Genomic DNA, 57019 nt, shown 5'->3' with positions numbered 1-57019 from the left:
GGCCTCCGGTCATCGCGGCTCTGCAGGAGCGTCAGAAGAAGATCGCTGATGGCCTGGACGCTGCCAACCGTGCGGCTCGTGATCTGGAGCTGGCCCATGAGAAAGTGGCCCAGCAACTGCGCGAAGCCAAGACCCAGGCAGCTGAAATCGTCGAGCAGGCGAAAAAGAGCGCTAACCAGATCGTCGATGAAGCTCGCGAGCAGGCCCGTGTCGAAGGCGAACGCCTGAAGGCCCAGGCCCAGGCGCAGATCGAACAGGAAATCAACAGCGTCAAGGACGCCCTGCGTGCCCAAGTGGGTGCCCTGGCTGTCACCGGCGCCGAGAAGATCCTGGGCGCTTCGATCGACGCCAACGCGCACCAGCAGCTGGTTGACCGGCTGGCCGCCGAGATTTAAGCGAGGGCGATATGGCAGAACTGACCACGTTGGCTCGTCCTTACGCGAAGGCCGCTTTCGAGTACGCGCATGCCCACCAGCAACTGGCCGACTGGTCCGTTGCCCTGGGCGTGCTGGCCGCAGTGTCGCAGGACGACACCGTGCGCCAGCTGCTGAAAGAGCCTTCGCTGACCGCGAAGAGCAAGGCTGACAGCCTGATCGACGTATGTGGCGACAAGCTCAATGCTCCGGCCCAGAACTTCGTCCGAACTGTGGCTGAAAACAAACGGCTCGACCTGCTGCCGGCCATCGCTGAGATGTACGAGCAGTTGAAGGCAGAGCAGGAAAAGCTGGTCGAGGTCGAGGTCATCAGTGCCTTCACCTTGAGCCAGGAACAGCAGGACAAACTCGCCAAGGCTCTCAGCGCCCGGCTCAGTCGCGAAGTGCGGCTTAATGCGTCGGAAGACGCGAGCCTGATCGGCGGCGTGGTGATCCGCGCCGGTGACTTGGTAATCGATGGCTCGGTTAGCGGCAAGCTCGCGAAACTGGCCGAAGCGTTGAAATCTTGAGTTTGAAGGGGCAGCGGCATGCAGCAACTCAATCCTTCCGAAATTAGTGAAATCATCAAGGGGCGCATCGAGAAGCTCGATGTCGCCTCGCAAGCGCGTAACGAAGGCACCATCGTCAGCGTGTCCGACGGCATCGTGCGCATCTTCGGTCTGGCCGACGTCATGTACGGCGAGATGATCGAATTCCCGGGCGGCGTCTACGGCATGGCGCTGAACCTGGAGCAGGACTCCGTCGGCGCCGTGGTTCTGGGTGAATACCAGGACCTGAAAGAAGGCATGAACGCCAAGTGCACCGGCCGCATCCTGGAAGTACCGGTCGGTCCGGAACTGCTGGGCCGCGTGGTCGATGCCCTGGGCAACCCGATCGACGGCAAGGGCCCGATCGGCGCCAAGCTGACCGACGCGATCGAGAAGGTCGCTCCGGGCGTGATCTGGCGTAAGTCGGTAGACCAGCCGGTACAGACCGGCTACAAGTCCGTCGACGCGATGATCCCGATCGGCCGCGGCCAGCGCGAGCTGATCATCGGCGACCGTCAGATCGGCAAGACCGCCCTGGCTGTCGACGCCATCATCAACCAGAAAGACAGCGGCATTAAGTGCATCTACGTGGCGATCGGTCAGAAGCAATCGACCATCGCCAACGTCGTGCGCAAGCTGGAAGAGAACGGCGCCCTGGCCAACACCATCGTGGTCGTCGCCAGTGCTTCCGAATCGGCTGCCCTGCAATACCTGGCTCCGTACTCCGGCTGCACCATGGGCGAATACTTCCGCGACCGCGGCGAAGACGCCCTGATCATCTACGATGACCTGTCCAAGCAGGCCGTGGCCTACCGCCAGATCTCCCTGCTGCTGCGCCGTCCGCCGGGCCGCGAAGCCTACCCGGGCGACGTGTTCTATCTCCACAGCCGTCTGCTGGAGCGCGCTTCCCGCGTTTCCGAAGAGTACGTCGAGAAGTTCACCAATGGCGAAGTGAAAGGCAAGACCGGTTCCCTGACCGCCCTGCCGATCATCGAAACCCAGGCCGGCGACGTTTCCGCGTTTGTTCCGACCAACGTGATCTCCATCACCGACGGTCAGATCTTCCTGGAAACCTCGATGTTCAACTCGGGTATCCGTCCGGCGGTCAACGCCGGTATCTCGGTATCCCGCGTGGGTGGTGCGGCCCAGACCAAGATCGTCAAGAAGCTGTCCGGCGGCATTCGTACCGCCCTGGCCCAGTACCGCGAGCTGGCGGCCTTCGCCCAATTCGCTTCCGACCTGGACGAAGCCACTCGCAAGCAGCTGGACCATGGTCAGCGCGTAACCGAGCTGATGAAGCAGAAGCAGTACGCGCCGATGTCCATCGCCGACATGTCCCTGTCGCTGTATGCAGCTGAACGTGGCTACCTGAGTGATGTGGAAGTCGCCAAGGTTGGTGATTTCGAGCAGGCCCTGATCGCCTACTTCAACCGTGAGAACGCCGCTCTGATGGCGAAGATCAACGAGAAGGGCGACTTCAACGACGAAATCGACGCTGGCATCAAGGCTGGCATCGAGAAGTTCAAGGCCACCCAAACCTGGTAAGCCGCAGCGGGGACCTGCGAAGGTCCCCGCCTGCTAACCCGATAGGTGTCAAATGGCAGGCGCAAAAGAGATTCGCAGCAAGATTGCGAGCATCAAAAGCACGCAAAAGATCACCAATGCCATGAACAAGGTGGCGACCAGCAAGATGCGCAAGGCTCAGATGCGCATGGCTGCCGGCCGTCCCTATGCTGATCGCATTCGCCAGGTGATCGGCCATCTGGCCAACGCCAACCCGGAATACCGTCATCCGTTCATGGTCGAGCGCGAAGTCAAGCGCGTCGGCTACATCGTGGTGAGTTCCGACCGTGGCCTGGCCGGCGGCCTGAACATCAACCTGTTCAAGGCGCTCGTGAAAGACATGAGCGCCCAGCGCGAGCAAGGCGTTGACGCTGATCTGTGCGTGTTCGGTTCGAAAGGTGCGGCTTTCTTCAAGAACTATGGCGGCAACGTTGTCGCGGCCATCAGTCATCTTGGCGAGGAGCCGTCGATCAACGACCTGATCGGCAGCGTGAAGGTCATGCTCGACGCGTACCTGGATGGCCGTATCGACCGCCTGTATGTGGTTTCCAACAAGTTCGTCAACACCATGACGCAGAAGCCGACCGTGGAACAGCTGGTTCCGCTGGTGGCCGATGACGACGCGGACCTGAAGCATCACTGGGACTACCTCTACGAACCCGATGCCAAGGCTCTGCTGGATGGCCTGCTGGTTCGCTACGTGGAATCCCAGGTGTACCAGGCCGTGGTTGAGAACAACGCCTGTGAGCAGGCGGCCCGGATGATTGCAATGAAGAACGCTACCGACAACGCCGGCGAGCTGATCAGCGAATTGCAGCTGGTCTACAACAAGGCGCGTCAGGCGGCGATCACCCAGGAAATCTCGGAAATCGTCGGCGGCGCTGCCGCGGTGTAAGAACAGGTTCAAAATTCAGAGGAACCAGACATGAGTAGCGGACGTATCGTTCAAATCATCGGCGCCGTAATCGACGTGGAATTCCCGCGCGATTCAGTGCCGAAAATCTACGAAGCCCTGAAGGTTCAGGGCGTCGAAACCACCCTGGAAGTCCAGCAGCAGCTGGGCGACGGCGTGGTTCGTTCCATTGCGATGGGTTCCACCGAAGGCCTCAAGCGTGGCCTGAACGTGGACAGCACCGGTGCTGCCATCTCCGTGCCGGTCGGCAAGGCGACCCTGGGCCGGATCATGGACGTTCTGGGCAACCCGATCGACGAAGCCGGTCCCATCGGCGAAGAAGAGCGCTGGGGCATCCACCGCGAAGCTCCCTCCTATGCCGATCAGGCTGGCGGCAACGAGCTGCTGGAAACCGGTATCAAGGTAATCGACCTGGTCTGCCCGTTCGCCAAGGGCGGCAAGGTCGGCCTGTTCGGTGGCGCCGGCGTGGGCAAGACCGTGAACATGATGGAGCTGATCCGCAACATCGCCATCGAGCACAGCGGTTATTCCGTGTTCGCTGGTGTGGGCGAGCGTACCCGTGAGGGTAACGACTTCTACCACGAGATGAAGGACTCCAACGTTCTCGACAAGGTAGCCCTGGTATACGGCCAGATGAACGAGCCGCCGGGCAACCGTCTGCGCGTGGCACTGACCGGCCTGACCATGGCCGAGAAGTTCCGTGACGAAGGCCGTGACGTACTGCTGTTCATCGACAACATCTACCGTTACACCCTCGCCGGTACCGAAGTATCCGCACTGCTGGGCCGTATGCCGTCCGCGGTAGGTTATCAGCCGACCCTGGCCGAAGAGATGGGCGTTCTGCAGGAGCGCATCACCTCCACCAAGCAAGGCTCGATCACCTCGATCCAGGCCGTATACGTACCTGCGGACGACCTGACCGACCCGTCCCCGGCGACCACCTTCGCCCACCTGGACGCGACCGTCGTACTGTCCCGTGACATCGCCTCGCTGGGTATCTACCCGGCAGTGGACCCGCTGGACTCGACTTCCCGCCAGCTGGACCCGCTGGTGATCGGCCAGGAGCACTACGAGGCCGCCCGTGGCGTACAGTATGTACTGCAGCGCTACAAGGAACTGAAGGACATCATCGCGATCCTCGGCATGGACGAACTGTCAGAGTCCGACAAACTGCTGGTGGCCCGCGCTCGTAAGATCCAGCGCTTCCTGTCCCAGCCGTTCTTCGTGGCCGAAGTCTTCACCGGTTCCCCGGGCAAGTACGTGTCGCTGAAGGACACCATCGCTGGCTTCAAGGGCATCCTCAACGGCGACTATGACCACCTGCCGGAGCAGGCGTTCTACATGGTCGGCGGCATCGAGGAAGCCATCGAGAAAGCGAAGAAGATGTGATCCCCGCGCCCGGCGACGGGCGCTTACCAGGCCGCGTGATCCGTTGCGCGGCCGGTTACGAGAGGCAAGGCTATGGCTATTACAGTCCACTGCGACATCGTCAGCGCCGAAGGGGAAATCTTCGCCGGTCTGGTCGAGCTGGTCGTCGCGCATGGCTCCCTGGGTGACCTGGGTATCGCCATGGGCCACGCGCCGCTGCTCACCGAGCTCAAGCCCGGTCCGATCCGTCTGGTGAAGCAGGGTGGCGAGCAGGAGGTGTTCTACATCTCCGGCGGTTTCCTCGAAGTCCAGCCGAACATGGTGAAGGTTCTCGCCGACACCGTCATTCGCGCTGCCGACCTCGACGAAGCGGCTGCCCAGAGCGCCCTGAAGGAAGCCGAGAAGGCTCTGAGCCAGAAAGGCGCCGAGTTCGACTACGGCTCCGCGGCTGCCCGTCTGGCCGAGGCCGCAGCTCAGCTGCGTACCGTCCAGCAGGTGCGCCGGAAGTTCGGCGGCTGAGTCGGCGCGAAGCCCGAGGGCTTCAGCGACAAATTGGAAAAGGGTAGCCTTGGCTACCCTTTTTCTTTTTCCACTCCACGGGTTTCGCCCGTATGCACCAGGAACGCAGCTCTCCCATGTCCCTCGAAATCGTCATTCTCGCCGCCGGCCAGGGCACCCGCATGCGCTCGGCCCTGCCGAAGGTCCTCCATCCCATCGCCGGCAAGCCGATGCTCGCCCATGTGATCGATACCGCGCGCAGCCTGTCTCCCCAGCGCATCCACGTGGTGATCGGACACGGCGCCGAGCGGGTACGCGAGACCCTGGCGGCGGACGACATCGACTTCGTGCTGCAGGCCGAGCAACTCGGCACCGGCCACGCCGTGGCGCAGGCGCTGCCGTTCCTCCAGGCCGAGCGGGTGCTGATCCTCTATGGCGACGTGCCGCTGATCGAGCAGCCGACCCTGGAACGCCTGCTGCAACAGGCCACTCCGGAGCAGCTGGCCCTGCTCACCGTGGAACTGGCTGACCCGACCGGCTACGGCCGGATTCTGCGCGACGATGCCGGCGAGGTGCGGGCGATCGTCGAGCAGAAGGACGCTACCCCCGAGCAGCGCGCGATCCGCGAGGGCAATACCGGCATCCTGGCAGTGCCGCGGGAACGCCTGGCCGGCTGGCTCGGCCGCTTGTCGAACCAGAATGCCCAGGGCGAGTACTACCTCACCGACGTCATCGCCATGGCCGTGACGGACGGCCTGCGCGTGGCCACCGCGCAGCCGGAGGACGCCATGGAAGTCCAGGGCGCCAACGACCGCATCCAGCTCGCCGAACTGGAGCGCCACCACCAGCAGCGCATCGCCCGGCGCCTGATGGCCCAGGGCGTGACCCTGCTCGACCCCGCGCGCTTCGACGTGCGCGGCGAGATCAGCGTCGGCCGCGACGTGCAGATCGACGTCAACGTGATCCTCGAAGGCAAGGTGGTGATCGAGGACGAGGTATCCATCGGGCCGAACTGCCTGATCAGGAACAGCACCCTGCGCCGCGGCGCCATCGTCAAGGCCAACAGCCACCTGGAAGGCGCTGTGGTCGGCGAAGGCGCGGACGTCGGCCCGTTCGCCCGCCTGCGTCCCGGCAGCGTGCTGGAGCAGCGCGCCCATGTGGGTAACTTCGTCGAGCTGAAGAACGCGCACCTGCACGAGGGTGTGAAGGTCGGCCACCTGACCTACCTGGGCGATACCGAAGTCGGCCGCAACAGCAACATCGGCGCCGGCACCATCACCTGCAACTACGATGGTGCGAACAAGTTCCGCACGGTGATCGGCGAGGATGCCTTCATCGGCTCCAACAACTCCCTGGTCGCGCCTGTGGATATCGGCGCCGGAGCCACGACTGGCGCGGGTTCCACCATCACCAGCGATGTCCCGGACAACACCCTCGCCATCGGCCGCGGCAAGCAGCGGGTGATCGAGGGCTGGAAGCGTCCGGAGAAGATCCGCAAGTCCTGATGCGAAAAGCCGCTGCGCCTGCCGGACGGGCGCAGCGGATTCGCTGTGGATAAGTTGGCAGCCGACTTATCCACGGAATCTTATGCACAGCCGGGCGTTGCCGCGGCGTTTCACGGGAGCCAAGGCATGGACATGCTCGGCGTCGCCATCCTCATCTTTCTGATCACCGACCCCTTCGGCAATATCGCCGTGTTCCTCGCCGCGCTGAAATCGGTGCCGGCGGAAAGGCGCCTGAAGGTCGCCCTGCGCGAGCTGCTGTTCGCCCTTGGCCTGCTGCTGCTGTTCCTCACCCTCGGCGAGCACATCCTCACCGGCCTCGGCCTGTCGCGGGAAGCCACCGGCATCGCCGGCGGCATCATCCTCTTCGTGGTCGCCATGCGCCTGATCTTCCCCACGCCCCAGGGCGTGCTCGGCGACATGCCGGACAGCGAGCCGCTGCTGGTGCCGCTGGCCACGCCCGCCGTAGCCGGGCCCTCGGCGCTGGCCATGCTGATCACCCTGCGCACCACCTACACTGGTCCGTTGTGGGAACTGTACCTGGCGGTGATCCTGGCCTGGGCGGCGACGGCATTGATCCTTCTGCAGGCTTCCTTCCTCCAGCGCTTCCTCGGTCCGCGCGGACTGACGGCGGTGGAGCGCCTGGCGGGCATGCTGCTGATCATGCTGAGCGTCAACATGCTGCTGGTGAACCTGCGCAGCGTCCTGCACATCGCCGCCTGACCACCGGAGCCGCCATGCGTCTTCTTTCCGTACTGCTCGCCGCACTGTTGCTCGCCGGCTGTGCCGAAAAGGGGCTGCGCATCGATACCGAGCATGTATCGCGCGCCCAGGACAGCCGCATCCAGTACATCGTCATCCACTACACCTCGTCCAACCTGCCGCGCTCCCTGTCGATGCTGACCCGCGGCGACGTCAGCGCGCACTACCTGATCGGCGACGACCAGCCACCGACCGTCTACCGCCTGGTCGACGAGAACCGCCGCGCCTGGCACGCCGGGGAAAGCGAATGGCAGGGGCGGACCTGGCTGAACGCCACCTCGATCGGCATCGAGATGGTCAATCCGGGCTACCGCGAAACGCCCCACGGCCGCATCTGGGCGCCCTACCAGGACGCGCAGATCGACGCGCTGATACCGCTGCTCAAGGACATCGTCAGGCGCCACGGCATCACCCCGGACCACATCCTCGGCCACAGCGACATCGCACCCCAGCGCAAGGTCGATCCGGGGCCGCTGTTCCCCTGGAAGCGCCTGGCCGACGCCGGGCTCATCCGCTGGCCGAAGGCGGCCGACATCCAGCGCCACCTGCAGGGCTTCAACGGCGAACTGCCCTCGGTGGCCTGGTTCCAGCAGCAACTGGCCCGGCATGGCTACCGGGTGCCGCTGCACGGCGTGCTCGACCAGCCCACGCGCAACGTGATCGGCGCCTTCCAGATGCGCTACCGGCCGGCGCTGTTCGACGGCGAGCCGGATCTCGAGACGGCCGCGCTGCTGCTGTCCGTGCCCACTTCCTGAGTTCACACCGGCAGCAGTATGGAAAAGCGGGTGCCCTTGCCCGGCTGCGAGTGCACGGCGATGCGCCCGCCGTGCAGCTGGACGATCTCCTTGCACAGCGCCAGCCCCAGGCCGACCCCACCCTTCTTGCGGCCGACCTGGACGAACGGCTCGAAGATGCGGCCCTGCTGGCTGTAGGGAATGCCTTCCCCCGAATCGGTCACTGCCACCGCCACCCGTTCGCCCTGGCGGCGCGCCTGCAGGAGGATCTCGCCGCCACTGGGGGTGTGGCGCAGCGCGTTGTCCAGCAGGTTGTCCAGCACCCGCTCGAACTGCAGGGAATCCAGCTTCATCGCCGGCAGCTCGTCCTCCAGTTCCAGCTCCAGGCGGATCTGCTTGTTTTCCGCCAGTTCGCCGAAACGCTTGCGCACCTCGCCCAGCAGTTCCGGCAGGTCGCAGGGGCGCCGGTCGAGCTTCTGCAGGCCGCTCTGGTAGCGGGAGAAGTTCAGCAGGTCGTTGATCAGCCGGACCAGGCGGGACATTTCCTCGTCCACCGTGCGCACCAGGTCCAGCTCGCGGGATTCGGCGGGGAATTCCAGGCGCTCGCGCAGCAGGCCGAACGCCATGTGCATGCCGGTGACCGGGGTACGCAGCTCATGGGAGGCGCGCAGGACGAATTCGTTGCGCACGCGCTCGAAGTTGCGCAGCTCGGTCACGTCGCGGACCACCATCACCGCGCCCATGTTGCGGCCGTCGTCATGGGTCACCGGGGTCATGCTCCAGGCCAGCACGCGGTTTTCCCCGTCGATTTCCCGCTCCAGGTCGCGGGGCGTCTCTTCCAGACTCTCGCCATGCAGCACGCGCAGGGTCGCCTGGCTCAGCTCGGGGTTGTCCAGCAGGGCGCCCACTTCCTTGCCGTGGGGATCGCAACCGGGAAACAGCTGCTGGCTGGCCACCGGGTTGGCATGTTCGACGCAGCCGTGGCGGTCGATGATCACCATGCCGTCGCTGATGCTGTCGAGCACCGCCTGCAGGCGCTTGCGGCCATAGTCCAGCGCCTCCACGTTGGTGGCCTTGTACTGGCGCAGGGCCTCGGCCATCAGGCCGAAGCGGCGGATCAGCGAAGCCATCTCGGAGACGGTGGAAATCGGCAGGGTCACGTCGAAATCGCCCTGGCCGATCTTGTCCGCCGCCTTGGCCATGGTCTCGATCGGCGCGCCGAAACGGCGGGCGATGCTGTGGGCGGTGATGAAGCCGATCAGCAGGATGGCGATGCCCACCAGCCCGAGCAGGCCCGCGCTCAGCCAGGCGCGCTGGCGTGAGCGGGCTTCGCTCAGCTTGATGTTCTCCAGCGCGTACTGGTGGAGTTCCTGCAGGCGGTGGCGCAGGTCGTCCGCGCTGCGGGCCAGGTCCTGGTCGTCGAGCAGGCTGGCGCCGGAGGATTCGACCAGGGCCAGGTCCTTCAGGAAGGTGCGGTTGGCTGCCTCGATGCCGCTGTAGGCCTGCCGTTCGGTTTCGTCGCCGGATTGCCGGTAGCCCTGCTGCAGCACCTGGCGGAAGTGTTGCTGGGCGGCGTCGAGGCGTGCCGGATCGGGACTGTCGCTGAGGATCAGCATCAACTGGTCGCCCAGCGCCTTGCGCAGCTGCTGGCTGACTTCGATGGTGGTGAAATTCTGCGTGATGCTGCGTTCCTGTTCGCGGCCCGTCTGCATGACGCTGAACAGCCCGAGCAGCAGGCCGAGCAGGGCGACCGTGATCAGCGCCGAGAAGCTGAGGAACAGCCTCGTACGCAGCGTCATGGCGATGGGCAGATTCACAGGTTGTACTGTTTCCGCTTTCGATACAGCGTCGAAGTGTCGATCCCCAGCGTCTTGGCCGCCTGGTCGAGGGTGGCGCTGGTAGCCATCACCGCGGTGATGTGCGCCTTTTCCAGCTCTTCCAGGCTGAGCGGCTCGCCGATGCGCGGCGCGGAGCTGCCGCCCTGTTCGCTGAGACCCAGATGTTCAGTTCCGATCATCTCCTGATTGCAGATGATGCTTGCCCGTTCGATGACATTGCGCAACTCGCGGACGTTGCCGGGCCAGCTGTACTGGCGCAGCACCTCGCGCGCCTCCTCGCTGAAGCCGCGGGCCGGCCGGCCGTATTCCCTGACGAAGCGGGCGAGGAAGCGCTCGCACAGGCCGGGGATGTCCTCGCTGCGTTCGCGCAGCGGCGGCAGGTTGAGCACGATGACGTTGAGCCGGTAGAGCAGGTCCTCGCGGAACTGCCCCTGCGCGACCATCGCGCCGAGGTCGCGGTTGGTGGCGGCGAGGATGCGCACGTCGGCGCGGCGGGACACCGGGTCGCCGATGCGCTCGTATTCCTTGTCCTGGATGAAGCGCAACAGCTTCGGCTGCAGGGTCAGCGGGAAGTCGCCGATCTCGTCGAGGAACAGGGTGCCGCCATCGGCCTGGTGGATGCGCCCGAGGGTGTTCTCCGTGGCCCCGGTGAAGGCGCCGCGGCTGTGGCCGAACAGTTCGCTTTCCATCAGCTCGGCGCTCAGCGACGGGCAGTTGATGGTCACGCAGGACTTCTTCGCGCGCTTGCTCCAGCCGTGGATCGCCCGCGCCAGTTCGCCCTTGCCCGAGCCGGATTCGCCGAGGATGAGGATGTTGGCGTCGGTGGCGGCGACCTGCCGCGCGGTTTCCAGCACCGCGGTCATGGCCGGGCTCTGCGATTCGAGCACGTCGCCCTGCTTGCGCATCTCGCCTTCCAGCGCCTCGATGCGCGCGGTGAGCTGGCGCACTTCCAGCTGTTTGGCCGCGGCCAGGCGCAGCTGGTCCGGGCTGCATGGCTTCATCAGGTAGTCGGCGGCGCCGGATTGCATGGCGTCGACGGCGGTATCCACGGCGGAATGCGCGGTGACTATCACCACCCGCATCCAGGGCGCCTGGATGCGCATCTGGGCGAGCAGGTCCAGGCCGTTGTCATCGCCCAGGCGCAGATCGAGGAAGCACAGGTCGAAGACCTGGCGTTGCAGCAGCGCGTCTGCCTGGGCGGCGCTGCTGGCGGTGGCGACCGTGTAACCCTGGTCCTCCAGGCAATAGCGGAAGGAACGCAGGATCGCCGGTTCATCGTCGACCAAGAGAATTCTTCCTTGTTGCTCGGTGGGTTCCATTCAGTCGAATCCTCATATGGGGCGGGCTTTTCGTTAGTCCCGGAAAATCCGTGCAAGTTGCAAGAAAAATAGCCTCTGTTTCGGCCATGTCGGGCCCGGAGCGCAGGGATTGCAGAATGCACGGCCTGCCATGGCCCGTCGTGCAGAATGCTTGCCGCTCCGTTTCCTGGGTCAATGCGTAAATACCTGAATCGAAAGAAAAAAATTCAGAGCCCGGAAATGGCATGGGGCCTGCTTCGATACCGCTGAAGGGATTTCGTCAGCGCAATGGCGCGAGGAACGCAAACGATCGGCCAGCAAGCGGGAGAAATGAGATGAATGGCTTCGCTGCTGTTACGGAGTTTCTCGGCAAGGCCCTGTTACCGGGCGCGGCTTTCCTGGCGCTGCTGGTGCCGATCCAGCCCACGGATTTCGCCGCCGGCCGCGCACCAACGCCCGTGCAACTGACGATCCCCCTGCAAACGGAATTCACGCGCTACCAGCAGCGCCACGATGTGGCCGACCACATCGACGCTGGCCGTGAGTGGCAGCTCCAGGACATCCGCCCCAGACAGCAACGCTGGGTGTTCTGAGTGTCGATGGCGGCGCCTCGCGCGCCGGCTGATAAAAACCGGAAGAGGAGAAACCCCATGCTCAGCTGGGCTCTGACATTCCTGATCATCGCGATCATCGCCGGCGTGCTCGGTTTTGCCGGTATAGCCGGCGCTGCGACCAGCATCGCCAAGATTCTTTTCGTGCTGTTCCTGGTCCTGTTCGTCGTGTCGTTCTTCATGGGACGGCGGCGGGGCTGAGCAGCCGCCAGGCGCCGGGAAAGCCGGCAGCGGCGAACGAATCGCGGAATTGCGCGGTCGGAATGACCGGCGCATGGCCAGGGGGCCGGGATGCTCGGGATGATTTCGGTCCGGAGCGACCCAGGAGTACAGGGGGTACTCCCGCCATGGCGGGCCAGGCCACGGGAGCCTGAACGGCTCCATGAAGGCCACGACGGAGTCCGGGCGGTGTCCTGTCCTGCAGGGGCCGTCCGGACTCCGAAGGGCCGGAAACTCGATGACGGCCGCAAAGGCCGGCACCCTCACCGGCGCATTCGCCGCCGGGTCCATTCCTGGTTTCGAAATACCTTTCTCGGGCGAGCCTTCGACCGCGCGCTACCTATTGCATGCGAACGGCAAGGCGGGCGACATGCTCGCCCTGGAAGCGCGCCAACGCCAGTTCCTTCTCGCTGGGTTTGCGCGAGCCGTCCGAACCGGCGATGGTCGCCGCGCCGTAGGGCGAGCCGGCGCGAAGTTCGCTGATGTCAGTCAATTCCGGTGCGCTGTAGGGCAGTCCTACAATCACCATTCCGTGATGCGCCAGCGTATTCCAGAAAGAGGTAATGGTGGTTTCCGAACCGCCACCGGTCCCGGTGGAGGTGAACACGCTGGCGAACTTGCCGATCAAGGCTCCCTTTACCCACAGGCCGCCGGTCTGGTCGAGGAAGGTGCGCATCTGCCCGGCCATGTTGCCGAAGCGGGTGGGCGAGCCGAACAGGATCGCGTCGTAGTCCGCCAGTTCCTGCGGCGTCGCCACCGGGGCCTGCTGGTCCAGCTTGGCGCCGGCATTGCGGGCGACATCCTCGGGCATGGTCTCCGGCACGCGCTTCAGGGTCACCTCGACACCGGGCACCCTGAGCGCGCCTTCGGCCACGGCTTCGGCCATGCGTTCGATGTGACCGTACATCGAGTAGTACAGCACCAGGATCTTCTTCATCGGGGAACTCCTTGATCGGCAACGGTGGCCAGTGACGGCCGGACTGCATCCAGCCTAGACGGCTTTCCAGCCCTCTGCGCATGGGTGCATGGGCAGTGCGGCCCATGCGGAAATCCAATAGTTCAGGCCTGTGGAACCCTGGTTCCGTGCGCCATTTTCCATGCCGATCGTGCATGGGGTAGCCATTTCCGGCATTAGACGCAGGGTGGAGGCGTATGAATGATTGCGCCCTTTTTTCGCTGGCCGCCGGTACCCCGGCGGCTGGGCGGACCCCCGGCTTCCACAAGAATCAAGGGTGACTCACATGGGCAAAACCAAGCTCAGCCTGGCCTGGCAGATCGTCATCGGCCTGGTCGTCGGCATCGCCGTCGGCGCGCTGATCCACAACATCGACGCGGCGCAGAAGGCCTGGTGGATCGGCAACGTCCTGCAGCCGGCCGGCGACATCTTCATCCGCCTGATCAAGATGATCGTCGTACCGATCGTGATCTCCTCGCTGATCGTCGGCATCGCCGGCATGGGCGACGCCAAGAAGCTTGGCCGCATCGGCCTGAAGACCATTCTCTATTTCGAGATCATCACCACCGTCGCCATCGTCGTCGGCCTGCTGCTGGCCAACCTGTTCCATCCGGGCGTCGGCATCGACATGAGCACCCTGGGCACTGTGGATATCTCCCAGTACAGGCAGACCGCCCAGGAGGTCCAGCACGACCACGCGCTGATCTCCACCATCCTCAACCTGATCCCGTCCAACGTCTTCGCCGCCATGGCGCGCGGCGAGATGCTGCCGATCATCTTCTTCTCGGTGATGTTCGGCCTCGGCCTGTCCTCGCTGCCGGCGCCGACCCGCGAGCCGCTGGTGAGGATGTTCCAGGGCATCGCCGAGGCGATGTTCCGCGTCACCCACATGATCATGTGCTACGCGCCGGTCGGGGTGTTCGCGCTGATCGCCGTGACCGTCGCCAACTTCGGCTTCGCCTCGCTGCTGCCGCTGGCCAAGCTGGTGGTGCTGGTGTATTTCGCCATCGCCTTCTTCGCCTTCATGGTCCTCGGCCTGGTGGCGCGCCTGTTCGGCTTCTCGATCATCCGCATCATGCGCATCTTCAAGGACGAGCTGGTGCTGGCCTATTCCACCGCCAGCTCCGAGACCGTGCTGCCGCGCATCATCGAGAAGATGGAAGCCTACGGCGCACCCAGGGCGATCAGCAGCTTCGTGGTGCCCACCGGCTACTCCTTCAACCTCGACGGCTCGACCCTGTACCAGAGCATCGCGGCGATCTTCATCGCCCAGCTCTACGGCATCGACCTGTCCATCGGCCAGCAGATCATGCTGGTGCTGACCCTGATGGTGACCTCCAAGGGCATCGCCGGGGTGCCGGGCGTGTCCTTCGTGGTGCTGCTGGCGACCCTCGGCAGCGTCGGCATCCCGCTGGAAGGCCTGGCCTTCATCGCCGGCGTCGACCGCATCATGGACATGGCGCGCACCGCGCTGAACGTGATCGGCAACGCCCTGGCGGTGCTGGTGGTGTCGAAGTGGGAAGGCCTCTACGACCAACAGCAGGGCGAGCGCTATTGGGCCGCAGTGGAGCAGGGCAAGGCGGCGGAGTTGCCGCTGGCTGGCGAGAGCGCCGCGCAGGTACAGAAAGTCTGATCGTTCCAGGCTCCCGCCAGAGAACCACGGCCGCGTTCTTTAAATGTAGGAGCGAGCTTGCTCGCGAAATCCGGCCACGCCAATCGCCAGCAAGCTGGCTCCTACAGGTAGGGATTGACCTGTAGGAGCGGGCATGCCCGCGACCCCACCGATGTCGCGCGCATGGCGCGCTCCTACAGGGGGCGGTGCCATTTGCCGCCACGAGGCATTCTGCACGGGCCATGCGCGCGAAAATCCCGGCAGGAACTTATCCACAAGGCCCCGGCAGTGTCCGGGGCCTTGGCGTTTCTGGCGCCGGCACGCCCATGGCCGCTATCATCCGGGCCATTCGCAAGGGGGAACGAGCATGCTCAACGGCCTGTGGCTGAGCTTCTTTCTGGTCGCCGCAGTGACGGCGCTGGCGCGCTGGCTGGTCGGTGGCGAGGCGACGGTGTTCGCCGCCATGGTCGAAAGCCTGTTCGCCATGGCCAAGCTGTCGGTCGAGGTGATGATCCTGCTGTTCGGCACCCTGACGCTCTGGCTCGGCTTCCTCCGCATCGCCGACAAGGCCGGGCTGGTGGAAGGCCTGGCGCGGCTGCTCGGCCCGCTGTTCCGCCGGCTGATGCCGGAAGTGCCGGCCGGGCATCCGGCGATCGGCCTGATCACCCTCAACTTCGCCGCCAACGGCCTCGGCCTGGACAATGCCGCCACGCCCATCGGCCTGAAGGCGATGAAGGCGCTGCAGGAACTCAACCCGAGCCAGATCGCGGCGAGCAACGCGCAGATCCTCTTCCTGGTGCTCAACGCCTCGTCGCTGACCCTGCTGCCGGTGACCATCTTCATGTACCGCGCGCAGCAGGGCGCCGCCGACCCGACCCTGGTGTTCCTGCCGATCCTCCTCGCCACCAGCGCCTCGACCCTGGCCGGCCTGCTCTCGGTGGCGCTGGTGCAGCGCCTGCGCCTGTGGGACCCGGTGGTGCTGGCCTACCTGATTCCCGGCGCGCTGCTGCTCGGCGCCTTCATGGCGCTGCTCGCCGGGATGTCCGCCACGGCGCTGGCGCACCTGTCCTCGCTGCTCGGCAACCTCACCCTGTTCGGCATCATCGTGCTGTTCCTGATCCTCGGCTGGCTGAAGAAGGTGCCGGTCTACGAGGCCTTCGTCGAGGGCGCCAAGGAAGGCTTCGAGGTGGCGAAGAGCCTGCTGCCGTACCTGGTGGCGATGCTCTGCGCGGTGGGTGTGCTGCGCGCATCCGGGGCGCTGGAGATGGTGCTGGACGGCATCCGCTGGCTGGTCCATGGCATCGGCTGGGACACCCGTTTCGTCGATGCGCTACCCACCGCGCTGGTCAAGCCGTTCTCCGGCAGCGCGGCCCGCGCCATGCTGCTGGAGACCATGCAGAACCACGGCGTCGACAGCTTCCCGGCACTGGTGGCGGCCACGGTTCAGGGCAGCACCGAGACCACCTTCTATGTGCTGGCGGTGTACTTCGGCTCGGTCGGCATCCAGCGCGCGCGCCATGCGGTGGGCTGCGCGCTGCTCGCCGACCTGGCCGGCGTGCTGGCGGCGATCGGGGTGTGCTACTGGTTCTTCGCCTGAAATTGGCGCAGATCAAGGCGACTGGCGCAATCTGCCGGCGCTTCCGGAGGCGCTTGACATCAATCAAGCAGTTTCGGCGAGGGGGAGCGTAGAAAAGTGGAAATCAAATTCCCACCTCCCTTCGGAGCACATCATGCAAACCAGTCAAACCAGTGCAGTATCCGAAAAATTCGCCGCCCTTGCGGCCGACCAATGGGTCGAGGAACTCGATGATGGCCGCCATGTGCTGATTCGTCCCCTGCGCGCCGAAGACCGTGACCGCGAGCGGGATTTCCTCAACCGCCTGTCGCCGGTCACCCGCCGGCTGCGCTTCCAGGGCGAGATCAAGGTCAGCGAATCGCTGCTCGATCACCTGATGAACATCGACTATGCGCATTCCATGGCGTTCATCGCGCTGGTCCACGACGACGGCGAACTGCGCGAGATCGGCGTCAGCCGCTACGCCGACAGCGGCGACGGCCGGCATTGCGAATGCGCCGTCACTATCGCCGACGACTGGCAGCGCCGCGGCCTGGACCTGGCGCTGATGCGGCACCTGATCGACGTGGCGCGGCGCAACGGTTTCGAAGAGATGTATTCGTTCGATTCCGCCTCCGATGCGCGGATGCGCGAGCTGGCCATCAAGCTCGGCTTCCATTCGGTGCTGAACCCGGATGACGCCACCCAGATCGTCCGCCGCCTGGAACTCTGATCCGTCCTGCCCGGGCTGCGTCGCTCAACCGCGGCGGCGCAGTCCCAGCCACAGCAAGCCCCCGCCCAGCAGCAATCCCGTCCCGCCCAGCGGATAGACCATGTCGTCGTCCAGCAGCGGCTTCTCGATCCGCAGATAACCCTCGCCCTTGAACACCTGGCGCGCGGTCGCGCTGGCCTGCTTCAGGCTGACCCTGGCGAGGCGGCGGTCGTCGTCGGGGAAGCGGCCGTTGTCGAAATCGCCCAGCGCGCCCCAGTAGTAATCCGCCAGCGCCGCGTTGCTCGGCGTGCTCCAGGCCAGTTGCGCCCGCGCCGCCCGCTTCACCCGGGAGAAACGCGCCGGTTCCAGGCCGTCGCGGCGAATGTCGTCCACCACCTTGCGCAGGGCGTCCTCGGTGGCCTGCTCGTCGCTGCGCTCGACGTCCGCGTTGAGGCTGAGGAAGCCCTGGTTGGCCCAGGCGGTGCGTTCGCTCCACGGCCCGTAGGAAAGACCGCGGCGAACCCGCAGCTCGGCGTACAGCGCATCGTTCAGGTAGGCCTGCAGCAGGCTCATGGTGGCGCCGTCGGCGCTGTCCGGCTCGGGGAAGATCCAGTGCACCAGCGCGCTCTCGCCGAACATGCCGGTGGTCTGGGTGCGCCGCTGCTGCGCCGGGTCCCTGTTCATCAGCGGCAGCTCGCGGCGTTCCGGCGTCTCATGGTCGCGCAGGGTGCCGAAGGTGCGGTCCAGGTAGACGGGCAGGCGCCGGTCCAGGTCGCCGACCAGGATCAGGGTCATGTTGCTCGGCACGTACCAGTCGGCGCGCAGCTTTTCCAGCTGGGCGCGGCTGAGCTGTTCCACCGGCGCGCGTTCCTTGCAGGCCAGGCCGAGTTCCACCGCCAGCTGCTCGTCGCCGGCGCGGCTGATGTTCTGGTGATCGAGCCAGCGCTGCAGGTGCGAATAGCGGCCGCCTTCCTCGCGCACCAGCACTTCCTTGGCCGCGGCGATCTTGCGTTCGTCCAGCTGCGTGCGACTGATCGCCTGCAGCAGCAGGGAGAGCACCTGGCGCTGGGTGGCGGCGGGCGACTCGATGACGAAGGCGGTGTCGCCCTCGCTGGTGTAGGCGTTCCACTGGCCGCCCAGGGACTGCATGCGCGCTTCCAGGGCGGCCTCGTCGCCGCCGTCCAGGCCGCTGAAGAACAGGTGTTCCATCAGGTGCGGGAGCTGGCGGTCGCGGCAGGAGAAGTCGGCGAAACCGACGCCGACGATCAGGCGGATCGAGACATGGCCACGCTGCCGGGTCGGCTTGAGCAGGACGCCCATGCCGTTCTCCAGCTGGTAGGCCGCCACCGTCGAGCGCGAATCCGCATTCGACCAGGTGCTGAGCGACAGCAGGACGAGGGAGGCCAACAACCAGCGCATGAAGGGACAGCCTGAAACCGGAGCCATGAAGATGATGGCCACGAGAATAACGGATTGCCGGGCGCCAACCTACCGGGAACCGGACCGCCGGCTTGCCGCCGTGGTTTATCCACACAGGCGCTCAGCTGGCCGCGCCCGAACCATGCAGCGGGTTATCCACCGCCACCAGGCGCTCCTTCGACGGAGCGGCGACCTCCGGCGTCTCTTCCAGCGCTTCGATCAGCCCGGCGCTGTCGTCGCCGCCGGGGTTGTCGATCACCGCATAGGCGATGGCGCAGAACAGCGAGTTCAGGCGCATCATCCCGCTGATCAGCTCGAGGTGCAGCGAGCTGGTCTCGATGCTCTGCACCACCTGCTGGCGCAGGCGATCGACGTGGGAATGGGCGAGGCGCCGTTCCTGCATGCGGAAGCGCTTCTTGGCGCGGCGCAGGCGGCGGGCGGCTTCCTGGTCGCCGTTGAGGAACACCGACAGGCCCAGGCGCAGGTTGCTCACCAGCTGGGCGTGCAGGGTGGCGATCTCGTCCAGGCCGTTCTTCGAGAAGGAGCGGCCGCGGGAGGTCTTCGCCTGGATGGCGTTGAGCATGTGCTCGATGATGTCGCCGGCCTGCTCCAGGTTGATCGCCAGCTCGATGATTTCCGCCCAGCGCCGGCTGTCGCGCTCGCCGAGGTCCTCGCGCGGCATGCGCGCCAGGTACAGCTTGATCGCCGTGTACAGCGCGTCGACGTCGTCGTCGAGCTTGCGGATCTGCTTGGCCAGCAGCCCGTCGCCGGTCTGTGCCACGCGCAGCAGGTCGTTGAGCATCTGCTCGACGATATCGCCCATGCGCAGGGTCTCGCGCACCGCGTTGACCAGCGCCAGGCTCGGCGTGTCCAGCGCGGCGGGGTCGAGATGGCGGGCGCGCACGCGGTCCTCCGGGGTTTCCCGGTCGGGTAGGATGCGCGTGCAGAAGCTCGCCATGGCCGTGGTCAGCGGCAGGCAGGCGAGACAGCGCACGGCGTTGTAGAGCACGTGGAAGGCAATCACCAGTTCCTGGGTGCGGAACGGCCAGGCGTCCACCCACTTCGCCACCGGCCCGATCAGCGGCAGCACCAGGATGCAGCCGGCGATCTTGAACAGCAGGCTGCCGAGGGTCACGCGGCGGCCGGCGGCGTTCTGCGAGGTGGAGCTGAGCAGGGCCAGGATGCCGGTGCCGAGGTTGGCGCCGACCACCAGGCACAGCGCGACCTGCAGCGAGATCACCTTGGACGTCGCCAGGGTCGCGGCGAGCAGCACGGCGGCCAGGCTGGAATAGGAAATCATGGCGAACAGTGCGCCGATCAGGGCATCCAGCATCACGTCGCCGGTCAGGCTGGAGAACAGCACCTTGACGCCCTTGGCCTGGGTCATCGGCTCGGCGGCGGCGACGATCAGCTGCAGCGCGAGGATGATCAGCCCGAGGCCGATGAACACCCGGCCGAGCTGGCCGATGCGCGTCTGCTTGCGGGTCAGGAAGAGGATCACGCCGAAGAAGATCAGCAGCGGCGACAGCCACGACAGGTCGAGGGTCAGCACCCGCGCCATCAGCGCCGTGCCGACGTCCGCGCCGAGCATGATCGCCAGCGCCGGAGCCAGCGCCATCAGGCCGCCGGCGACGAAGGAAGTGGTGAGCAGGGCGGTGGCGTTGCTGCTCTGCACCAGCGCGGTGACGCCGATGCCGGCGGCGAAGGCCAGCGGCGTTTTCTGCACGCTGTGGCTGAGCACCCGGCGCAGGTTGGCGCCGTAGACCCGGAGGATGCCGGTGCGGACGATATGGGTGCCCCACACCAGCAACGCGACGGCAGAGAGCAGATCGAGCAGTTTCAGCATGGCGGGCCCCCCTCGCGCTACCTGCCGATCCTTCCCGGGCTGCCACGACGGTCAGCGGGGGGAGCGAGCGACAACGGCCGGCTGAATGTCATCTCAATGTCATCATAGACCCGCTCCGGAGGCCGGGCGTTCGCGCATTCTCGGGAATTTCCCCGGCGCGAATCCGGTTGAACTGTGGATAAGTCTCCGGCGTCCAGAACAGGTAGACCTTCCTCCGCCGGGGACCCCGCCATGCGCCTGCCTCTCGTTGCCGTCCTGCTGTCGACCCTCGCCGGCTGCGGCGAAACCGCCAAGCTGCCAGTGGAAGCGGGCTTCGGGCCCGAGCCGCGCCTGCCGCAGCCGAACACCACGCTGCTGCCGACCATGCACATCGCCCCCGCCAGCGGCTGGCCCGCCGGTACGGCGCCACGCCCGGCGCAGGGGCTGGCGGTGCAGCGCTTCGCCGAAGGGCTCGATCATCCGCGCTGGCTCTACAGCCTGCCCAACGGCGACGTGCTGGTGGCGGAAACCAATGCGCCGCCGCGCCCGGAGGACAAGCGCGGGATCAAGGGCTGGGTGACGAAGAAGGTGCTGGCCCGCGCCGGCGCCGGGGTGCCCAGCGCCAACCGCATCAGCCTGCTGCGCGACGCCGATGGCGATGGCGTGGCGGAAAGGCGGGAGGTGTTCCTCGCCGGCCTCAACTCGCCCTTCGGCATGGCGCTGGTCGGCGACTGGCTGTACGTCGCCAACACCGACGCGGTGCTGCGCTTCCCCTACCGCAGCGGGCAGACGCGCATCGACGCCCCCGGGGAAAAGGTCGCCGACCTGCCGGCCGGGCCACTCAACCACCACTGGACCAAGAACATCCTCGCCAGCCGCGACGGCAGATACCTCTACGCTACCGTCGGCTCGAACAGCAACGTCGGCGAGAACGGCCTGGACCAGGAGGAGAACCGCGCCGCCATCCTGCAGATCGACCTGAAAACCCGCAGTACCCGGCTATATGCGTCCGGCCTGCGCAACCCCAACGGCCTCGGCTGGGAACCGCGCACCGGCGCGCTGTGGACGGCGGTGAACGAGCGCGACGAACTGGGCAGCGACCTGGTGCCGGACTACATGACCTCGGTGCAGGACGGGGGCTTCTACGGCTGGCCCTGGAGCTACTACGGCCGGCACGTGGACAAGCGGGTCAAGCCGCCGCGGCCGGACATGGTGGCGCGCGCACGGGTGCCGGACTACGCCCTCGGCGCGCACACCGCCTCGCTCGGCCTGGCCTTCTACGAGGGCGGCCTGCTGCCGGAGCGCTATGCCGGCGGGGTGTTCATCGGCCAGCACGGCTCGTGGAATCGCAAGCCGCGCAGTGGCTACCAGGTGGTCTTCGTGCCCTTCGCCGACGGCAGGCCGGCGGGACGGGCGCAGACGGTGCTGGATGGTTTCGTCGATGAGGAAGGCAAGGCGCGCGGCCGGCCGGTGGGTGTCGCGGTGGACAAGGCCGGCGCGCTGCTGGTGGCCGACGACGTCGGCAATGTGGTCTGGCGGCTGCGCTCGGCCCGCCAGGGCGCGCAGCCGCCCGGCGGGCTCACTCGCCGATGATGTCCTTGCGCAGCCGCACCGGTTCCACTTCCTTGCGGGCGCGTGCGGTGCGCATGCGGATGTTCAGCGCTTCCACCGCCAGCGAGAAGGCCATGGCGAAGTAGACGTAGCCCTTCGGCACGTGGACTTCGAAGGCTTCGGCGATCAGCACGGTGCCGACCACGATGAGGAACGACAGCGCGAGCATCTTCAGCGACGGGTGCTTGTCGATGAAGTCACTGATGGCGCCGGCGCAGAGCATCATTACCAGCACCGCGACGACGATCGCCGCGACCATCACCGGCACGTTGGACACCATGCCCACCGCGGTGATCACCGAGTCCAGGGAGAACACGATGTCGATGATGGCGATCTGGATGATGGTGCCGATGAAGCCGCCCATCATGCTCTTCGGCTCGCCCTCGGTCTCGTCCTCGCCTTCCAGGCCGTGGTAGATCTCGCTGCTGCTCTTCCACAGCAGGAACAGGCCGCCGAAGAACAGGATCAGGTCACGCCCGGAGATGCCCTGGTCGAAAACCTGGAACAGGTCGGCGGTCAGGCGCATCACCCAGGTGATCGACAGCAGCAGGAGGATGCGCGTGACCATCGCCAGCGCCAGCCCGAAGAACCGGGTGCGCGGCTGCATGTGTTTGGGCATGCGGCCGACCAGGATGGAAATCATGATGATGTTGTCGATGCCGAGGACGATCTCCAGGGCAGTCAGGGTGAAGAACGCAATCCAGATTTCCGGGCTGGTCAGCCATTCCATTTGTAAAGTCACTCGATCAGTCGTTGAACAGGGGGAAATGGCCGAGCAGCAGGGCGGCGGCCATGATCGCCAGGCATACCAGCACGGCCCACTTCAGGGTGAAGCGCTGGTGGTCGCCGAAATCGACCTTGGCCAGGCCCACCAGCAGGTAGGTGGACGGCACCAGCGGGCTGAGCAGGTGCACCGGCTGGCCGACGATGGAGGCGCGGGCCATTTCCACCGGGGTGATGCCGTACTGCGCGGCGGCCTGGGAGAGTACCGGGAGTACGCCGTAGTAGAAAGCGTCGTTCGACATGAAGAAGGTGAACGGCATGCTCACCAGCGCGGTGATGGTCGCCAGGTACGGGCCCATGGACGGCGGGATCACCTCCAGCAGGCTCTTCGACATTGCCTCGACCATGCCGGTGCCGGAGAGGATGCCGGTGAACACCCCGGCGGCGAAGATCAGCGAGACCACCGCGAGGACGTTCTCGGCGTGCGCGCCGATGCGCTTCTTCTGCTCGATGATGCAGGGATAGTTCACGATCATCGCGATACCGAAGGCGATCATGAAGAGAACCGGCATCGGCAGGAGTCCCGCGATCAGGGTCCCCATGAGGACGATGGTCAGCACGCCGTTGAACCACAGCAGGTGCGGGCGGCAGGCGTCCGGGTGCTGGGAGACGCTGACTTCGGCCATCGCCACGTCGTCGGTGGGCAGGTGCAGCTCGCCGAGGCGGGCGCGCTCGCGTTTGCCGTAGAACCAGGCGAGGGCGAAGATCGCCGCGATGCCGGCCAGCATCGCCGGGATCATCGGCACGAAGATGTCCGCCGGATCGACATGCAGCGCGCTGGCCGCACGGGCGGTGGGGCCGCCCCAGGGGGTCATGTTCAGCACGCCGCTGGAGAGCATGATCAGGCAGGCCATCAGCAGCGGGCTCATGCCCAGGCGGCTGTACAGCGGCAGCACCGCGGCCACGCAGATCATGTAGGTGGTCGAGCCGTCGCCATCCAGGGAAACGATCATCGCCAGCGCGGCGGTGCCCAGCGAAACCTTCAGCGGGTCGCCCTTCACCAGGCGCAGGATCTTGCGCACCGCGGGATCGAACAGTCCGGAGTCGATCATGATGGCGAAGTAGAGGATGGCGAACATCAGCATCACGCCGGTGGGGGCGAGGGTGCGGATGCCGTCGAGCATCATCGGCCCGAGGCCGGCGGCGAAACCGCCGAGCACGCCGAAGGTGATCGGGACCAGGATCAGGGCGATCAGCGCGGACAGGCGCTTGGTCATGATCAGGAACATGAAGGTCGCCACCATGGCGAAGGCGAGGAGAGTCAGCATGTGGATAACTCCGTGAAGCGACGAGCGGCTGGAAGACTCAGCGGATGCTGTGGATAACGCCGGTCGGCATGGACGGAGCGCAGGCGGAGGAGGAACTGGACATGGCAATCACCATTGTTGTTGTTGTGCAAGAACCGCCGTTCGGATGACGGCATGCTGGCGATGCTAGGCGGTCAAGCTTTCAGCAAGCTTTCGCAGGGATTACCGGTGATCGTGTGGGGAACTGGAGGCTTGCCTGCGCAGGAGCGGAAGGGCCGTTGCTGGCGATCGGATCTGCCGGCTGCTCTTCAGTTGGCGGTGACTCCAGGATCGCCAGCAAGCTGGCTCCTACAAGGGGGGCTTCCATGGTCAGGATGTCCCGGGCTGCAGCTTCGTAGGGTGGATCAGGCTCCATCGATCCACCATTGCGCTGCTCCGATACCTCGCTGGTGGATGGAAAAAGCGCCATCCACCCTACGTCTGCCGGTCAGAATGCTCAGGCCCGCAACAGCCAGAGGATTCCCAGCAGGCTGGCGCCGGACAGCAGCGTCTGCAGGGTGATGATCCCCGCCATCAAATGGCTGTCGCCGCCGAGCTGGCGGGTCAGCACGTAGGCGGTGGGCGCCGTGGGCAGGGCGAAGAACAGCACCAGCACCGTGCTCTCCGTCGCCGGCAGCTGCAGCCAGCGGCCGATGGCGAAGGCCAGCAGCGGCATGCCGAGCAGGCGCACCGCGCAGTTCCAGCCCATGGCCGACACCTCGGCGCGCAGTTCCTGCGGGCGCAGCGCGGCGCCGACGCAGAGCAGGCCGAGCGGCAGGCTGGCCGCGGCGAGCAGGTTGAGCAGGCGCTCGCTGCCGCCGTCCAGGCGGAAGCCGGTCAGGTTCAGCGCCGCGCCGGCGAGGCAGGCGAGGATCAGTGGGTTGCGCAGGATCGGCATGAGCAGGCTGCGCAGGTCGTGCCCGCGCTCGGCGGTCAGCGCCCACACCGACATCAGGTTCACCGCCGGCACCATCAGCGCCAGCATCAGCGCCGCCAGGTTCAGTCCCGGCTTGCCGTAGAGGCTGCCCACCGCCGCCAACCCGAGGTAGGTGTTGAAGCGCAGCACGCCCTGGGCGAAGGCACCGAAGCGCGCCGCGTTCCAGCCGCGCAGGCGTTTTATCCACAGCAGCGCCAGCCAGGCGATGCCAAGGCCGAGCAGCACGCCCAGCGCCTGCCGCGCCAGCCCGGGATCGCGCAGCGGCGCGCTGGCCAGGCTGCTGAAGAGCAGGGCGGGGAACAGGATGAAGTAGTTGAGCCGCTCCGCCGCCGGCCAGAACTCGTCGCCGGGAAAGCCCTTGCGGCGCAGCAGCCAGCCGCCGACGATCAGTGCGAAGAGTGGCCAGAGGGCCTGGAGTAGAGCGATCACGGGTCCCCCTGGGGGTATTGGCGAGGGGGCATCTTGCCGGGCGTGATGGGGAGGGGGCAAGGATTGTGGATAAGACTGGATGGTCTGGCGTGGACTGGTTCCCTCACCCTAATCCTCTCTCGAAGGGGGAGGGGACTGACCGGAGTTGCCGGATGGCGCAGTGTATGACTTGCACCATAGTGCTCCCTCTCCCCCCGGGAGAGGGCTGGGTTTTCGGCCATTCTGTGGATAACCAATGAATCATTCACAGACCATTTACCCACAGCTCACCGCCGCAACCGTCCCCCACCGAAATGCCCGCCGCCCCACTGGCGCTGGGTGAAATTGAAGCGCTGCTGCCCCAGCTGCCTGGACTGGAACTGCTGGTTGAGCTGGTCGTGCAGGTTGCTGTTGGCCGGCTGCACCGTCTGCCAGCCGTTGTCGGTGTGCTTCTGCCAGCCGCCGTCCTGGGTGTGCTGGTAGACGTTGCCGTCGTGCCCGGCGTAGATGTCGCCGTTCTTCCAGGCCACCGCGCTGTCGGTGCGGCGGTTGTAGGCGATGCCCTTGCTGCCGGCGGTGGCGGTGCCGTCATGGACGTTGCCGCTGATCCCGCGCTCGGCGATCACCGTGCGCCCGGTCTGCGCGTCGTGGCCGGCGACCTGGCGGCCGGCGGCATAGTCGCCGGTGTTGCGGTTGCCCACCACGCCGGAACGTCCGGCGCCTTCGCGGCCTGTGGATGGATTGGCGAAGGAGCCCTGGCGGCCGGCGGCGAAATTGCCCGAGTAGGGGTTGAACGCCGCGCCCTGGCTGCCCTGGAAATGCGCGCCGGTGCGCGGGTTGTAGCCGGCCGCGGCGCTGCCCTGCCACTGGGTGCCGGTCCAGGCGTTCCAGCCATAGGCATGGGTGACCGTGCCGCTGCCCCAGCGGCCGTAGAAGTTGGCCTGGTTGATGTTGGTGTAGCCCCAGCCATAGTAGGGGCGCGGTCCCCAGTACGGACCCCAGTAGGGCTCCTCGGAACCCCAGATGGCGCCGACGGCGAAACCGAAGGCCAGGCCTTCCACCGCGCCGAGGGCGAACCCCGCGCCGTAGCCGTAGGTCGGCGGATAACCGTAGTAGACGGTGCTGCTGACATAGGGCGGATAGCTGTAGCCGGTGCCGTAGACCACCGTGCCGGATGCGGTGGTGACCACGCCGAGATAGCCCGGGGTATAGCCGACCACCACCGTCTGCGGCGTCACCGAATAGATGTGCACGTAGGTCACGTAGTACACCGGCGAGCTGGGCGGGATGCCGTAGATCACCGCCGGAACCTCGGTCGCCACCTGCCATACGCCGGTCGGTGCCGGCGCGACGAACCAGACGCCGTTGGACACTGCGTAGAACTGGTTGGATGCCACCTCGATCACCGGCGTCGGCGTGTTCACCGCGTACTGCAGGCTGGTGCCGGCGATCGGCGCGAATTGCGGTGCGCCGTCATAGGCCACGTTGAGCGACGCCTTGCTGCGCGACACGCTGGCGGTCTGCGGAATGCTCGCGGCGATGGCCGCTTCCTTCGCCTGCGGCGTGCCCGGTACCGAGACCAGCACGTTGGCCTTCGGGTCGTTCGGCGAAATCTTCGCGAAGTCCGCCGGCAGGTCCTTGCCCTCGACGTACCGCCACGGCCCCTTGTCGCCCGGCCCGCTGAACCAGCGGCCGGAAACCAGCACGTACCAGGTATTGGCGGCCGGATCGACGAACACCGCGTGGTCGCTATTGGACATGCTCAGCAGCGAGGTGCCGTCCACCGGCAACATCTGCGGCGGGCCGTCGCTGACGATCAGCTCGGTGGGCTGGCTGGCGATGACGATGGCCGGCGCGTGGGCGGCCTTCCTGCCATCCTTCGGCAGCAGCGGGTCGGGCAGGGACTTGCCGGCCGCCCGCTTCGCCCCGTCGAGCAGCGCCTGCGACGGACTGTTGAGCACCAGCCAGTTGCCGTCCAGGCCGTGCGCCATGTACCAGTAGCCGGCGGCCTGCACATAGCAGTTGCCGTCGCCGTCGCGCAGGATCAGCGCGCGGCTGTTCAGCAGACGTTCGAAGATGGTGCCCTCCACCTGCTGCCAGGACGGCTCGCCGTCGATGCGCACCAGCACGCTCGGGGTACTGGCGAAGATGATCCTGGGCGCGTCGTTCTTCACCTCGACGTGGCGCAGCTTGTCCAGTTGCTGGGACACCGCATAGCTGGCCTGCAGCTCGTCGAGGGAAACGGTCAGGCCGTCCTTCGGCAGGTGCTGCACCAGCGTGTCGCGGACCCTGGCTGCGCTGTCCGGCGCGGTGGGCACCTCGACCTTGTCGATGCGGATGTCGCTGAGCTGCACCAGCCCGGCGCTCTTGTCGATGTCGGCGGCGGCGGAGAACGCCGCCACGCCGTAGGTCGGCGCCTTGTCCTTCGCCGCACCCACGGCGATCGCCGCGCGGCCGCTCATGCGCGTGCCGTCCCACTGCTCGATCTGCGGCTGGAAGATCTGCACGTGCTGCTCGCCCATGGCGAAATCCCGCGGCCATTGCAGGGTTTCGGCGGCGGGCGGCCTGGCTGTCTCCGCCGCCGGCAGCGGGGTGGCGAGGGCGAGGCAGAAGGCAAGGGCGAGGCGACGGAACAGCGGGCGGGTGACCATGAGGAAGACCTCACTGCGGACGGGCATCGAAGAACGATAGTGCATGGCCGAAGGGATCGTAGGGGCGGGCCCCCGCATAGTCCCGCAGGATGCGTTCCCACGCGGGAGGGTGGGAACGATGACTCCGCCAACCCATCTTTTCCCTATGTCCCAACCACATATTTAATAATTTTCCGCTCCCCCCGCTTCCGCCACCATCGCCCTGTCACGTGCCGCGCGCCGCCCCGCCCCGCCGGGCCAGGGTCCGCAGAGTCCCGCGCCGCCGGCACGTCCCCGAGAGATGAAATCCTCCGGCCTTCTGGCCACTGCCGCAGTAATCCAATAACAAGCCCAACGGCTGTGGGAGTCTTCATGATCAAGTCCTTGCTTGCGCGTTCGATTCGTCCCCTCGCGTTCACCACCCTCGCCGCCGCCGCTGCCAGCAGCGCGCAGGCCGGCACCCTGACCATCGGCCATACCACCTGGGTCGGCTACGGCACCCTGTACCTCGCCCGCGACCTCGGCTACTTCAAGGAACAGGGCCTCGACCTGAAGCTCACCACCATCGAGGAAGCGGCGATGTACATGGCCGCGCAGGCCTCCGGCGAGATCCAGGGCTCGGCGTCCACCATCGACGAAATCCTCAAGTACCGCCCGAGCTTCTGCTTCAAGGCGGTCGCCGCGCTGGACGACAGCCATGGCGGCGACGGCGTGCTGGTGGGCAAGGAGGTCAACTCGCTGGCCGAGCTGAAGGGCAAGGAAGTCGCGGTCAACGAAGGCTCGGTGTCGCAGTTCTGGCTGTCCTACCTGCTCAAGCACGCCGGCATGACCATGGACGACATCAAGGTGCAGAACATGACCGCCGACGATGCCGCCACCGCCTTCATCTCCGGCCGCGTGCCCGCCGCGGTGACCTGGGAGCCGCACCTGTCGCTGGTGCGCGCGAAGCAGCAGGGCAAGGTGCTGGTGGACAGCACCACCACCCCCGGCGTGATCGTCGACGTGGTGGCGCTGAACTGCGACGTCATCGAGAAGCAGCCGGACGACGTCAAGGCGCTGGTCAAGGGCCTGTACAAGGCCGTGCAGTTCACCAGGGAGAATCCGCAGAAGGCCTACGAGATCATGGCCAAGGGCGTCGGCGGCTACCTGTCCGATCCGCAGGAACTGGCCAACGCCGCGCAGGGCGTGCGCTTCTACGACCAGGCGATGAGCGAGACGCTCCTCGGCGTGCCCGGCAAGCCCGGCGAGATCAAGGGCGTGATCCGCCTGGCCAACGAGACCTGGAGCGGCCTGCAGGGCAAGCGCTTCGAGGTGAGCTACGACGACCTCGTCGACACCCGTTTCGTCACCCAGTGAGCGGAGGTCGTCATGGCTAGATCGCAATCCTGGCTCAGCCGCTGCCTGACGCCGAAGGTCGACCTGCCGTTCCGGCTGGTCTGGTCCGCCGGCGCCATCTGCTGGCTGCTGGTGTTCGGCCTGTGGGCCGGGCTTTCCTACGGCGGCGTGGTGCCGTCGATGTTCCTCCCGACCCCCGGCGCGGTGCTCGACGCCGGGGTACGCCTGGCCGGCGACGGCACCCTCGGCAAGCACGTGCTGGCCAGCGTCGAGGTGGTGCTGATCGGCTTCATCGTCTCCTCGCTGGTCGCCGTGCCGCTGGGGCTGCTGATGGGCAGCTACCGCATCGTCCAGGCGTTCCTCGAGCCGCTGGTGAACTTCATCCGCTACCTGCCGGTGACCTCCTTCGTGCCGCTGTTCATCCTGTGGATCGGCATCGGCCTGGAGCAGCGGGTCACGGTGATCATCTTCGGCGTGTTCTTCCAGCAGCTGGTGATGATCGCCGACGTCTCCCGCGGGGTCGCCAAGGACCTGGTGAACGCCTCCTACACCCTCGGCTGCAACCGCCACAACGTGGTCCTGCACGTGCTCGGCCCGGCGTCGCTGCCCGGCGTGCTGGATACCCTGCGGGTCACCCTCGGCTGGGCCTGGACCTACCTGGTGGTGGCCGAACTGGTCGCCGCCTCCAGCGGCCTCGGCTACATCAGCCTCAAGGCGATGCGCGGCTTCCAGGTGGACGTGATCTTCCTCGCCATCGCCATCATCGGCCTGCTCGGGCTGATCACCGACCAACTGTTCCGATTCATTCGACTGAAGGTGGCTTCATGGGCGCAGTAGCAGCTATGCGAAACGACGCGGCAGTCGCCGCCAGGGCAGCGCAACCGGCCCGGCTGCGCGTGGAAGAGGTCAGCCTGCGCTACCGCACGCCGGATGGCGGCACCTTCAGCGCGCTGGAGAAGGTTTCCTTCGAGGTGCCGGACCAGCAGTTCGCGGTGATCGTCGGTCCGTCCGGCTGCGGCAAGTCGAGCCTGCTCTACCTCACCGCCGGGCTGTCCGAGCCGACCGAGGGCGAGATCCATGTCGGCGGCCAGCTTGTGGAAGGGCCGGGGCTGGACCGCGGCATGGTGTTCCAGAGCTACACGCTGTTCCCCTGGCTGAGCGTGCGCGAGAACATCGAGTTCGGTCTCAAGCGACGCGGAATGCCGGCGGCCGAGCGCAGGGAGATCGTCGATCACTACCTCGACGAGGTCGGCCTGACGCGCTTCGCCGGCAATTATCCGAAGCAGCTCTCAGGCGGCATGATGCAGCGCGTGGCGATCGCCCGCGCGCTGGCCAACGACCCGCAGATCCTGCTGATGGACGAACCGTTCGGCGCCCTCGACAGCCAGACCCGCATGCAGATGCAGCAGCTGCTGCTGCGCGTGTGGGACCACAGCAAGAAGACCGTGGTGTTCGTCACCCACGACATCGACGAGGCGATCCTGCTCGGCGACCGCGTCTACGTGATGGGCGCGCGGCCGGGGCGGATCAAGCGCATCCTCGACGTGCCCATCGAGCGCCCGCGTTCGCTGGACATGGTGATGGACCGCGCCTTCATCGACATGAAGCGGGAGATCCTCGGCCTGCTGCACGACGATCTGGCGGAGGTGCACTGAGGGGCCTCGCCCTGCGTCCTGAGCTGTAGGAGCGGGCCATGCCCGCGACACGCCGTGCCGAGCCAGGTCGCGGGCATGGCCCGCTCCTACGGGAAGTTCGGCGTTGGAGCAGGGGATCGATCAGCCCGGCTCGTCCGTCCGCTGCTCTTCCTGGGGCTTCACCACCTTGGGCGACAGGCGCAGGCTGCGCAGGCTGCGCTTGACGCTCTTCAGGTGGTTGACCAGGTCCGGGCCGCGGGCCATGGCCACGCCCATCGCCAGCACGTCGATCACCACCAGGTGGGCGATGCGCGAGGTCAGCGGGGTATAGATGTCGGTGTCCTCGTGCACGTCCACCGCCAGGTTGATGGTGGCGAGGTCGGCCAGCGGAGTCTGGCTCGGGCAGAGGGTGATCAGGGTGGCGCCGGCCTCGCGCACCAGGTTGGCGGTCACCAGCAGGTCCTTCGAGCGGCCGGACTGCGAGATGCAGATCGCCACGTCGGAAGGCTTCAGGGTCACCGCCGACATCGCCTGCATGTGCGGGTCGGAGTAGGCCGCCGCCGACAGCAGCAGGCGGAAGAACTTGTGCTGGGCATCCGCCGCCACCGCGCCGGACGCGCCGAAACCGTAGAACTCGACGCGCTGCGCATGGGCCATGGCGGCGATGGCGCGCTCCAGGGCCTGGGTGTCGAGATGCTCGCGCACCTCCATCAGCGAGTGCAGGGTGGTGTCGAAGATCTTCAGGCTGAAGTCCGCCACCGAGTCGCTCTCGTTGATCGAGAACTGGCCGAAACTGGCCCCCGCGGCGAGGCTCTGCGCCAGCTTCAGCTTGAGGTCCTGGAACCCGCTGCAGCCGATGGCGCGGCAGAAGCGCACGATGGTCGGCTCGCTGACGCCGACGCCGTGGGCCAGGTCGGCCATGGAGGTGTGCATCACGGATGCGGGGTCGCGCATCACGTGATCGGCGACCTTGAGTTCCGATTTGCGGAGCAGATGACGCGACTGGGCAATGTGCTGCAACAGATTCACAGGATGGACTCGGCTATGATCGTCAGAAAGATGTAGTTGGCTTGTAGTTATACTACAAAACACCCCGTCTCGCCCAGCGATAGCCTTCGGAGCCGCCCGTGACCATCCCGCCAAGCCACGCACTGCCCAGTTCCTGCGACATCCTGGTGTTCGGCGGCACCGGCGACCTGGCCCTGCGCAAGCTGCTTCCGGCGCTCTACCACCTGCATCGCGAGAACCGCCTGCCAGCCGATACGCGGGTTTTCGCCCTGGCCCGGCGGAGCATGGACAACGACGCCTTCCTCGCCCTCGCCGAGCGGCATTGCCGGGCGCAGGTGGCGAAGGCCGACTTCGCCCTGGAGCCCTGGCGCAGCTTCGCCGCGCGCATCACCTACTTCGCCATGGACGCCGGGCAGAGCGCCGACTTCGACCGCCTGCGCCGCGCCCTGAAAAGCAGCGAGGGCCGGGTGCTGGTGCACTACCTGGCGACCGCCCCGGCGCTGTTCGCGCCCATTGCGCAGAACCTCGCGCTGGCCGGTCTGGCCGGGCCGGAAACCCGCATCGTGCTGGAAAAGCCGCTCGGTCACTCGCTGCAGTCGGCGCGGGCGATCAACCAGGTGATCGGCCAGGTGTTCGACGAGTCGCGGGTGTTCCGCATCGACCACTACCTGGGCAAGGAGACGGTGCAGAACCTGATGGCGCTGCGCTTCGCCAACTCGCTGTTCGAGCCGCTGTGGCGCGCCGCGCACATCGAGCACGTGCAGATCAGCGTCAACGAGACCCTCGGCGTGGAAAACCGCGGCGCCTACTACGACCAGGCCGGGGCCATGCGCGACATGGTGCAGAACCACCTGCTGCAGCTGCTCTGCCTGGTGGCGATGGAGCCGCCGGTGCACTACGACGCCGAGGCGGTGCGCAACGAGAAGCTCAAGGTGCTGCAGGCGCTGCGGCCGATCGCCGGGCAGGACGTGCAGGACCGCACCGTGCGCGGCCAGTACGCCGCCGGACGCATCGGCGGGCAGGAGGTGCCGGCCTACTGGTTCGAGAAACATGTCGACAACGACAGCGATACCGAGACCTTCGTCGCCGTACAGGTGGAGATCGACAACTGGCGCTGGGCCGGCGTGCCGTTCTACCTGCGCACCGGCAAGCGCATGGCGAAGAAGTGCTCGGAGATCGTCATCCAGTTCAAGCCGGTGCCGCACCACCTGATCGACGGCAACAGCGGCCCGGCCAACCGCCTGTGGATAAGGTTGCAGCCGGAGGAGGGCATCAGCCTGCAACTGATGGCCAAGACGCCGGGCAAGGGCATGCTGCTGGAACAGGTGGAACTCGACCTCAACCTCGCCGAGGTCAGCCGCGACCGCCGCCGCTGGGATGCCTACGAGCGCCTGCTGCTGGATGTGATCGAGGGCGACTCGACGCTGTTCATGCGCCGCGACGAGGTGGAGGCGGCCTGGCAGTGGGTCGATCCGATCCTCGCCGGCTGGCGCGAACACTACCAGAGCCCGCGCCCCTACCCGGCCGGCAGCAACGGCCCGGAACAGGCGCAGATGCTGCTGGAGCGGCAGGGGAGACAGTGGCTGGAGTAAAAACCAGAGGTCGGGCAAACGTAGGGTGGATGGCGCTCTTCCATCCACCATCCCGGGGCCGCATGCGCGGCCATGGTGGAACGACCCTACGCCTGCGCCTGTAGGAGCGAGCTTGCTCGCGAACGTTTCCCGGACACACCGGCGCTGAACGGTTCGCGAGCAAGGACTAGGCGTCCCCCTCGCTCCTATGAAAGGCGGCACACGGAGCGTTGATCCGCCTCACTACTTCCACCCCGCATGGCCGCTAAAGTCCGAGGCTTTTTCCCACAGCCCGCTCAGCCATGTCCTTCAAACCCGAACTTCTCTCCCCCGCCGGCTCGCTGAAGAGCCTGCGCCACGCCTTCGCCTATGGCGCCGATGCCGTCTACGCCGGCCAGCCGCGCTACAGCCTGCGGGTGCGCAACAACGAATTCGACCATGCCAACCTCGCCACCGGCATCGCCGAGGCCCATGCCCTCGGCAAGCAGCTCTATGTGGTGGTCAACATCGCCCCGCACAATGCCAAGCTGAAGACCTTCCTCAGTGACCTGGAACCGGTGCTGGCGATGGGGCCGGATGCGCTGATCATGTCCGATCCCGGCCTGATCATGCTGGTTCGCCAGCATTTCCCCGAAGTCGCCATCCACCTGTCGGTGCAGGCCAACGCGGTGAACTGGGCCAGCGTGGAGTTCTGGCGGCAGCAGGGGCTGAGCCGGGTGATCCTGTCCCGCGAGCTGTCGCTGGAGGAAATCGCCGAGATCCGCGAACGGGTGCCGGGCATGGAGCTGGAAGTCTTCGTCCACGGCGCGCTGTGCATGGCCTATTCCGGGCGCTGCCTGCTGTCCGGCTACATCAACCGCCGCGATCCCAACCAGGGCACCTGCACCAACGCCTGTCGCTGGCAGTACCAGACCCATGCCGCGACCGAGGACGAACTCGGGCAGATCGTCCCGACCCTCGGCATCGGTGCGCCGACCGCGGAGGCGCTGATGCTGGAGGACAGCAGCCGCCCCGGCGAACTGCTGGCCGCCTTCGAGGACGAGCACGGCACCTACATCATGAACTCCAAGGACCTGCGCGCCGTGCAGCATGTCGAGCGTTTGACGCAGATCGGCGTGCATTCGTTGAAGATCGAGGGCCGCACCAAGTCGCACTACTACGTGGCACGCACCGCGCAGGTCTACCGCAAGGCCATCGACGATGCCGCCGCCGGCCGGCCGTTCGACCGCGGACTGATGGATACGCTGGAGTCCCTGGCCCACCGCGGCTACACCGAGGGCTTCCTGCGCCGCCATGTGCACGACGAGTACCAGAACTACCAGTACGGCAATTCGGTGTCGGATCGCCAGCAGTTCGTCGGCGAGTTCACCGGCGAATGGCGCAATGGCCTGGCAGAGGTGCGGGTGAAGAACCGCTTCGAGGTCGGCGACAGCGTCGAGGTGATGACGCCGGGCGGCAACCTGACCCTGCGCATCGGGGCGCTGGAGAATGCCCACGGCCAGGCGATCGCCTGCGCGCCGGGCGACGGCCATGTGGTCTGGCTGCCGCTGTCGGAGGGCCTCGATCTGCAATACGGCCTGTTGATGCGCAATCTCGCCGGTGGCGATACGCGGCAGCCATTCGTAAGGATCGGATGACCCTGTAGGAGCGGGTAATCCAGAAAACAGTTGCTCCTACAGATCACGGCTCCGGATTCTGCAGAAACACCACATACCCCCGGAACCACGGGCTCTTCTCCAGATAATCCGGCGCCTCCCACTCCCCGTACTGCGCCAGCCCGATGCGGAACGGCAGCTGCAGGCGGCTCACCCGTGGCAGGTAGGCGGCGTAGTCGGGGATGCTGTGGCGGCCCTGGTAGGTCTGCACCACCACCTCGTCGACCACGCCCCTGAGCAGGTTGATCGCTTCTGGCTCGGCGTTGCTGCTCCAGTCCAGCAGGCCGGTGATGCTCAGGCGGTAGTCCGCCGGCAGGCGCTGGCGGAAGTCGCGGAGGAAGAGGGCGTATTCGTCGAGGTAGCGGGTGCGCGCGTCGAAGTCGATCTGCACGCCGACCACCGGGTTGCCGGCCTGGCGCCAACGGCGCAGCTGGGCGAAGAGGGTGCGGTAGACGTCCTCCGGCCAGCGCAGGGTGTGGGCGCGGTAGACCACCCAGACTTCGCCCCGGCTGAGCCGCGGCACTGCGATGCCCTGGGCGATCAGCCGCGCCGGGGAATGCCGTGGTTCGTCGATCTGCCCCTGCAGCACGTAGAGCGTGCGCGCCTGCGCCAGCACCGGCTGCGCCGCCACGCCGCTCCACAGCCAGAAGGCGTCGTAGTCCCGCGCATCCACCCGGCCGGCCTGCGCCTGCGCGGCGGGCAGCAACAGCAGGGCGAGCAGCCAGCCCAGGCGCACGGCGCTTACCAGTAGTACTTCAGCGATTTCGCCCAGGGCGTCGCGGCGTACTTCGACTTGAGGGTGCGGAACCACTGCTTGCGCTGGTTCTGCGGGATGTCCTGGCGGCCGCAGCCGTTGTAGCCGCTCGGCGCATAGCAGTTGATCGCCCGGTACAGCGCGTAGGCCTGGTCGTCGCCGGCGGCGTCCGGGTTGCCGATGATCTTCAGGTAGCCATCCAGCCGCGAGTACAGCGGACCCTCGAACAGCGACTGGCTGCCGCCCAGCTCGCGTTCGCCGGGCTGGCGGTCCAGCGGGAAGCCGTCGAGGCCGTGGCGCAGGATGAACTCGCCCAGGCAGTTCAGCGCCTGCGGCGGCTGCGGGTCCTGCTGCATGGCCAGGGCGACGTCGCGGATCGGCGGGCAGTCGTAGCCGGACGGACCCTTGCCGCCTTCCCAGGTGAACAGCGTGAGCGGCATACCGGTGCCGTAGAGGTAGCCGATGCTGGCGCCCAGCGGCTTGTCCGAAGGTTTCTCGCCGAGCAGCGGCAGGTCGTCGACGAAGGCCTGGTAGTGGCCGCGCAGCAGGTCCTTGTAGAGCAGGGTGAACAGCGCGGTATCGCGTTCCTCGGGGTTGGCCGCCGCCGATTGCACCTGGTAGCGCAGCAGGTCCTGGCCGGCGATGTGGCGCAGGAGGATTTCGCGGATCGCCGGGGTGCTTACCGGCGAGTTCGGCGCGAACACCTTGACCAGCCGGTCGCTGCGTTCGTAGTTGTAGGCCAGGGCCAGTTCCAGCTGCTCGCGCTGCAATGGCTGCTGCGCCAGGGGCAGCAGGCGCAGGTAGAGCTTCTCGGCGCCGAGCCAGTCGTTGCCCGCTTCCAGGGCGAAGCCGCGCAGGCTCTGCTGGCTGAAGGCGAGGTAGTCGAGTCGCTTCGGCAGCTTCTCCGGCAGCAGCTTCAGCGCTTCGGCGGGATTGTCCTCGACATAGAAGCGGTAGGCCGCCAGCAGGTAGTCGTGCAGCCCCGGCTGTCTGGCGAACAGCGCCTTCTGCTCCTGCAGCCCGGCGAGGTCCAGCGCCCGCGCCTCGCCCGCTTCGTGGTGGCGCATCTGCATCAGGTCGAGCACCGCCAGCAGCAGCGGGTCGCGCACATCGGCCGGATGCGCGGTCACCAGCAGCTTGTTGTCGACTTCCTGGATCAGCCGCGTGCGCTCGGCGGGAGAAGCCGAGGCGGCGAACAGCCCGGCGTATTCGCCGGCCAGCCGCTGCTCGTCGCCGTTCAGCCAGTGGACGCGACGCATCAGGCCCCTGGCCGAGGCGGCGTAGCGGCCCTGTGGATAACGTTTCAGGTAGTCGGCGAAGTCCGCCTCGGCGGACTTCAGCGGCGCCTTGTCGACCTTGCGCAGGTCGGGATAGCCGTAGTCGTCGAAGGCGTGCTGCTGCGCGGCGTTGAGCTGGTTTCGGCCGAGCATGTAGCGCGCGGTTTCCTGCAGCCACGGCTGGCGGGCGTCGCGGAGTGCGCCGAAGGCCTTGAGCGCATCGGCGAAATGGCCGCCATAGAAGGCCGCCACGCCTTTCAGATAGGTGCCGAACTCGCGCCCGGGGGCGGACTGCAGGTCGTGCGGCAGCATCACCGCCAGCTGCGCCTCGTCCCACTGGCAGCCCTGCAGCAGCGCCAGGCGGGCGCGGCCCAGCTCCTGGCGCTCGGCGGCCGGCAGTTCGGCGCTCTGCAGCAGCTGGGAGAGGAATTCGCGCACGGTGCCCGGGTTGTTGCTGCGGCAGCGGCTGCCTTCGCCGCTGGCGAAACTCTCGCCGGCGGCCGGCACCGCGTCGGCGGGCAGGCCCAGGCGCTGCACCAGTTCCAGCAGCGCGCTGTCGGCGGCGGGCTGGTCGGCGGGGCGTTCCTCGACCGGCGCGCTGCCGTACAGGCGGGTCAGCGGAAAGGGCACCAGGCCGTAGCCGAGCTGGCGTTCGTCTTCCGGCAGGGCGGGCGCGGGAAGGCTGGCCTTGCCGGCATCGGCCAGCAGCAGCTGGAGGTTGACCCGGCTGTCGTTGCCGGGGCTGAGGAACGGCAGGCTGTTGCACACGTCCAGGGTGTCGCGCTTCAGGTTCCAGCTCGGGTAGCAGGAGTCGTCGCTGCTCGCGCGCGCATCCTGCACGCCAAGGCAGCCAGTGATCAGGGCCAGCAGGGGCAGTCCGTACAGACGCATGAAAAGTCCTTGTCCGATGAAACCCGCACGCCGGGCCCGGGATGTCAGCTCAATGGAAGGAATCTTACCTCGCCACGCCCGCACTTGCCCGCTTCCGTCCGAGCAAGACGGTTAACGCGATCTACCGCGCAACAGGGCCTGCGACACGCTGTCCAGCTGCAGGCTTGTTTGTTGAGGCTCAAAGAAAGCTCCGATCCAAAGGCTATCTCTGTGCCTATCGGACAGTTTGCCCAATATGGAGATGTACCCATGCATGATCAGGGAGAGATGTCCCTTTCCCGTCGCACCCTGCACACCGTCTCGCGCATCCTCAGCGCCTGGGAGGATCGCGGCCTGGTGTGCGGCGGCCGGCAAAAGCTGCAGGTGTGCTGCCGGCAGCAACTGATGCTGATCGCCGGCGGAGACGAGCGGGAACCCGCCTGCGAAGGCGTTTGACTGCCATCAAGGAGCTTCGCGTGCGCCCTTCCCTAGACTGGGCGCCACCGCCACGACGACTGCGGCCGCCGTACCCCACCCCACCCGAGGCCCGCCATGACCGACAACCTCATCGAACGCACGCTGAGCGACCTGGCCTTCAGCCTGCCGGGCAGCACCGCGCTGTTCCACGACTACCAACTCGATTTTTGCTGCACCGGCCAGCGCAGCCTGCGCGAGGCCGCCAGCGAACAGGGTCTCGACGCCCAGCGCATCGCCGACGAACTGCGGGCCCTGCCACCGGCCAACGAACAGTCCTGCGGGTGGGTCGACTGGCGCCTGGCCAGCAACGACCAGCTGATCGACCACATCCTCGATCGCTACCACAAGGTCCACCGCGAGCAGCTACCGGCGCTGATCCCGCTGGCGGAGCGGGTGGAGACCACCCACGCTGCGCACCCGCAGTGCCCGGTCGGGCTGACCGCGCACCTGAAGAAGATCCAGGAAGAGCTGGAATGGCATATGTGCAAGGAGGAAAGCGTGCTCTTCCCCTGGCTGCGCCAGGGCATTCCGCTGGCCCAAGTGCAGGGTCCGATCGGCGTGATGCGCCATGAGCATGACGAGCATTCGCAGTCGCTGGCGGTGCTGGCCGATCTCACCGAAGGTCTCACCGTGCCTTCCGATGGCTGCAACAGCTGGCGCCGCCTGTATGCCGGGCTGGAGGAGCTGCGCCGCGACCTGATGCAGCACATCCACCTGGAGAACAACCTGCTGTTCCTCGGCGCCAACCACCCGACCTGAGGAACGGCCCCGGAGCCAGGAGGCTACCAGTGACAGCTTGTCTCGTGACGCTGCCGGGCTGGAGCAGTTGCTCGCCACCGGTACACTGCTCGACCTGGAGAAAGGCGACAGGCTGTTCCTCCGGGGTGAGCCCGCGCACGCCTTCTATTTCGTGATTTCCGGCGCGGTGAAGATCTACCTCCTGACCCCCGGACAGCCAGGAGAAGGTGCTGGAGGTCGTCGGCCACGCGCGCTGCATCGAGGTCTTCACTGTTGTCGCTGGCGCGGTCCAGCTCGACGTGCTCGGACCAGCTGAACTGGTTCTCCAGGCGGAACAGCAGCAGGCCGCCACCGCCGGGGTCCCGCCCGGTACGCTCGGCACCGGCATGCCCTGCGCGGAGGTCTCGGTGAACGGCGCCACCTCGTTGCGGTCGGCTGGTAGAACAGCGGCGAAACGTCCTGCGCGGGGGCGTTCATGGCGTGGGGGCTTCGTCGAAAGCTACGGCTGGGCAAGCTAGCCACTGCGGCGCATTGCCTCAGGCACGGCGGCGTAAGCTCTTGATTTCCATCAAGAGGAAGCCGCCCGCGCCCTCCTAGAATCGCCGCCAATTCCGTCCATGCTTCGTCGGACCCAACCGGCGCCGAGACGCTAAACCAATGAGGAGATGTGTTCATGAACAAAGCCCTGCTTGCCGTACTGTTCGGTGGTCTGGTGTTCCAGGCCACTGCAATGGCCAGCCCCGGCGAAGACCTGTTCAAGTCGAAGCCCTGCGTGGGCTGCCACACCGTTGACTCGAAGATGATCGGACCGCCCCTCCGCGAGGTCGGTGCCAAGTACGCCGCGCAGAAGGATGGCGTTGACCAGATCGTCAAGAGCATCACTGCTGGCAGCAAAGGCAAGTGGGGCCAGATGCAGATGCCGCCGAACAACGTGACCCCGGAAGAGGCCAAGACCCTGGCCGACTGGATCGTCACCCTCAAGTAATCCCTGGTGCGAGGTCGGTCACCACCGCCCTCTGATGCATCACGGCCCAACTAGCGGTAAATGGAGGAAGGGGCCCCATGGTCGGCGTTCGCAATCTGTTCGGGACACTGCTCGGCTGGCTGTTGCTGGTGGTCAGTCTGGCGGTCCACGGCGCCGACCTCAGCGACCTGGAACGCACCCGCATCCGGCAGGTGTTCCCCCAAGTCGATCATATCGGCGAGCCCGAAGGCGAATACGGCGTACGGCGCCTGTCCCAGGGCGACAAGCTTCTCGGCTATGCCTTCCAGAGCTTCAGCGTCACCCGCATGCCGGCTTACTCCGGCAAGCCGATCAACGTCCAGGTGATCCTCGATCCGCAAGCCGTGATTCGCGACGCCTACGTCCTCGAACACCATGAGCCGATCCTGCTGATCGGCATTCCCGAAGCGAAACTGCACGCCTTTACCGCCGGCTACTCCGGGCTTCGCGCCGACCAGCGGGTCGCCGTGGGCCGCTCCGGCGATCCGCAGACGGTCACCGTGGATGCCGTCGCCGGCGCCACCGTGACCGTCATGGTGGTCAACGAGATCGTCATGCGCGCCGCCAGCACCGTGGCGGTCTCCCTCGGCCTGATCAAGGATACCGGCAAGGTACGGCCCAAGCCCGCCAGCGTGCGCGCCGACCTGTTCCAGAGCGCGAGCTGGGACGAAATGCTCGGCAGCGGTGCCATCCGCCGGCTGACGCTGACCCGCGGGCAGATCGACGACGCCTTCAAGGGTACCGAGGCGGAGAAGGTGGGCAAGGCCAACGACCCGCAGCAGCGGGAGGAAACCTTCATCGACCTCTATACCGCGCTGCTCAACCCGCCGAGCATCGGTCGCAACCTGCTCGGCGAGCGGCAGTACCGCGACCTGATGGACAGCCTGAAGCCCGGCGAGCAAGCCGTGGTGGTAATGGGCGACGGCCAGTACTCGTTCAAGGGCTCGGGCTACGTGCGCGGCGGCATCTTCGACCGGGTGCAGATCCGCCAGTTCGGCGACATCATGAGCTTCCGCGACCTCGACTACATCCGGCTCTCGGACACCTACGCCACCGGCATGCCGCACTTCCCCGAGATGGCGATCTTCATCGCCCGCGCGGCGCAGCGTTTCGACCCGGGCACCCCCTGGGACCTGGAGCTGCTGGTGCGCCGCCAGACCGGTCCGGTGGCCAGCCTGTTCACCACCTTCAACCTGTCCTACCAGACGCCCGAAGCCTACCTGGACCGCCCGCAGCCCAGCGCCGAGGAACTCGAAGCGCTGGAAGACGCCAAGCGGCCGATCTGGCTACGCGTCTGGTACCAGAAGAGCTTCCAGATCGGCGTGCTGCTCGGCGCTCTGGGCCTGCTCGCCGTGATTCTCTTCCTGCAGGACAACCTGACCCGCCGGCCGCAGCTGCTGCACTGGCTGCGCCGTGGCTACCTGCTGTTCACCCTGGTGTATATCGGCTGGTACTGCCTGGGCCAGCTCTCGGTGGTCAACGTGCTGACCTTCGTCCATTCGCTGTTCGAAGGCTTCCGTTGGGAACTGTTCCTCATCGACCCGGTGCTGTTCATCCTCTGGACCTTCACCGCCGCCAGCATCCTGCTCTGGGGACGCGGCGTGTTCTGCGGCTGGCTCTGCCCGTTCGGCGCCCTGCAGGAGCTGCTCAACGAAGCCGCGCGCAAGCTCAAGGTGCCACAGTTCGAGCTGCCCTTCGCGGTCCATGAACGGCTGTGGGCGATCAAGTACATCGTCCTGCTGGTGCTGTTCGGCCTCTCCCTGGAATCGCTATCCACCGCCGAGCAGGTCGCCGAGGTGGAACCGTTCAAGACCGCCATCACCCTGCACTTCGACCGCCAGTGGTGGTTCGTCGCCTACGTCGCGGTTCTGCTGATCGTCAACCTGTTCAGCCGCAAGGTCTATTGCCGCTACGTCTGCCCATTGGGCGCCGCCCTGGCGATCCCCGGCAAGGCGCGTCTGTTCGACTGGCTCAAGCGCCGCAAGGAATGCGGCCAGCCCTGCCAGCTCTGCGCCAGGGAATGCGAGATCCAGGCCATCCATCCGGACGGCCGGATCAATGCCAACGAGTGCCACTACTGCCTCGACTGCCAGATGACCTACCACAACGAGAACAAGTGCCCGCCGCTGGTGAACAAGCGCAAGAAGCGTGGCAAACGCGCAACCACGAACGATGCCGAGCTTATCGCGGTGCAAGAGATCTGAACATTCGCCTTTAAGGAAGGAGCAGGACATGACTGAGAAGAAACAGCAGCAGGACGAGATTGCCGGGCTCAGCAGGCGCGGATTCCTCGGTGCCTCCGCGGTCACCGGCGCCGCGGCGCTGGTGACCGCGGGTTCGATGGGCGCGTTCACCTCGCGCGAGGCCTGGGCGGATGCGGTCAAGTCGGCCCAGGACGCCATCCATGTCGCCCCCGGCGAGCTGGACGATTACTACGGCTTCTGGAGCGGCGGCCACCAGGGTGAAGTGCGGGTGATGGGCGTTCCGTCGATGCGCGAACTGATGCGCATCCCGGTGTTCAACGTCGACTCGGCCACCGGCTGGGGCCTGACCAACGAGAGCAAGCATGTCCTCGGTGAAAGCGCACGCTTCCTCAACGGCGACTGCCACCACCCGCACATCTCGATGACCGACGGCAAGTACGACGGCAAGTACCTGTTCATCAACGACAAGGCCAACAGCCGCGTCGCACGTATCCGTCTGGACATCATGAAGTGCGACAAGATCACCACCATCCCCAACGTGCAGGCGATCCACGGCCTGCGCCTGCAGAAGGTGCCGCACACCAAGTACGTGTTCTGCAACGCCGAGTTCGTCATCCCGCACCCCAACGACGGATCGAGCTTCGACATCACCGGCGACAACGCCTTCACCATGTACAACGCGGTCGATGCCGAGACCATGGAAGTGGCCTGGCAGGTGATCGTCGACGGCAACCTCGACAACACCGACGCGGACTACACCGGTCGCTTCGCTGCCTCCACCTGCTACAACTCGGAGAAGGCCACCGACCTCGCCGGCATGATGCGCAACGAGCGCGACTGGGTGGTGGTGTTCGACATCCCGGCGATCGAGAAGGAAATCAAGGCCAAGCGCTTCATCACCCTGGGCGACAGCAAGGTGCCGGTAGTCGACGGCCGCAAGAAGGACGGCAAGGACAGCGCCGTCACCCGTTACATCCCGGTGCCGAAGAACCCCCACGGCCTCAACACCTCGCCGGACGGCAAGTACTTCATCGCCAACGGCAAGCTGTCCCCGACCTGCACCATGATCGCCATCGACAAGCTCCCCGACCTGTTCGCCGGCAAGCTCAAGGAGCCGCGTGACGTAGTGGTTGGCGAGCCGGAACTGGGCCTCGGTCCGCTGCACACCACCTTTGACGGCCGCGGCAACGCCTACACCACGCTGTTCATCGACAGCCAACTGGTCAAGTGGAACCTGGAAGACGCCCGCCGCGCCTACAAGGGCGAGAAGGTCGACTACATCCGCCAGAAGCTCGACGTCCAGTACCAGCCCGGCCACAACCACGCCTCGCTGACCGAGACCAGCGAGGCCGACGGCAAGTGGATCATCGTGCTGAGCAAGTTCTCCAAGGACCGCTTCCTGCCGACCGGCCCGCTGCACCCGGAGAACGACCAGCTGATCGACATCTCCGGCGACGAAATGAAGCTGCTCCACGACGGCCCCACCTTCGCCGAGCCGCACGACTGCATCCTGGCCCGCCGCGACCAGATCAAGACCAAGAAGATCTGGGACCGCAACGATCCGTTCTTCGCCCCGACCGTGGAACGGGCCAAGGCCGACGGCATCGACCTGATGAAGGACAACAAGGTCATCCGCGACGGCAAGAAGGTGCGCGTGTACATGACCTCGTCGGCGCCCACCTACGGCATCACGGAATTCACCGTGAAGCAGGGCGACGAAGTCACCGTGACCATCACCAACATCGACGAGATCGAAGACGTCAGCCACGGCTTCGTCATGGTCAACCACGGCGTGAGCATGGAGATCAGCCCGCAGCAGACCTCCTCGATCACCTTCACCGCCGACAAGCCCGGCCTGCACTGGTATTACTGCAGCTGGTTCTGTCATGCGCTGCACATGGAAATGGTCGGCCGCATGCTGGTGGAAAAGGCCTGATTCCAGGCCCCTGGCCCCGCCGGCAGCCGCTGGCGGGGCATCGACGAGAAGGTGTTGCATGGGACTATCGAGGCCGAGTCTTGCCCTGCTGCTGTTGATCGCGGCAGGCGTCCAGGCGCAGCCGCAAGCCATCGACCAGTTGCCGCTGCAGGCCGACGGGAATATCCGGACGCTGCCGGCCGGCACCTACACCGGCAACTTCTTCATTGACCATCCACTGCACCTGCGCTGCGCGCCGGGCGCGCTGATCGACGGCCAGGGCCAGGGCAGCACGCTGCACGTCCAGGTACCCGGCGTCACCGTCGAAGGCTGCACCCTGCGCAACTGGGGGCACGACCTGACGGCCATGGACGCGGCGATCTTTGTCGACAAGATCGCCACCGGCACGATCGTGCGCGGCAATGACCTGCAAGGCATCGGTTTCGGCGTCTGGATCGACGCCACCCAGGACGTCCAGATCCTCGACAACCGCATCCAGGGCGACCCGAGCGTGCGCTCCCAGGACCGCGGCAACGGCATCCACCTCTACGCGGTGAAGAACGCCCTGGTGCGCGGCAACCAGGTGCGCCAGACCCGTGACGGCGTCTACATCGACACCTCCAACGACAGCGCCATCGAAGACAACCGCTTCGAAGACCTGCGCTACGGCGTGCACTACATGTTCACCCACAACAGCCGCGTGAGCGGCAACCTGACCCGCCATACCCGCACCGGCTACGCCCTGATGCAGAGCCGCAAGCTCACCGTCGTCGGCAACCGTTCGGTGGACGATCAGAACTACGGCATCCTGATGAACTACATCACCTATTCCACGCTCACCGACAACCGCGTGGAAAATGTCCGCAGCGGCGATGGCGGCGGCGACAGCATGATCGCCGGAGCCGAGGGCAAGGCCCTGTTCATCTACAACTCGCTGTTCAACCGCATCGAGGACAACCGCTTCGCGGGCAGCGCCCTGGGCATCCATCTGACCGCTGGCTCCGAGGACAACCGCATCAGCGGCAATGCCTTCGTCGGCAACCGCCAGCAGGTCAAGTACGTCGCCAGCCGCACCCAGGAATGGTCGGCGGATGGCCGCGGCAACTACTGGAGCGACTACCTGGGCTGGGACCGCAATGCCGACGGAATCGGCGATGTCGCCTACGAACCCAACGACAAGGTCGACCAGTTGCTGTGGCTGTATCCGCAGGTGCAACTGCTGATGACCAGCCCGGCCATCGAGTTGCTGCGCTGGGTCCAGCGCGCCTTTCCGGTCATCCGCCCGCCCGGCGTGCGCGACAGCTCCCCGCTGATACGGGCCCCGAACGAGGAGTCGCGTCCATGAAACCCGTCGAAATCCATGCAGCCTCCCTGGACTACGGCGGCTTCACCGCCCTCCACGGGCTCGACCTCCAGCTCGGCGCCGGCGAGGTGCTCGGCCTGCTCGGGCACAACGGCGCCGGCAAGACCACCACGATCAAGCTGATCCTCGGCCTACTGCGCCCGACCCGCGGCACGGTGCGGGTATTCGGCCGGGCGCCGGAAGACCCGGACGTACGCCGGCGGATCGGCTTCCTGCCGGAGAACGTGACCTTCTACCCGCAACTGACCGGCCGCGAGACGCTGCAGCACTTCGCCCGGCTCAAGGGTGCGCGGCCTTGCGAGGTGAACGACCTGCTCGAACAGGTCGGTCTGAGCCACGCCGCGGGGCGCCGCGTGAAGACCTACTCCAAGGGCATGCGCCAGCGCCTCGGCCTGGCCCAGGCATTGCTCGGCCAGCCGCAGCTGCTGCTGCTCGACGAACCCACCGTCGGCCTCGATCCCATCGCCACCATCGAGCTGTACCAGTGGCTGGACCGCCTGCGCGCGCAGGGCACCGGGATCATCCTCTGCTCCCACGTGCTGCCCGGCGTCGAGGCGCACATCGACCGCGCCGCGATCCTCGCCAGGGGCCGGCTGCTGACCGCCGGCAGCCTGGCCGAACTGCGCAAGGACGCCGGACTGCCGGTGCGCATCCGCTATGCCGGCACGCCCGATGGCGACTGGCCGCGGCACTGGCGTGCGGCGGGCCATGGCGTCACCGTCCTGGATGGCCGGCGGCTGGAGCTGCGGGTCGGCGAGGAGCGCCAGCACGAAGTGCTCAATGTGCTGCTCGCGGAGCGCGCGCAGGAGCTCGAGGTGCTGCCGCCGTCGCTGGAGGACCTCTACCGCCACCACATGGAAAGCACGCAACCGGCCCCGGGAGTCCCAGCATGAATCCGATCTGGAACATCGCCCGCAAGGAACTGGCCGACGGCCTGCGCAATCGCTGGCTGCTCGCGATCAGCCTGCTGTTCGCCCTGCTTGCCGTCGGCATCGCCTGGCTCGGCGCGGCGGCAAGCGGCCAGGTGGGCTTCACCTCGCTGCCGGCCACGCTCGCCAGCCTGACCAGCCTGGCGACTTTCCTGATGCCATTGATCGCCCTGCTGCTGGCCTATGACGCCATCGTCGGCGAGGAGGAGGGCGGCACGCTGATGCTCCTGCTGACCTACCCGCTGGGCCGCGGCCAACTGCTGATCGGCAAGTTCCTCGGTCATGGCCTGATTCTCGGGCTGGCTACGCTGCTGGGCTTTTCCGCCGCCGCGCTGGCCATCGCCGTGCTGGTTCCGGGCATACCGCTGGCGCAGCTGCTGGGCTCCTTCGGCCGTTTCATCCTGTCGTCCTGCCTGCTTGGCTGGACCTTCCTGGCCATGGCCTACGCGTTGAGCAGCCGGGTCAGCGAGAAGTCCACCGCCGCCGGCCTGGCACTGGGGGTGTGGTTCTTCTTCGTGCTGCTGTTCGACCTCGCCCTGCTGGCCCTGCTGGTGATCGGCAAGGGCCAGGTCAGCGCCAACCTGCTGCCCTGGCTGCTGCTGCTCAACCCCACCGATCTCTACCGCCTGATCAACCTGCCCGATTTCGGTTCCGAGCTGGGCGGCGTCCTGACCCTCGGCCGGGACCTCGCCGTACCCGTTGCCGCCCTGTGGCTGGCGCTGTGCGCCTGGACCCTGGCGGCGCTGGCGCTGGCCTATGCGCTGTTCCGCCGGCGACCGATCTGACCTGAGGAGTACACCATGCTGTTGTCACGTCCACTTCGACTCGGCCTTGCCGCCGGACTGTTCGGCCTGCTGCTCGGCGGCTGCGACGACACCGGCCAGGAAGCCGCCAACCTCGCCCCGGTGCCCTTCCAGAGCGGGGATGAATGCCACGTCTGCGGCATGGTCATCGGGGATTTCGCCGGTCCCAAGGGCGAGGCCGTCGCACCCGGTTCGGTGCGCAAGTTCTGCTCCACCGCCGAACTGCTCGGCTGGTGGCTGCAACCGGAAAACCAGCACAGCGGTGCGCGCCTGTACGTGCACGACATGGCCCGCAGCGACTGGAACCATCCCGATGACCGCCACCTGATCGACGCCACCAGCGCCTACTACGTGGTCGGCGTGCAGCGTCCGGGCGCGATGGGCGCGACCCTGGCATCGTTTGCCGAGCGAGCCGACGCGGATCGCATGGCCAACGCCGAGGGTGGCCGCGTGTTGCGTTTCAGCGAGATCGACCAGAGCGTGCTGCAGGGCGTCTCCGGCGACCATCAGCACCAGCACTAGATACCCGGGGAGATCGCCCCACCCAGGCATGACGGATGGCAATTGGCCGGCTGCCTGCCCGGCTTTCGCCGGGAAGCTGCCGGACGGCGGGCCGGTTTGCCGGGGAAAACCGCCCGTCGGTAGAATGCCGCCCCATGAATGACGATCTCTCCCTCCTGCTCAACTCCCTCAACGATCCCCAGCGCCAGGCCGTGGCCGCGCCGCTGGGGCGCCAGCGCGTGCTCGCCGGCGCCGGTTCCGGCAAGACCCGCGTGCTGGTGCACCGCATCGCCTGGCTGATCCAGGTCGAGCACGCCTCGCCGCACAGCATCCTCGCCGTGACCTTCACCAACAAGGCCGCCGCCGAGATGCGCGCGCGCATCGAGCAGCTGCTCGGGATCAACCCGATGGGTATGTGGGTCGGCACCTTCCACGGCCTGGCGCACCGCCTGCTGCGCGCGCACTGGCAGGAAGCCGGGTTGCCGGAGGGTTTCCAGATACTCGACAGCGACGACCAGCTGCGCCTGGTCAAGCGGGTGGTCCGCGAGCTGGGACTGGACGAGCAGCGCTGGCCGCCGCGCCAGGCGCAGTGGTTCATCAACAGCCAGAAGGACGAGGGCCTGCGCCCGCAGAACATCCAGGCCAACGGCGACCTGTATCTGTCCACCATGCTGAAGATCTACGAAGCCTACGAGGCCGCCTGCCAGCGCGCCGGGGTGGTGGACTTCGCCGAGCTGCTGCTGCGCTCGCTGGAACTCTGGCGCGACCGCCCGAGCCTGCTGGAGCACTACCAGCGGCGTTTCCGCCACGTGCTGGTGGACGAGTTCCAGGACACCAACGCCGTGCAGTACGCCTGGCTGCGCTTCATCGCCAAGGGCGGCCAGAGCCTGATGGTGGTGGGCGACGACGACCAGTCGATCTATGGCTGGCGCGGGGCGAAGATCGAGAACATCCAGCGCTTCTCCGACGATTTCGCCAACACCGAGGACATCCGCCTGGAGCAGAACTACCGCTCCACCGGCACCATCCTCAAGGCCGCCAACGCGCTGATCGCCAACAACCAGGGACGGCTCGGCAAGGAGCTGTGGACCGACGGCAGCGATGGCGATCCGATCACCCTGTACTCCGGCTTCAACGAGCACGATGAGGCGCGCTACATCGTCGAGGCCATCGAGGACGCCCTGCGCAAGGACGGCCTCAAGCGCAGCGAGATCGCCATCCTCTACCGCTCCAACGCGCAATCCCGCGTACTTGAGGAAGCCCTGCTGCGGGAGAAGATTCCCTACCGCATCTACGGCGGCCAGCGCTTCTTCGAGCGCGCCGAGATCAAGAACGCCCTGGCCTACCTGCGCCTGATCCGCCTGCGCGACGACGACGCGGCGCTGGAACGGGTGATCAACGTGCCGCCGCGCGGCATCGGCGAGAAGACCGTCGAGACCCTGCGCAACGCCGCCCGCGCCAACGGCACCTCGCTATGGCGCACCATCAACGACGTGATCGCCGCGAAAGCCGTGGCCGGCCGCGCCGCCAGCGCGCTGCAGGGCTTCCTCGAGACCATCGACCTGCTGGCGGTGAAGGTCGAGGGCATGCCGCTGCACCAGATGACCCAGACAGTCATCGAGCAGTCCGGGCTGATCACCTATCACAAGGCAGAGAAGGGCGAGAAAGGCCAGGCGCGGGTGGAGAACCTGGAGGAACTGGTCAGCGCCGCCCGTGCCTTCGAGAACGCCGAGGACGACGACGTGCCGCCGCTGGTGGCCTTCCTCGACCACACCGCGCTGGAGTCCGGCGACACCCAGGCCGACGCCTTCGAGGACAGCATCCAGCTGATGACCCTGCACAGCGCCAAGGGCCTGGAATTCCCGCTGGTGTTCCTTGCCGGCATGGAAGAGGGCCTGTTCCCGCACAAGATGAGCCTGGAAGAACCCGGCCGTCTGGAAGAGGAACGCCGCCTGGCCTACGTCGGCATCACCCGCGCCATGCAGCGCCTGGTGCTGACCTACGCCGAGACGCGCCGCCTGTACGGCAGCGAGACCTACAACAAGGTGTCGCGCTTCGTCCGCGAGATTCCGCCGGGGCTGATCCAGGAAGTGCGCCTGTCCAACTCGGTGAGCCGCCCGCTCGGCGGCGGCCAGCGCAGCGGCAGCAGCATCTTCAGCGGCGCCGGCGTGCCGGAAACCCCGTTCAGCCTCGGCCAGGCCGTGCGCCATCCGCTGTTCGGCGAAGGGGTGATCCTCAACTTTGAGGGCGCCGGGGCGCAGGCGCGGGTGCAGGTGAACTTCTCCAGCGAAGGCAGCAAGTGGCTGATGCTGGGGTATGCGAAGCTGGAAGCCGTGTAGGCCTCCGGTCGCGGGCATGGCCCGCTCCTACAAATGCGGTCTCCCCTGTAGGAGCGGGCCATGCCCGCGAAAGATTCAATGACAATCGTTCCCACGCTCCCGCGTGGGAACGCATCCCCGGACGCTCCCGCGTCCAGCGAAGGTTCGCGAGCAAGCTCGCTCCTACGACAATCTCAATGCCCGCCCTTGTCCTGCTCCAGCGTCTCCATCAGGGCGATCTGGATGCGCGAGTGCACGCGGATGAACCAGCGCCAGAGCAGGGCGCTCGCCAGCGCCGCCACCAGGCCCACCACCACCAGCAGTTCCCCGGTCGGCAGGATGCTCGAACTGAGCGCGGCGAGCAGCAGCAGGATGCCGCCCAGCGACAGCAGCGGGATCAGCTCGGCGATCACCCGGCGCACGCGGGCGGTGTGGCGGCCGGCGGTTTCCGCCTTGACGCCCATCTCCGCCAGCAGCATCGCCAGCGCCTTGAGCTTGCGGTAGGCGGCGATCAGGCAGGGCAGCGAGAGCAGCTGCGCAGCGCCCCAGATCACCGCCTTGTGCAGTGCCTCGTGGGCGATCCAGGTCGACAGCCATTCCGACAGCGGGCCGGCGAAGTAGGCCAGGGCGAAGAAGATGGCGATCACCATCGCCAGGTTGACCAGCACCTGCAGCAGGATGCGGCGGATCATGCCGGCCAGCATCGCCTTGTCGCCGCGCGGCTTGATGCTGCGCAGCCACTCGCCGTACATGCCGAACACCGACACCACCCGCGATGGCATGCTCTTCGACAGGTAGACCGCCAGCGGGTCGGCCGAGCGGATCAGGTAGGGCGTGGTCAGGGTGGTGATGGCCGAGACGCCGACCACCACCGGGTAGAGGAAGTCGCTGGTCACGCCCAGGCTCATGCCCAGCGCGGCGATGATGAAGGAGAATTCGCCGATCTGCGAAAGGCCCATGCCGACGCGCATCGAGGTGCGCCCGTCGTTGCCGGCGATGAACGCGCCGGCGCCGCAGGAAATCAGCTTGCCGAGGATCACCACGATGGTGATCACCAGGATCGGCATCGCGTAGTCCACCAGCACCCGCGGGTCGATGGTCAGGCCGATGGTGACGAAGAAGATCGCGCTGAACATGTCGCGCACCGGCTCCATCAGCTTCTCGATCTGCCCCAGCTGGCGCGATTCGGCCATGATCGCGCCGATCAGGAAGGCGCCGAGGATCATGCTGTATTCCAGCCTGACCACCAGCAGGCAGAAGCCGAAGCACAGGCCGAGCACGGTGATCAGCAGCATCTCGTTGCTTTCGAACTTCGCCACGTAGGCCAGCAGGCGCGGCACCAGCAGGATGCCGATGACCAGCGCGACGATCATGAACAGGCTCAGCTTGCCGACGGTGGCGAACACCTGGTCGGTCTCCACCGCGCCGCTCACGGCGATGCCGGAGAACAGCGCGATGATGCCGATGCCGAGGATGTCCTCGATGATCAGCACGCCGAAGATCAGCTGGGCGAAGCGCTCGTTCTTCATCTTCAGGTCGGTCAGGACCTTGATGATGATGGTGGTCGAGGACATCGCCAGGATCGCGCCGAGGAACAGCGAGTCCATGGTGCCCCAGTCGAACAGCCGGCCGATCTCGAAGCCGGCCCAGATCATCAGGGTGATTTCCAGGAAGGCCGCGAGGAATGCCGTGGCGCCGACCTGGAACAGCTTGCGCAGGCTGAATTCGAGGCCGAGGCAGAACATCAGGAAGATCACCCCCAGCTCGGCGAGGGTCTTGATCGTCTGCTCGTCGTGGACCAGCCCGAATGGCGGGGTGTAGGGGCCGATGATCAGGCCGGCGATGATGTAGCCGAGCACCACCGGCTGCTTGAAGCGGTGGCAGAGGACCGTGACCATGCCCGCGACCAGCATGATCACCGCGAGGTCCTGGATGAAATCGATGGCATGCATGGTGGCGGTCCTCGCGATGAATGGTGGGATCGCGCGGCCACCGGCCTCGCGCGGCTCAGACTACCATTCGCGGATCGTTCCCGGCGTCCTTGTAAAAATCAGTAACAGTCTGATTAACAAAGGGAATCCGCCGACCCGATTCAGCCCTTGGGGATGCGCTCCGCAAGCTGCCTCTCGCCAGGGTACGGCGACTCGGCCAGCCCCTGGCGAACGCCTTCGATGTCCTCCGGCGAACGATTCTGGCTGAGCTTCCACTTGCCTTCCAGGCGTTCGATCGGCAGGCGCAGGCCGACGATGGCGCGCAGCATGCCGGCGATGTAGTCCTCGGGTGCGTCGCTCACTGCCCAGGGCTGTGCGCGGTCCTGCTCGTGCAGGCGGGTCAGGCGAGTGACGATGTCCAGCAGGCGCGGCGCGTCCTCGATGGTCTCCGCCGTGCCATGGGCGTGCACGGCGATGTAGTTCCAGGTCGGCACCACCTTGCCGTGCTCGGCCTTGGCCGGATAGAAGGCCGGGCTGACGTAGGCGTCCGGGCCCTGGAAGATCACCAGCGCCGGGGTGCCGGCGGCCAGTTCGCGCCATTGCGGATTGCCCCGCGCCAGGTGGCCGTAGAGGGTGCCGTGCTCGCCTTCGCCGGCCTCCAGGATCAGCGGCAGATGGGTGGCCTGCAGCCCTTGCGCGCCGGCGGTGACCAGGGTGGCCAGGCGCGTCTCGGCGATCAGCCGGAGCATTTCGGTGGTGTCCTTCTGGCGGAAGGCGGTCGGCAGGTACATGGCGGCGGCAATCTCTCGACGGGTGGAGCTTCGGGTGTACTCCAGCGCAGACCAGCGCGCCAGACACAGTTGCCGGAATCAGTTGCTGATGCCGGGCAATAGTCCGATACAAAATCCGGGTGGCCGCGCACCCAAGGCGTGGCAACATGACGCGCGTCGTATTCCAACCAAGAGAACTACACGATGAAGCGCTTTCTCAGCCTTGCCATGGCCTTCTGCGTCGCCGTGACGCTCAGCCTGGACGTGAACGCCGCCAAACGATTCGGTGGCGGCAAGAGCATGGGCTCGGCGCCCAGCCACCAGACCCGCGACATGTCGCCGAACGCCGCGCCCGGCTCCACCGCCGCTGCGCCGACGGCCGGCCGTCCGGGGGCCGCCGCTCCCGCCAGCGGCGCCTCGCGCTGGCTCGGCCCGCTGGCCGGTCTCGCCGCCGGTGGCCTGCTCGCCTCGATGTTCATGGGTGACGGTTTCGATGGCATGCAGTTCCTCGACATCCTGATCATCGCGCTGATCGCCTTCCTGGCCTTCCGCTTCATCGCCTCCCGCCGCCGCCAGCAGGCCCAGCCGGCCATGGCCGGTCACGCGCCGATGCAGCGCGAGATGCCGGCCGCCCAGCCGTCGATCTTCGGTGGCGCCGCCCAGCCGGCCGCCGTCCGTCCGGCGATCAACGCGCCGTCCTGGTTCAACGAGGAGCGCTTCGTCGGCGCCGGCCGCGAGCATTTCCTGTCGCTGCAGCAGCACTGGGACGCCAACGAGATGGACAAGATCGCCGAGTTCGTCACCCCGCAGATGCTGCAGTTCCTCAAGCAGGAACGCGCCGAGATCGGCGATGCCTACCAGTCGACCTACATCGACAACCTCGACGTGCAGCTGGAAGGCCTGGACGACCTGGCCGACAAGACCGTCGCCACCCTGACCTTCCGCGGCGTATCGAAGACCTCGCGCTTCGACCAGGGCGAGCCGTTCAGCGAAAGCTGGCGCATGGAGCGTGCCCAGGGCGAGAACCAGCCGTGGCTGCTGGCGGGCATCCGTCAGAACTGATCCATGGCGAGATGAAGGAGCCCGGCATTCTTGCCGGGCTTTTTTTTTCTTACCCGCGCACCCAGACCTGCGAAAAGCGCTTCCGCTGCCCCCTGCCGCCCGTCCGGCACCCGTGCCAGCCGTGGCCGTGCGCAAAACGCCGGCTACTACTGTATAAAGCGCGCCAATCAATGCGAGGGCCCGACATGGAAGATGTGATCGAAAAACTGCGCGAAGCCAACGAACCCGTCCCGGTTCCCCTGGAACTGCCCGACGAAGAACTGCTGGTGGAGATCGAGGAAGAGCTGCTGATAGGCATTCCGTCGGAATTTCGCGAATTTCTCCTGCAGGTCAGCGACGTGGTTTATGGCCGTCTGGAACCGGTTACGGTGACCGACGAGCACTCCCATACCTACCTTCCGGACGTGGCCGCGGTGGCCTGGTCGATGGGCCTGCCACGCGAGCTGATACCGCTCTGCGCCGATGGTGACGACTACTACGCGGTGGCCGAGGACGGCGAGGTCGTGCTCTGGGCGGACGGCGAACTTACTGACGAAACCTGGGATTCGGTGTGGACCTGGGCACGCGACGTATGGCTCGACAGCTGAGCCGCCGCTCCGGAATTTCCCGCCGCTTCGATGGTCTCACTGGCAACTCAGCGCACTCTGCCCTTTTCCGCGTGGCCCGGTGCGATGCCTTGTGGAGACGTTAATGAAGTTGAAGACCCTTTTCCTCGGTGCCCTGCTGCTCGGCCTCGCCGGTTGTGCCGACAAGGCCGTGGTCACGCTGCAGGACGGCAGCGAAGTACTGGTGAAGGATCACTCCGAATTCGACAAGTACAACGACTACTACGAATTCGAGCAGGTGAACGGCGAGACCATCCTGATCAAGAAGGACAACGTCCGCTTCATCAAGTCGCTGTAGGAACCGCTTCCGCTTCCGCTGCGCCTCTGCTCAGCGCGCGCCCAGGCGGCCGCCTGCCTCCAGTTCCAGCAGGTTGAGCAGGTACTGGCCGAAATAGCCCAGGTCCTGCTCGATGGCCCTCCGCGCAGCCCGCGCATCGCGGCGCTGCATGGCTTCCAGGGCGTTCTCGTGGAAATCGTTGAGGCGCAGCGACAGGTCGGCTTCGGTGAACAGGCGGTTGAAGAACGGCCCCACCTGCAGCCATAGCGCCTCGATCAGGCGCAGCAGCACCGGGTTGCCGCTGGCGCGGTAGAGCGCCAGGTGAAAGCGGCTGTTGTCGATCAGGTACGCCTGTACATCACGCCGTTCCAGGGCCGACTCCATCCGCGCGGAACAGTCGCGCAGCTCCGCCAGGTCCGCGTCGCTCAGGCGCGGCACCGCTTCCTCCACCGCCAGGCCTTCCAGCGACTGGCGCACCTGCAGGATTTGCAGGAAGCGCTCGCGGGTCATTTCCGGCACCCGCAGCGAACGCTGCGGCTCCCCTTCCAGCGCCCCCTCGGCCACCAGCCGCTGCAGGGCGGCGCGCACCGGCATCGGGCTGGTGCCCCACTGCTTGGCCAGGTCGCGGATCTTCAGGCGTTCGCCGGGGCGGAAGCGCCCGCTCAGCAGGGCCTGGCGAAGCTCCAGGTAAAGCTGTTGCTGCAGGTTGTCGGCCATCGGTCAGGACTCCGGTGGCGCCGGCAGCTGGGCGAAAGTCAGGCTACAGTTGGTCATTTGCGCACTTTTGTGATCACAAAAAATCGATAGCGGCAGATTAACAGGCGTCTTTCGACCTGTATTGACTTTTTTGTGATCACAAATGGATGATGTGCGAAAAAACAAACGAGGTGTGCAAAATGACCGCCAGCGGTATCGCCCAACAGGCCGTCGAAACCTTCAGCGCCCGCGAGCGGCAGCGCTTCCTGGAACGCAATCCGAAATCCGTCGCCCTCGCCGAGCGCGCGCACAAGTCCCTCTACGCCGGCGTGCCGATGCACTGGATGGCCGACTGGTCGACGCCCTGCCCGCTGTTCGTCGAACGCGCCAAGGGGGCGCGCTTCTACGATGTCGACGGCCACGAGTACATCGACTTCTGTCTCGGCGACACAGGCACCATGTTCGGCCACTCGCCGGACCCGGTGGCCCGCGCCCTCGCCGAGCAGGCCAGCAACGGCCTGACCACCATGCTTCCGGGCGAGGACGCCGTGGTCTGCGGCGAGCTGCTGGCCGCGCGCTTCGGCCTGCCGTTCTGGCAGGTGACCGCCACCGCCACCGACTCCAACCGCTACGTGCTGCGCTGGGCCCGCGCCATCACCGGGCGCAAGACCCTGCTGGTGTTCGACGGCTGCTACCACGGCACCGTCGACGACGTGATGGTGCGCTGCCGCGACGGCGAAACCGTGCACCGCTCCGGCCTGGTCGGCCAGGCCTACGACCTGACCCAGCACAGCCGCTCCATCCCCTTCAACGACGTCGAGGCGCTGGAAGCCGCGCTGGCCAAGGGCGACGTCTGCGCCCTGCTGTGCGAGCCGGCGATGACCAACATCGGCATGGTCCTGCCCGATCCGGGCTTCATGCAGAAGTGCCGCGAGCTGACCCGCAAGTACGGCGCGCTGCTGATCATCGACGAGACCCACACCATCTCCACCGACATCGGCGGCTGCACCAGGCTGTGGAACCTCGACCCGGACTTCTTCGTGGTCGGCAAGCCGATCGCCGGCGGCGTGCCCTGCGGCATCTTCGGCTGCAGCGCGGAAATGGCCGAGAAGATGCTCGCCTCGCGCCGGAAGGCCCAGGAAGACAGCCACGGTCACGGCCATAGCGGCATGGGCACCACGCTCTCGGCCAACGCCCTGGCCATGCACTGCATGCGCGCCAACCTGGAACAGGTGATGACCCAGGCCGCCTACGACCACATGCTGCCGCTGGCGAAGCGCCTGGCGGATGGCTTCCGCGGACTTATCCACAAGCACGGCCTGA

49 protein-coding genes and 1 pseudogene (2 of these 50 running past the window's edge) are annotated in these 57019 nt (G+C 66.4%); 35 read left to right on the top strand and 15 right to left on the bottom strand.

The annotated features are described in order from the left end of the window. The 9 genes from BLR75_RS18760 to BLR75_RS18720 form a co-directional block, all read left to right on the top strand. Positions 1–395 carry the 3' portion of a F0F1 ATP synthase subunit B gene (locus tag BLR75_RS18760; RefSeq protein WP_084311955.1) on the top strand. It extends 76 nt beyond the left edge of the window, so the window shows 395 of its 471 coding nt (coding positions 77–471); the start codon falls outside the window, past its left edge; the stop codon is at positions 393–395. 11 nt (positions 396–406) lie between these two features. Next, a complete protein-coding gene (locus tag BLR75_RS18755; RefSeq protein WP_084311956.1) occupies positions 407–943 on the top strand; it encodes a F0F1 ATP synthase subunit delta in 537 nt (178 codons plus the stop codon). 18 nt (positions 944–961) lie between these two features. Next, positions 962–2506, top strand: a complete 1545-nt coding sequence (gene atpA / locus BLR75_RS18750; protein ID WP_084311957.1) for a F0F1 ATP synthase subunit alpha — start codon at positions 962–964, stop codon at positions 2504–2506. A 52-nt stretch (positions 2507–2558) separates the two neighbouring features. Beyond that, entirely contained in the window at positions 2559–3419 is an 861-nt protein-coding gene (gene atpG, locus BLR75_RS18745) for a F0F1 ATP synthase subunit gamma (protein WP_084311958.1), read from the top strand. A gap of 30 nt (positions 3420–3449) precedes the next feature. Then, positions 3450–4826, top strand: coding sequence for a F0F1 ATP synthase subunit beta (atpD, locus tag BLR75_RS18740; protein WP_084311959.1), 1377 nt, complete (start codon positions 3450–3452; stop codon positions 4824–4826). Positions 4827–4898: 72 nt separating this feature from the next. Further along, entirely contained in the window at positions 4899–5324 is a 426-nt protein-coding gene (locus BLR75_RS18735; protein ID WP_084311960.1) for a F0F1 ATP synthase subunit epsilon, read from the top strand. Positions 5325–5440: 116 nt separating this feature from the next. Further along, entirely contained in the window at positions 5441–6808 is a 1368-nt protein-coding gene (gene glmU, locus BLR75_RS18730) for a bifunctional UDP-N-acetylglucosamine diphosphorylase/glucosamine-1-phosphate N-acetyltransferase GlmU (protein ID WP_084311961.1), read from the top strand. A gap of 126 nt (positions 6809–6934) precedes the next feature. Then, on the top strand, positions 6935–7528 hold the full coding sequence (locus BLR75_RS18725) for a MarC family protein (protein ID WP_084311962.1): 594 nt from the start codon (positions 6935–6937) through the stop codon (positions 7526–7528). A gap of 14 nt (positions 7529–7542) precedes the next feature. Further along, on the top strand, positions 7543–8322 hold the full coding sequence (locus BLR75_RS18720) for an N-acetylmuramoyl-L-alanine amidase (protein ID WP_084311963.1): 780 nt from the start codon (positions 7543–7545) through the stop codon (positions 8320–8322). A gap of 2 nt (positions 8323–8324) precedes the next feature. Here the strand turns inward: BLR75_RS18720 and BLR75_RS18715 are convergent, their stop codons facing one another. Together BLR75_RS18715 and algB are read right to left on the bottom strand one after the other, a co-directional pair. Continuing rightward, positions 8325–10112 carry a KinB sensor domain-containing domain gene (locus tag BLR75_RS18715; protein ID WP_084312104.1) on the bottom strand — a complete coding sequence of 596 codons (1788 nt, stop codon included), beginning with the start codon at positions 10110–10112 and terminating at the stop codon, positions 8325–8327. A gap of 2 nt (positions 10113–10114) precedes the next feature. Beyond that, positions 10115–11458: a sigma-54-dependent response regulator transcription factor AlgB gene (gene algB / locus BLR75_RS18710; RefSeq protein ID WP_084311964.1), complete on the bottom strand. Its 1344-nt coding sequence runs from the start codon at positions 11456–11458 to the stop codon at positions 10115–10117. Between the two features lie 314 nt (positions 11459–11772). On the opposite strand from algB, the gene BLR75_RS18705 reads away from it, so the two are divergent. Beyond that, positions 11773–12030 carry a hypothetical protein gene (locus BLR75_RS18705; protein ID WP_084311965.1) on the top strand — a complete coding sequence of 86 codons (258 nt, stop codon included), beginning with the start codon at positions 11773–11775 and terminating at the stop codon, positions 12028–12030. A gap of 57 nt (positions 12031–12087) precedes the next feature. Beyond that, a complete protein-coding gene (locus BLR75_RS18700) occupies positions 12088–12249 on the top strand; it encodes a DUF1328 domain-containing protein (RefSeq protein ID WP_084311966.1) in 162 nt (53 codons plus the stop codon). A 358-nt stretch (positions 12250–12607) separates the two neighbouring features. Here the strand turns inward: BLR75_RS18700 and wrbA are convergent, their stop codons facing one another. Next, positions 12608–13204: an NAD(P)H:quinone oxidoreductase gene (gene wrbA / locus BLR75_RS18695; RefSeq protein WP_084311967.1), complete on the bottom strand. Its 597-nt coding sequence runs from the start codon at positions 13202–13204 to the stop codon at positions 12608–12610. Between the two features lie 304 nt (positions 13205–13508). On the opposite strand from wrbA, the gene gltP reads away from it, so the two are divergent. The 3 genes from gltP to BLR75_RS18680 all read left to right on the top strand — a co-directional run bounded on the left by gltP (position 13509) and on the right by BLR75_RS18680 (position 17122). After that, complete coding sequence (gene gltP, locus BLR75_RS18690; RefSeq protein WP_084311968.1) at positions 13509–14855, top strand: glutamate/aspartate:proton symporter GltP; 1347 nt, start codon at positions 13509–13511, stop codon at positions 14853–14855. A gap of 346 nt (positions 14856–15201) precedes the next feature. Continuing rightward, complete coding sequence (locus BLR75_RS18685) at positions 15202–16431, top strand: nucleoside recognition domain-containing protein (protein WP_084311969.1); 1230 nt, start codon at positions 15202–15204, stop codon at positions 16429–16431. Between the two features lie 133 nt (positions 16432–16564). Next, positions 16565–17122 carry a GNAT family N-acetyltransferase gene (locus BLR75_RS18680; protein ID WP_084311970.1) on the top strand — a complete coding sequence of 186 codons (558 nt, stop codon included), beginning with the start codon at positions 16565–16567 and terminating at the stop codon, positions 17120–17122. Positions 17123–17146: 24 nt separating this feature from the next. Here BLR75_RS18680 and BLR75_RS18675 read toward each other — a convergent pair whose 3' ends face one another. Continuing rightward, complete coding sequence (locus BLR75_RS18675; RefSeq protein ID WP_084311971.1) at positions 17147–18520, bottom strand: M16 family metallopeptidase; 1374 nt, start codon at positions 18518–18520, stop codon at positions 17147–17149. Between the two features lie 121 nt (positions 18521–18641). After that, the gene (locus tag BLR75_RS18670) at positions 18642–20366 is read right to left on the bottom strand and encodes a Na/Pi cotransporter family protein (RefSeq protein WP_084311972.1); all 1725 of its coding nucleotides are present in this window, start codon (positions 20364–20366) and stop codon (positions 18642–18644) included. A 231-nt stretch (positions 20367–20597) separates the two neighbouring features. Between BLR75_RS18670 and BLR75_RS18665 the strand changes: the two genes are divergently transcribed. Further along, positions 20598–21938 carry a PQQ-dependent sugar dehydrogenase gene (locus tag BLR75_RS18665; RefSeq protein ID WP_084311973.1) on the top strand — a complete coding sequence of 447 codons (1341 nt, stop codon included), beginning with the start codon at positions 20598–20600 and terminating at the stop codon, positions 21936–21938. Here BLR75_RS18665 and BLR75_RS18660 read toward each other — a convergent pair. From BLR75_RS18660 to BLR75_RS18645, 4 genes are all read right to left on the bottom strand, one after another. Continuing rightward, positions 21925–22686 (bottom strand): TerC family protein, encoded by a 762-nt coding sequence (locus BLR75_RS18660; RefSeq protein WP_084311974.1) that lies wholly within the window; start codon positions 22684–22686, stop codon positions 21925–21927. The two genes, BLR75_RS18665 and BLR75_RS18660, sit on opposite strands and share 14 nt — an antisense overlap. 16 nt (positions 22687–22702) lie before the next feature. After that, positions 22703–24007, bottom strand: a complete 1305-nt coding sequence (locus BLR75_RS18655) for a CitMHS family transporter (RefSeq protein WP_084311975.1) — start codon at positions 24005–24007, stop codon at positions 22703–22705. A 475-nt stretch (positions 24008–24482) separates the two neighbouring features. Beyond that, on the bottom strand, positions 24483–25409 hold the full coding sequence (locus tag BLR75_RS18650) for an AEC family transporter (protein WP_174688570.1): 927 nt from the start codon (positions 25407–25409) through the stop codon (positions 24483–24485). Between the two features lie 248 nt (positions 25410–25657). Continuing rightward, the gene (locus BLR75_RS18645) at positions 25658–28048 is read right to left on the bottom strand and encodes a carbohydrate-binding family V/XII (RefSeq protein WP_245726169.1); all 2391 of its coding nucleotides are present in this window, start codon (positions 28046–28048) and stop codon (positions 25658–25660) included. A 324-nt stretch (positions 28049–28372) separates the two neighbouring features. Here BLR75_RS18645 and BLR75_RS18640 point away from each other — a divergent pair, with 324 nt between their 5' ends. The 3 genes from BLR75_RS18640 to BLR75_RS18630 are packed head-to-tail and all read left to right on the top strand — an operon-like array spanning position 28373 to position 30990. Beyond that, complete coding sequence (locus BLR75_RS18640; RefSeq protein ID WP_084311978.1) at positions 28373–29356, top strand: ABC transporter substrate-binding protein; 984 nt, start codon at positions 28373–28375, stop codon at positions 29354–29356. A gap of 12 nt (positions 29357–29368) precedes the next feature. Beyond that, positions 29369–30172, top strand: a complete 804-nt coding sequence (locus BLR75_RS18635) for an ABC transporter permease (protein ID WP_084311979.1) — start codon at positions 29369–29371, stop codon at positions 30170–30172. Continuing rightward, entirely contained in the window at positions 30160–30990 is an 831-nt protein-coding gene (locus BLR75_RS18630) for an ABC transporter ATP-binding protein (protein ID WP_084311980.1), read from the top strand. The genes BLR75_RS18635 and BLR75_RS18630 overlap by 13 nt, the downstream gene beginning before the upstream one ends. 120 nt (positions 30991–31110) lie before the next feature. Here BLR75_RS18630 and hexR read toward each other — a convergent pair whose 3' ends face one another. Then, positions 31111–31998 (bottom strand): transcriptional regulator HexR, encoded by an 888-nt coding sequence (hexR, locus tag BLR75_RS18625; RefSeq protein ID WP_084311981.1) that lies wholly within the window; start codon positions 31996–31998, stop codon positions 31111–31113. A gap of 104 nt (positions 31999–32102) precedes the next feature. Here hexR and zwf point away from each other — a divergent pair, with 104 nt between their 5' ends. Together zwf and trhP are read left to right on the top strand one after the other, a co-directional pair. Beyond that, positions 32103–33569: a glucose-6-phosphate dehydrogenase gene (gene zwf, locus BLR75_RS18620; protein WP_371858127.1), complete on the top strand. Its 1467-nt coding sequence runs from the start codon at positions 32103–32105 to the stop codon at positions 33567–33569. A gap of 281 nt (positions 33570–33850) precedes the next feature. Continuing rightward, a complete protein-coding gene (gene trhP / locus BLR75_RS18615; protein ID WP_084311982.1) occupies positions 33851–35185 on the top strand; it encodes a prephenate-dependent tRNA uridine(34) hydroxylase TrhP in 1335 nt (444 codons plus the stop codon). 43 nt (positions 35186–35228) lie between these two features. Here trhP and BLR75_RS18610 read toward each other — a convergent pair whose 3' ends face one another. Together BLR75_RS18610 and BLR75_RS18605 are read right to left on the bottom strand one after the other, a co-directional pair. Then, complete coding sequence (locus BLR75_RS18610) at positions 35229–35939, bottom strand: DUF3142 domain-containing protein (protein WP_371858125.1); 711 nt, start codon at positions 35937–35939, stop codon at positions 35229–35231. 5 nt (positions 35940–35944) lie between these two features. Further along, positions 35945–38125 (bottom strand): PA5441 family protein, encoded by a 2181-nt coding sequence (locus tag BLR75_RS18605; protein ID WP_084311983.1) that lies wholly within the window; start codon positions 38123–38125, stop codon positions 35945–35947. A gap of 249 nt (positions 38126–38374) precedes the next feature. On the opposite strand from BLR75_RS18605, the gene BLR75_RS18600 reads away from it, so the two are divergent. From BLR75_RS18600 to uvrD, 11 genes and pseudogenes are all read left to right on the top strand, one after another. After that, positions 38375–38560, top strand: coding sequence for a helix-turn-helix domain-containing protein (locus BLR75_RS18600; protein ID WP_245726167.1), 186 nt, complete (start codon positions 38375–38377; stop codon positions 38558–38560). A gap of 96 nt (positions 38561–38656) precedes the next feature. Beyond that, positions 38657–39340: an iron-sulfur cluster repair protein YtfE gene (ytfE, locus tag BLR75_RS18595; protein WP_084311984.1), complete on the top strand. Its 684-nt coding sequence runs from the start codon at positions 38657–38659 to the stop codon at positions 39338–39340. Between the two features lie 37 nt (positions 39341–39377). Further along, positions 39378–39564: pseudogene (locus BLR75_RS27100) on the top strand (cyclic nucleotide-binding domain-containing protein); the annotation flags it as partial. Between the two features lie 428 nt (positions 39565–39992). Beyond that, positions 39993–40304 carry a c-type cytochrome gene (locus BLR75_RS18585; protein WP_084311985.1) on the top strand — a complete coding sequence of 104 codons (312 nt, stop codon included), beginning with the start codon at positions 39993–39995 and terminating at the stop codon, positions 40302–40304. 77 nt (positions 40305–40381) lie between these two features. Beyond that, entirely contained in the window at positions 40382–42526 is a 2145-nt protein-coding gene (gene nosR / locus BLR75_RS18580) for a transcriptional regulator NosR (RefSeq protein ID WP_084311986.1), read from the top strand. Positions 42527–42554: 28 nt separating this feature from the next. Next, a complete protein-coding gene (gene nosZ, locus BLR75_RS18575) occupies positions 42555–44462 on the top strand; it encodes a TAT-dependent nitrous-oxide reductase (RefSeq protein WP_084311987.1) in 1908 nt (635 codons plus the stop codon). A 58-nt stretch (positions 44463–44520) separates the two neighbouring features. Beyond that, the gene (locus BLR75_RS18570) at positions 44521–45786 is read left to right on the top strand and encodes a nitrous oxide reductase family maturation protein NosD (RefSeq protein ID WP_084311988.1); all 1266 of its coding nucleotides are present in this window, start codon (positions 44521–44523) and stop codon (positions 45784–45786) included. Further along, positions 45783–46697: an ABC transporter ATP-binding protein gene (locus tag BLR75_RS18565; RefSeq protein WP_084311989.1), complete on the top strand. Its 915-nt coding sequence runs from the start codon at positions 45783–45785 to the stop codon at positions 46695–46697. Before BLR75_RS18570 ends, BLR75_RS18565 begins: the two co-directional genes overlap by 4 nt. Continuing rightward, on the top strand, positions 46694–47518 hold the full coding sequence (locus BLR75_RS18560; protein ID WP_084311990.1) for an ABC transporter permease: 825 nt from the start codon (positions 46694–46696) through the stop codon (positions 47516–47518). The genes BLR75_RS18565 and BLR75_RS18560 overlap by 4 nt, the downstream gene beginning before the upstream one ends. A 15-nt stretch (positions 47519–47533) precedes the next feature. Further along, positions 47534–48058, top strand: a complete 525-nt coding sequence (locus tag BLR75_RS18555; RefSeq protein WP_084311991.1) for a nitrous oxide reductase accessory protein NosL — start codon at positions 47534–47536, stop codon at positions 48056–48058. 134 nt (positions 48059–48192) lie between these two features. Beyond that, positions 48193–50376: a DNA helicase II gene (gene uvrD, locus BLR75_RS18550; protein WP_084311992.1), complete on the top strand. Its 2184-nt coding sequence runs from the start codon at positions 48193–48195 to the stop codon at positions 50374–50376. 173 nt (positions 50377–50549) lie between these two features. On the opposite strand, the gene BLR75_RS18545 is transcribed toward uvrD, so the two are convergent. Beyond that, on the bottom strand, positions 50550–52307 hold the full coding sequence (locus tag BLR75_RS18545; protein WP_084311993.1) for a cation:proton antiporter: 1758 nt from the start codon (positions 52305–52307) through the stop codon (positions 50550–50552). 140 nt (positions 52308–52447) lie between these two features. Then, the gene (locus BLR75_RS18540; RefSeq protein ID WP_084311994.1) at positions 52448–53077 is read right to left on the bottom strand and encodes an FMN-binding negative transcriptional regulator; all 630 of its coding nucleotides are present in this window, start codon (positions 53075–53077) and stop codon (positions 52448–52450) included. A 183-nt stretch (positions 53078–53260) separates the two neighbouring features. Between BLR75_RS18540 and BLR75_RS18535 the strand changes: the two genes are divergently transcribed. The 3 genes from BLR75_RS18535 to BLR75_RS18525 all read left to right on the top strand — a co-directional run bounded on the left by BLR75_RS18535 (position 53261) and on the right by BLR75_RS18525 (position 55021). Continuing rightward, complete coding sequence (locus BLR75_RS18535) at positions 53261–54118, top strand: Tim44 domain-containing protein (RefSeq protein WP_084311995.1); 858 nt, start codon at positions 53261–53263, stop codon at positions 54116–54118. Positions 54119–54303: 185 nt separating this feature from the next. Further along, the gene (locus tag BLR75_RS18530; protein WP_084311996.1) at positions 54304–54705 is read left to right on the top strand and encodes an SMI1/KNR4 family protein; all 402 of its coding nucleotides are present in this window, start codon (positions 54304–54306) and stop codon (positions 54703–54705) included. A 103-nt stretch (positions 54706–54808) separates the two neighbouring features. After that, positions 54809–55021: a YgdI/YgdR family lipoprotein gene (locus BLR75_RS18525; protein ID WP_084311997.1), complete on the top strand. Its 213-nt coding sequence runs from the start codon at positions 54809–54811 to the stop codon at positions 55019–55021. A gap of 30 nt (positions 55022–55051) precedes the next feature. Here BLR75_RS18525 and BLR75_RS18520 read toward each other — a convergent pair whose 3' ends face one another. Further along, positions 55052–55717: a GntR family transcriptional regulator gene (locus tag BLR75_RS18520; RefSeq protein ID WP_084311998.1), complete on the bottom strand. Its 666-nt coding sequence runs from the start codon at positions 55715–55717 to the stop codon at positions 55052–55054. Between the two features lie 179 nt (positions 55718–55896). Here BLR75_RS18520 and BLR75_RS18515 point away from each other — a divergent pair, with 179 nt between their 5' ends. Next, positions 55897–57019, top strand: the 5' portion of a protein-coding gene (locus BLR75_RS18515; RefSeq protein ID WP_084311999.1) for an aspartate aminotransferase family protein. It continues 272 nt past the right edge of the window; 1123 of the gene's 1395 nt are visible here — the first part of the coding sequence; the start codon lies at positions 55897–55899; its stop codon lies off the right edge, out of view.

The sequence above is a fragment of the Pseudomonas jinjuensis genome, assembly GCF_900103845.1.
In the GTDB taxonomy this organism is placed as follows: Bacteria; Pseudomonadota; Gammaproteobacteria; order Pseudomonadales; family Pseudomonadaceae; genus Pseudomonas; species Pseudomonas jinjuensis.
The sequence above is the reverse complement of the archived record's forward strand: the minus strand, read 5'-3'. Positions and strand labels throughout refer to the sequence as shown.

Coding starts and splice junctions, on each gene's coding strand:
- BLR75_RS18530 (WP_084311996.1), top strand. CDS start 54,304: ATGGAAGATGTGATCGAAAAACTGCGCGAAGCCAACGAACCCGTCCCG.
- BLR75_RS18560 (WP_084311990.1), top strand. CDS start 46,694: ATGAATCCGATCTGGAACATCGCCCGCAAGGAACTGGCCGACGGCCTG.
- nosR (WP_084311986.1), top strand. CDS start 40,382: ATGGTCGGCGTTCGCAATCTGTTCGGGACACTGCTCGGCTGGCTGTTG.
- BLR75_RS18645 (WP_245726169.1), bottom strand. CDS start 28,048: ATGCCCGTCCGCAGTGAGGTCTTCCTCATGGTCACCCGCCCGCTGTTC.
- BLR75_RS18630 (WP_084311980.1), top strand. CDS start 30,160: ATGGGCGCAGTAGCAGCTATGCGAAACGACGCGGCAGTCGCCGCCAGG.
- BLR75_RS18555 (WP_084311991.1), top strand. CDS start 47,534: ATGCTGTTGTCACGTCCACTTCGACTCGGCCTTGCCGCCGGACTGTTC.
- BLR75_RS18640 (WP_084311978.1), top strand. CDS start 28,373: ATGATCAAGTCCTTGCTTGCGCGTTCGATTCGTCCCCTCGCGTTCACC.
- BLR75_RS18755 (WP_084311956.1), top strand. CDS start 407: ATGGCAGAACTGACCACGTTGGCTCGTCCTTACGCGAAGGCCGCTTTC.
- atpD (WP_084311959.1), top strand. CDS start 3,450: ATGAGTAGCGGACGTATCGTTCAAATCATCGGCGCCGTAATCGACGTG.
- atpG (WP_084311958.1), top strand. CDS start 2,559: ATGGCAGGCGCAAAAGAGATTCGCAGCAAGATTGCGAGCATCAAAAGC.
- BLR75_RS18735 (WP_084311960.1), top strand. CDS start 4,899: ATGGCTATTACAGTCCACTGCGACATCGTCAGCGCCGAAGGGGAAATC.
- uvrD (WP_084311992.1), top strand. CDS start 48,193: ATGAATGACGATCTCTCCCTCCTGCTCAACTCCCTCAACGATCCCCAG.
- BLR75_RS18520 (WP_084311998.1), bottom strand. CDS start 55,717: ATGGCCGACAACCTGCAGCAACAGCTTTACCTGGAGCTTCGCCAGGCC.
- BLR75_RS18665 (WP_084311973.1), top strand. CDS start 20,598: ATGCGCCTGCCTCTCGTTGCCGTCCTGCTGTCGACCCTCGCCGGCTGC.
- nosZ (WP_084311987.1), top strand. CDS start 42,555: ATGACTGAGAAGAAACAGCAGCAGGACGAGATTGCCGGGCTCAGCAGG.
- BLR75_RS18675 (WP_084311971.1), bottom strand. CDS start 18,520: ATGCGCTGGTTGTTGGCCTCCCTCGTCCTGCTGTCGCTCAGCACCTGG.
- BLR75_RS18725 (WP_084311962.1), top strand. CDS start 6,935: ATGGACATGCTCGGCGTCGCCATCCTCATCTTTCTGATCACCGACCCC.
- BLR75_RS18535 (WP_084311995.1), top strand. CDS start 53,261: ATGAAGCGCTTTCTCAGCCTTGCCATGGCCTTCTGCGTCGCCGTGACG.
- BLR75_RS18655 (WP_084311975.1), bottom strand. CDS start 24,007: ATGCTGACTCTCCTCGCCTTCGCCATGGTGGCGACCTTCATGTTCCTG.
- BLR75_RS18685 (WP_084311969.1), top strand. CDS start 15,202: ATGCTCAACGGCCTGTGGCTGAGCTTCTTTCTGGTCGCCGCAGTGACG.
- ytfE (WP_084311984.1), top strand. CDS start 38,657: ATGACCGACAACCTCATCGAACGCACGCTGAGCGACCTGGCCTTCAGC.
- BLR75_RS18585 (WP_084311985.1), top strand. CDS start 39,993: ATGAACAAAGCCCTGCTTGCCGTACTGTTCGGTGGTCTGGTGTTCCAG.
- BLR75_RS18540 (WP_084311994.1), bottom strand. CDS start 53,077: ATGTACCTGCCGACCGCCTTCCGCCAGAAGGACACCACCGAAATGCTC.
- trhP (WP_084311982.1), top strand. CDS start 33,851: ATGTCCTTCAAACCCGAACTTCTCTCCCCCGCCGGCTCGCTGAAGAGC.
- BLR75_RS18700 (WP_084311966.1), top strand. CDS start 12,088: ATGCTCAGCTGGGCTCTGACATTCCTGATCATCGCGATCATCGCCGGC.
- algB (WP_084311964.1), bottom strand. CDS start 11,458: ATGGAACCCACCGAGCAACAAGGAAGAATTCTCTTGGTCGACGATGAA.
- BLR75_RS18660 (WP_084311974.1), bottom strand. CDS start 22,686: ATGGAATGGCTGACCAGCCCGGAAATCTGGATTGCGTTCTTCACCCTG.
- BLR75_RS18680 (WP_084311970.1), top strand. CDS start 16,565: ATGCAAACCAGTCAAACCAGTGCAGTATCCGAAAAATTCGCCGCCCTT.
- BLR75_RS18565 (WP_084311989.1), top strand. CDS start 45,783: ATGAAACCCGTCGAAATCCATGCAGCCTCCCTGGACTACGGCGGCTTC.
- BLR75_RS18720 (WP_084311963.1), top strand. CDS start 7,543: ATGCGTCTTCTTTCCGTACTGCTCGCCGCACTGTTGCTCGCCGGCTGT.
- BLR75_RS18545 (WP_084311993.1), bottom strand. CDS start 52,307: ATGCATGCCATCGATTTCATCCAGGACCTCGCGGTGATCATGCTGGTC.
- BLR75_RS18670 (WP_084311972.1), bottom strand. CDS start 20,366: ATGCTGAAACTGCTCGATCTGCTCTCTGCCGTCGCGTTGCTGGTGTGG.
- BLR75_RS18605 (WP_084311983.1), bottom strand. CDS start 38,125: ATGCGTCTGTACGGACTGCCCCTGCTGGCCCTGATCACTGGCTGCCTT.
- gltP (WP_084311968.1), top strand. CDS start 13,509: ATGGGCAAAACCAAGCTCAGCCTGGCCTGGCAGATCGTCATCGGCCTG.
- wrbA (WP_084311967.1), bottom strand. CDS start 13,204: ATGAAGAAGATCCTGGTGCTGTACTACTCGATGTACGGTCACATCGAA.
- BLR75_RS18705 (WP_084311965.1), top strand. CDS start 11,773: ATGAATGGCTTCGCTGCTGTTACGGAGTTTCTCGGCAAGGCCCTGTTA.
- BLR75_RS18570 (WP_084311988.1), top strand. CDS start 44,521: ATGGGACTATCGAGGCCGAGTCTTGCCCTGCTGCTGTTGATCGCGGCA.
- glmU (WP_084311961.1), top strand. CDS start 5,441: ATGTCCCTCGAAATCGTCATTCTCGCCGCCGGCCAGGGCACCCGCATG.
- atpA (WP_084311957.1), top strand. CDS start 962: ATGCAGCAACTCAATCCTTCCGAAATTAGTGAAATCATCAAGGGGCGC.
- BLR75_RS18600 (WP_245726167.1), top strand. CDS start 38,375: ATGCATGATCAGGGAGAGATGTCCCTTTCCCGTCGCACCCTGCACACC.
- BLR75_RS18635 (WP_084311979.1), top strand. CDS start 29,369: ATGGCTAGATCGCAATCCTGGCTCAGCCGCTGCCTGACGCCGAAGGTC.
- BLR75_RS18525 (WP_084311997.1), top strand. CDS start 54,809: ATGAAGTTGAAGACCCTTTTCCTCGGTGCCCTGCTGCTCGGCCTCGCC.